Here is a 57,671-nt window from a genome sequence, read left to right as displayed (position 1 = left end):
CGGTGAGCAGGCTGTTATGCCCGCCCAGCTGCAAGGTCCAGACACGGTCATGAAAGGTTCCCCAGTTGTAGACCTCCAGGCGCCTTAAACGGAAGCCGGCCAGCGCGTCGCTGACCGCAAAATCGAGCAGTTCCTGCCGGGCCATCAGGCGCCTTCCTCCGCGGTTGCGTTCTCCCCGGCCAGATGGGTACGGTAGGCCTTGAGCCGGGCGTCAAACGCGTTGAGCCACTGGGCATCGACGAACGCTTTGAGAATCCGTCGAACCTCGATCAGATGAGGCTGCCCGCGCAGGCGACGGACGAATCCCAGATCCACGATCTTGTTGAGGTGAGCGTCGATCTGATCGACCAGGCGGGCCTCATTGGTACCGGCCGGCAAAAAGGTGCGCACCATCTCGAGGATGTCGTCGCGCGACAGGATCAGACGCGGATCCCCACCGCCGGCGTCGGTTTCGGCCAGCTTGCGCCGCAGCAGCGCCACCATCAGGCTGACGGGATAGGAGAGCTGGCGGCGAGCGATCAGGCGCGGCGGCGGCTGTTCGTCTTCGGCAGGCTCACGGGTATGCAGCCAGGCGTAGCCCTCGGCCTCATCCAGCATCAGGTTCAGCCCCATCACCGCCATATAATCCCTGATACGGGCCTGCAGGTTCAACATGTGCTGCCACAAGCCCGGATCGATCTCCTGGTAGAGGACCCCTTTCATCAACAGGACGACGACCTTGGACAACGTGTCGCCATCGGACGAGGCCACTGAAGATGGGGGTGCTTCGGGTTGCATGGGTTGGCTTACCTGTCCTGCTTAACGGTTAAAAATCACCCGCGGAAGGCGGGCCGTGCGCTCCTTGCCCTGTTCGTCCCGCCACGCGATGCAGTCGGGTGCGGCTTCATCGAATAGCGCATTTTCATCGTCGGCTGCAAGGCAAAGATAGGTCACCAGCTCGGCCAGCCCCTCCTGGATGGGGTGCTCAAGGGTCACCTCGCGCAGCGTGATCTGGTGGCGGACCGCCAGCAGGCGGCGTATATTGGCCTGCAGCCGCACTTTGTCCACGATGACCTGGTCGAAAAGTGCGTCGGCGTCGATGCGCGTCTCATCGCCGGCACGCACCTCGGCCGTGATCAGCGGTTTAACCGGTGGGGAGAACATCGGCCGTTCCATGGGCATGTGAATCGTGGGGGCCGGTTCGTCGATATCCATAAAGCCACCCGGCGGCAAAGCGTCGCGCACGGCCAGGGCTGACGCTTCGATCTCGCGCAGCAGTTGCATGATGCGCTTGTTTTCCAGAAAGGCCCGATCGTCCAGGTAGCGCCGCAACTGCTGCGACAGGCGGGCCACCGTGCGCTGGGTCTGCTCGCCCGCCTCCAGCCAATCGTAGTGGATCCGTTTCAGGCGGGGATCGGTGTCCAGGCTGTCAATGGCCGGCAGCGCAAAGACGTGGTCGAGCAGTTCGGAGAGCTCTTCCTGCCGCGCCGGAGACATCAGAAAGTCCCAGAAGGCGCGAAAGCTGCGGCCCTGATCCGAATCGGCAATGGCATCGCGCTCACCGAATATCCGTTCCAGCAGCAGCCCCTTGCGTCCTTCCCAGGTGGCGATCTCCTCGCGCACATGGCGATCGAGCTGACGGAAATTATGCTCGACCTCCCGAAAATCGCCCAGCAGTTCCCGCGCGACCGAACCCACCTGCTGAAATCGGTCCCTTAAGGCCGTATCGTCCAGCAGGGCCAGGTCGCCGCTGCGGATACGTGCGATTTGCCGGTCGATATCCGCCTTGCGCGTTTCCAGCTCGGCGATGCGGGTGTCGGCATCGGCCTCGGCGCCGGTGACCATCTGCCGCAGCAGTTCAAAAACCGTCAACAGGCGCGACTCGGTACCCACAAACGTCCGCCGGGTCAGGCCTTCCAGCCAGGCCAGCGCCTTTTCGACGGCGGGCGTCAAATCGAAATGGGCCTCGTCGGACCCCGGCGGGTAGAACTTGCGCAGCCAGCCCTTGTCGTTGCGGGCCCATTCATCCAGATAGTCGCCGGCACCGCGGGCAAAGTCTTCGATGCCCAGCGTCTCCCGCAGATGGAACAGTTCATCCTCGAGTTTGGCCGCCAGGTCCTGCTGCGCCATCACCCGCACGTTGGGCTGGATGAACACCCGGTGCAGAAAACTGGCGATCAGCGGCGCATGGTCGGCCATGAGCAGCCGCCAGGCCGGATGGGTTTTGCGCAGGGTGGTGAGGTTGGTGAAATCCATCTCAAGGTTCCTTAATGATTGACATCCCTGCCGAATTTTAGATGGCGTGGGGAAGGCTCGCCCGCACGTCCGGATAACCGGCCAGCATGATCATTTCAGCCCGTGAATTCAAAAAGCTGTCCATGATGTACGCATTCCAGTAATTGCGGGCCAATCCGTATTTCATGAGCTTTTCGTAGGCAGGTACGGGCGCCTTGATCCCCGTTTTGGGCAGCGTCCTTTCAAAAAAGGCCTCCCACTGGGCCACTGGGCCGGTGGTGTATCGACTTCCATTCAACTCTCCCAGGATATACGGCGTTATGAAAACGAGGGAATAACCTCTGCTCTGGTCCGGAAACGGTTCGGGCAGCAACCGGGTAAACCAGATCTCCCCGGACTCGCCCGAATAGCCGGCGGGAACAATCGCTTTCACGGATTGGTTGGTGATGAACTCGGTAAGACAGACAAGGCCATCGGTTGCCCCTTCGTGAAGGTAGAGGCCCATTCTGGAACGCTGCATGAGATCGAAAAGCGTGATCAACCCCGGATCCAAATCCATGGCCTTACCGACATCGATGGCCACCGTGGCCAAGGATTCTTTCTTGAGTCCAACGCAGAGATCGAAAAAACCCCAGCAGCTAAAATAGGCGCCGGTCAGCGGGCTCATGGGCGGCCCGGAAGGCAGATACACATCTTCAGCATCGGTGTAGGCCTTTACCAGGCGTGAGAGTGCGGGCAAATCCGAAAGCTGCTCGACCATGACCGACAGCTTGTTCTGCGCATAGGCATAAATGGCATGCAGCGGGTCCAGACCGGCCATCTCTTTTTCCGAGATAATGGTTTTCTCGAGTTCCGCCGCGTTTTGCCGGGCATGGCGATAAACCTGCAGATCAAGAACTTTTTGATTGGCCTGCCTGGAAAGCGCCTTGATCGTTTTTTGGGCGATAGGCCCGCGCCCGGGTGCCTTGCGTTTGATTTTGCCCATGTTCCTATCCGGTATTGTTCGCCCGCCATTTTCTTAGGCCGGTTGAACTGAAAAGACCAGGCAGAGACCTGTCTGCCTTCACAGGACCTACACTCCGATGAGTTTGCAGACGCTGTTATTCAAGACGCTGCAATACCATGCCTGGTTCTGGTCTATGTGGGAAGTTGTCATGAATAGACGTCCGACATCAACCGATTGGCTTTAATTCCTGAACGTGACCAGTGCTGATCTACTGCCTGGACAAACGCATGACGGACCAACTTGGCTCTTTGGGCCAACCAGTCTCCCTGATCAAACCGCAGATAATTACCTTCCGATGGCCGATGGCCTCAACGCAGGCCAGAACACAACCGGTCAATTCTTGGGGAATCGTGTTCGGGGTAAGTGCAAAATTTACCGTTTTGGGAACATTGGTATCGACCAGGCTTTTCTTCGGGAGATTACTCATTCGGAAACCTTCGAACTCGATGGGCTTTGTTGCATCCGCTTTTTCATTGCTGCTTTGGCCTGTCCGGTAATGTCTCCCATCTCATCACCAAAAAAGTTCTCCGGCCAGTTCTGGATATTTCCGAAAAGATCAATCTGCAAAGGTTCCAGTGTGGCTGGCGCCTTGGTTATGTTGGCAAAATAGGCTGAAATTTTTTGTTGATCAACTGCCTCCTCGGCAATTCTCCTTTGCATCCGCCGGAGGAAGTGCTCGGAGTGGGTCTCGATTATCACCTGAATATTCCTGTAGGCGCCATTTTCCCTGGAGTTGATCACATCGATCATCACATCGGCCAAAGCCGATTGAGCACTGGGGTGAAGGTGTATCTCCGGTTGTTCCATCAGGATTATCGATCCCGGTGGCGCATAGAAACACTGAACCAGAACGGGGAGCACCTGGGAAATACCAAATCCGACATCCGGAAGATCCACCCAATCTTTTGAGCCTTTGGTACGTACCTTGACCTCATATTCCTGGCGCTGCTCAGATATAGGGCTGACCTTAAACGCCTCGATTAAACCCATTTCCTTGAGTTTGATCGCCAGGATTTCCTCGAAAGGCTTGGCGGGACGCTTATAGCCAAGGCTGATTTTGCGGTTGCGCGCCGCCAATATGGCTGCCACGGTATTTTCCCCTGAATAGCCAACACTTTCGGGCTCGATGCCGGTCCATGAATACAACCGCTCGGCCTTGGTACGAAGCGGGCCAAGATAGCAAAGCGACCTGAAGAGTTTTTCGTGCCTCAGGTTAAGTGCCTGAACAAAGTCAGCGTTCTGATGGTAGGCCACCACCTCATCGGGAAATCCATAAAACCGAACCGGCGCACCAGGGTACCAGACACGCCCTTGCTTGCGTTTCAGCGCATAATTGGTGGCTTCGACCTTGTAATCGGATTTTGTTTCCGGCTTTCGCTCCATCCCGAGAGAAAGCCGGATTTCTTCGCGCTCAATTAATTCATACCTGAGCTGGTCAAGCACCAACGCGTGCTGGTCTTTGTCACCCAGCCCGACTTCTGCCTGAAATGAAAGCGCATCACCCGAAAACGACTGCCCGGAGACAGGATCTTTGAACTTCAACATGTCCTGGAGTGACCATTGGTATTCAAACGCTATCTTGTTCTTCGGATCACGGTGAAAGACCATCTCCTGATAGGAGCCAAGCTGGACCGCCGAATTTTTCCCGCCGGGGTAAAACACCGCCTTGCGGTCGGACGACTCAACGGTTTGCTTCAGCATCATCAGGAATTGGCCGATGCTCGACTTACCGGAACTGTTGGCACCGAAGAACAAGGAAATCGGGGCCATGCGAATGGTATCGGTGTCTTTCCATCCTTTAAAATTTTTTATTCGCAACTTTTTAAGCAGCTTGCTCATCTCCCAGTCATGCTGATCCATACCGGCGCAGACAACTGCCACAAAACTCCGGATCAACCCTTAAGGTGGCAAACATCAATACCGGAACGACTTGTTTTAATTCTGTCCTCGTTTTTTAAAATAAAACAAGCAGCGTTCTTTTGTTATCATGCCTTTCTAAGATATATGTTGTTTTCCCAAGAGGTTTTGTTAACTGTAGACAATGAAAAAGTCAATTATTTTAGTATATTTTATGCGTTTACCACGGGGAGTAGTCAGCGGTTGGCAAAAACCGCAGACGGGCCTTTTCCCCGACTCGAGGTACAGGTTGCCACCGTTACCCAACCAGCCTCAGAATCGTTTTCGATGTATACTCGCCCACATCGGCCAGTCCGTCCATGGGCATGAACCGGTTGGCGTTGTTGGAAAAGAGACAGGTCACCGACGGCGGAAAATCCTCGTCGGCCTCGTAAAAGATATAACACAGGAAAATCTTGGGCAGCGGCCGCACCACGAAGGCGAAATCACCGCCCGCCGAGGCGGGGGCAACCTGACCGGACAAGCGTTCCCGGATCATTGCGGCTTGCATTTCGATCGTACTCACCGCCGGAACCAAAATCTGCTCGGTGTGGGAAGCGAAGGCGCCCACATAGGACGCCGAATTGGGAAATTCCTTGAACGCCCGCAGCGGTTCAAGGACGGGAAGGTCGGTGGTGGCATTCAAGGCATAAAGGGAGAGCAGGATGCCGATCACGCCGGGCGGTTCAACACCGTCCAGGCTGATGCCTTCCGGTGAAATGACGCACGTTTGGCCGAATGCCGAAAACGCATAGGTTTGCCCGGCTTTCTCAGCGGGAAGAGTCGTCTCCAGATCCCCCGGTAGATTCCCATAAAGCCGCTCCAGATTGGCCTTGGCCAGTTTCAGGTAGTTGTCGGTCATTATCTCGCGTCCATCCTTCATGAATCCATGGTTATACCCGCCCGAACCTTTCCAGGATGCTGTTTCAAAAGGTGGCAGTTCGGTCAAGATCAAGGCGGGCGATCATTTCAACCGGAGGAATACTGTAGATATTTCGAGGATTGAAATGTGAACCCAACACCGATATTGACCGAAATGGGGCATTTTGAAGCCGGCTCCCAAAACAGATATCATTTTACCCGCCCACGTTGCAAATAAAAGCATAGAGCGGTATAGAGGGCCGAACCGATTCGATCAATCAGGAGGCGTGTTATGAGAACCCTGCGAGACAAACTCTCCCATCTCTCCTTTCTGCAGGCCTGCAAGCTGCTGGGGCCCCGGGGCCGGGAGCTGATCATGGAAGGCGGCAAATTCGAGATCGACCTGGATGAGCAGGTGACCCTGGATGATCGACACTTCCGCCTGAACGTAGATGAGGCCACGGTGATCATCGGCCTTAGCAACGACAAGCGACAGCGTTTCGACCTGGGCTGCAGCGTCTGCCGCGGCGCATGCGTGCATCAGGGGGCGGCCCTGTCCCTGGTTCTGGAGGAAAAACTCGCCCTGGGGTTGTCGGCGCCGCCACCTGAACGCGCTCCCATGGAAAACCTCAGCGAAGCGGACCTCATCGTCCAGGCCATTGCCGAGCGTCGCCGGCGGTCCGGTGAGGAAAAGCTGCGCCTCCAGTCCATGGATCCCAAGCAGCTGTGGACCGACTACGTCGTCACCAATCCGCTGTCCGGCAAAAGCTACCGCCTGGCCCTGCGCGGCTGGCAACCGGGTGAATCGTATTGCGCCTGCCCCGATTTTCGCAAAAACACCCTGGGTACCTGCAAGCATATCCTCTACGCCCTGGAGCGTGGCCGGGCCAAATTTTCCAAGGCAGTCCAAAACACACCGGCAGTCGTCGAAGAGATCGCCGTCTACCTGCGCTACGGAGAGGGCCTGGAACTTCGCCTGCTGCTGCCCGACGAGCTTGAAGAACCGATCCGCTCCGAACTGGCAGCACTGAAGGACAAAGCCATCCAGGATCCAAAGGATCTGTTGCAGCGCATTGGCCGGGTGGAACGCCTGGGTACGCCGGTGACGATCTATCCGGATGCCGAGGCTTACATTCAGCAGTTGCTGTTTCAAAGACGCATGGCGGCGGTGGTGGACGAGATCCGCAGGGATCCGGCGGCCCATCCCCTGCGAAATACCCTGCTCAAGACCGAACTGCGGCCCTATCAACTGGACGGCATCGCCTTTGCGGCCGGAGCCGGACGGGCCGTTCTGGCCGATGACATGGGTCTGGGAAAAACCATTCAGGGGATCGGTGTGGCCGAGCTGCTCTCGCGCCATTTTGCGGTGGCCAAGGTGCTGATCATTTGCCCGACCTCCCTCAAATCCCAGTGGCGCAGCGAAATCAGACGCTTCAGCGATCGCAGCGTCCGCCTGGTGTTGGGCAGCCACAAGGAGCGGGCGGCCCAGTATGCAAACGACCAGTTTTTTACCGTCTGCAATTACGAACAGGTGCTGCGCGATATCCTGGCCATCGAACGCGTGGCCTGGGACCTGATCATCCTCGATGAAGGCCAGCGCATCAAGAACTGGGAAGCCAAAACCAGCCGGATCGTCAAGGCCCTTAAATCCACCTTTGCCCTGGTGCTGACCGGCACGCCCCTGGAGAACCGGCTCGAAGAACTCTTCTCCGTGGTTGAGTTTATCGACGACCGGCGCCTGGGCCCGGCATTCCGGTTTTTCAACCGCCACCGGGTGGTGGATGAAAAGGGTAAACTGCTGGGATATAAGCAGCTGGACCTACTCCGTGAGGCCTTGCGCCCGATTTTACTGCGCCGTACCCGCCGGCAGGTGCTGAATGAATTGCCGCCGCGCACCACCGAGGTGATCCGCATCGCCCCCACCGACGAACAGCTCGACATGCAAAAGGGCCATCGCAGCATCATTCAGACCATCATCAACAAGAAGTACCTGTCGGAAATGGACCTGCTGCGGCTGCAAAAGGCCCTGCTCATGTGCCGCATGTGCGCCGACAGCACCTTTCTGGTGGACAAGCAGGCCCCGGGATACTCCAGCAAACTGGAAGAACTGGGTGGTCTGCTGGATCAACTCGGGGCCGAAGCGGACCGCAAGATCATTCTGTTCTCAGAGTGGACCACCATGCTCAACCTGATCGTACCGCTTCTGGAAGCCCGCCGGATGAGTTATGTGCGCCTGGACGGCTCCGTGCCCCAGAAAAAACGCCAGGAGCTGATCCACCGCTTCCAGAACGATCCGGCCTGCATGCTTTTCCTCGCCACCAATGCCGGTGCCACGGGCCTGAACCTGCAGGCCGCCAATACCGTGATCAATGTGGATCTGCCCTGGAATCCGGCCGTATTGGAGCAGCGCATCGCCAGGGCCCATCGCATGGGTCAGAAACAGCCGGTGCAGGTCTTTTTGCTGGTCACCACCGACACCCTGGAGGAGAACCTGCTGGCCACCCTGTCGGCCAAGCATCAACTCGCCCTGGCGGTTCTGGATCCGGACGCGGACACCAGCCAGGTGGACATGAGCACGGGGATGGAGGAGCTCAAGCGCCGCATGGAGATCCTGCTGGGGGCCCGGCCCGAGGCGGCCGAGGATGAAAGCATGAAGGCCGAAGCCCACCAAACCGCGGCCGCCCTGGCCAGAAAGGCGAAGGTGGCGGCTGCCGGCGGTCAGCTGGTGGGGGCCGCATTTGCCTTTATTGGAGAAATGTTCGCGGATCAGGCCAACGGCGACGGCTTGGAAGAACTGGCCGGCGCGTTCAAAGCCAAGCTGGGTGATTGCATGGAGAGAACGGCGGATGGCCGGTTGAACATGACCATAACCCTTCCCGACGAAGCCTTCCTGGATAGCATGGCCCGCTCCCTGGCGAGCATGGTGGGGTTGGGGGCAAAATGACGGATTCCAAAATAAAGATATCTGCGTTACGCGTCAGCCTTCGTCACTGAGGCGTACCAGAAGTACGGCTTTCTGCGTCACCAGCTATAGCCGTATGCCTATGGATTCTTAAGCCTTGAATCATTTGATGATTCTCCGGTCTCAGCCGTGCCGGTCAACCCGCAGAGTTTCGTATTAAACCAGATAATACAGGCGGTCCGGTGTTTGCAAAACAGTTTCGGATCCCGGCACCGGGCGCACTGCTCACAAAAATGAATCTGATATTTCATGCACACCAGGCCGGCTGATTCATCCGCATGATTCACACAGGTTGCCATTGTTTCTGTTTCCATCGTTTCTATTATGATATAAAGATCCATGTCATGAAAGAGTTTTTCAACGTTGAAACCATCGAAGGGGTTCTGGCCCACGTTTCGTCATTTATACCGGTGGGCATGGAGACCGTCCCGCTGGCTGAGTGCCTGGATCGGGTGCTGGCCGAGGATATCTATTCCGATGTGGACATTCCCGATTTCAACCGGTCCACCATGGACGGGTTTGCCGTGAAAGCATCCTCCACCTTCGGCGCATCGGAGGCCAACCCCGCCTATCTGAACATACGCGGGCTGATCAGGATGGGCGTCCGGCCCGGCTTTTCCATCGGCCCCGGGGAGGCGGCCAGGATCGCCACCGGCGGCATGCTGCCCGACGGTGCGGACAGCGTCATCATGGTGGAACATACCGATGAGCTGGACGACACCACCATCGAAGCTTATCGCAGTGTGGCCCCGGGCCAGCACGTCATCGAAAAAGGCGAAGACATCCAACATACCCGGCCGGCGCTGACAAGAAACACACGAATCCGTCCCCAGGAGGCCGGACTGCTGGCCGCCTGCGGACAAACGGAGATCGCCGTTTTCAGACGCCCCCGGGTGGGCATCATCTCCACCGGCGACGAAGTGGTGCCGGTGGATCGGGTGCCCGGTGAAGGACAGATCCGGGACATCAACACCCAGACCCTGTCCGGCCAGGTGCTGGCGGTCGGCGCCGTGCCGATGGTCTTCGGCATCGTCAGGGACGACCGTGACGACCTCATGGACAAGTGCCGGCGCGCCCTGGAACAAACCGACATGGTCTTGATTTCCGGCGGCAGTTCGGTGGGAGCCAGGGATTTCACCGTGGAGGTGCTCAACGCCCTGTCCGATACCGAAATTCTGGTTCACGGCATCTCCATCAGCCCCGGCAAGCCTACCATCCTGGCCCGCTCAGGCGGCAAGGCCTTCTGGGGGCTTCCCGGCCACGCCGTATCCGCCATGGTGGTCTTTTCCGTGGTGGTCCGTCCTTTTCTGGACCGCCTGTGCGGACTATCGGAAACCACCCGACGATTCCCGCTTCAGGCCGTCCTGAGCCGCAACCTAGCCTCGGCCCAGGGGCGGGTGGATTATGTCCGCGTGCGTCTGAATGCCGCCGAGGGCCACATCACGGCCGAACCGATCCTGGGCAAATCAGGTCTGATCAACACCATGGTCAAGGCCGACGGCCTCATCGCCATCGGCATGAATACGGAAGGGCTGGAAAAGGGGACAACGGTCGAGGTGATACCTTTATGAACGAATAGGTTAATTGTGAAGCATTAATCGTCATGCTGATGTATTCCATCGATTCGAGGAAACAAAATGGCAGACCGACTCAACGCCTTTCCTTAACACTTCCGGTTTGATACAAACCCATCGCTCAACACTTAAAATAGAATCAACCATACATGGAGCTGCTCCTGTGAATCCCAAACGCAACATATACCTGAGGATGAAGCCCCTGGAGGAAGCCCGGCAGATCCTCTTCGACCATTTTCCCGGCATCGGCACCATGACCGCCCAAACCGTGTCGCCCCCCGATGCGGTGAACCGGGTACTGGCCGAACCGGTAACGGCAGCCGTGTCGTCTCCGAACTTCCACGCCGCCGCCATGGACGGCATCGCCGTGAAGGCGGAAGAGACCTTCGGCGCCAGCGAAACCCGACCCAAAGAGCTGGCCGTGGGAACCCAGGCCCGCTTTCTCAACACCGGCCACGTCATGCCCGAGGGCACCGATGCGGTGATCATGATCGAGAACATCCAGACCGTGGGCGAGGATCGCATCCGCATCGAGGCGCCTGCCTTTCCCTGGCAGCATGTGCGCAAAATGGGAGAAGACATCGTGGCCACCGAGTTGCTTTACCCCCGCGGCCATACGGTAACCCCATACTGCGTCGGCGCCCTGATCTCGGGCGGCATCTATCAGGTACCGGTGAGAAGAAAACCGCGCGTTTTGATCATCCCCACCGGCTCCGAGCTGGTGGACTGGCGCACCACCGCCCCCGAAGACCTGAAACCGGGGCAGGTGCTGGAGACCAACGCCTACGTGCTGGAAAAAATAATCGAGGCCAGCGGCGGCGAGGCGGTGAGGCACGACCGGGTCCTGGACGACCTGGATCTGATCCGGCAAACGGTGGCCGACGCCGTGGCCGGTGAGGTGGACATGGTCATGACCATCGGCGGATCGTCAGCCGGTTCCGAGGACTACGCCCTGCCCGTCCTCCAGGATCTGGGACATCTCCTGGTCCACGGGGTGACCATCATGCCCGGCAAGCCGGTGATCCTGGGCGATATACGAAGCAAACCCTTTTTCGGCATCCCCGGCTACCCGGTGTCCGCCATCATCGCCTGCGAACAGTTCGTCCAGCCCCTGATCAAGCGCATGCTGGGCGTTGCCGACCACCCGCGCCAGACCGTTGCCGTGGTACCCACCCGCAAGATCGCCTCCAAACTGGGGGTGGAAGAGTTCCTGCGAGTCAAACTGGGACAGGTGGGCGATCGCATCGTCGCCACCCCGTTGCCCCGGGGAGCCGGCATGATCACCAGCATCACCGAGGCCGACGGCATTGTCCGCATCCCCCGCCAGTCGGAAGGAATCAAGGACAGCGACCCGGTCGTTGCCGAACTGCTCAAGCCGCTGCCCGCCATCCGCAACACCATCGTCATCGTGGGCAGCCACGACAACACCCTGGACGTCCTGGCCGATCAGCTGCGTGCCGGCGACGCGGCCTTGACCCTCTCTTCCAGCCACGTGGGCTCTATGGGTGGACTCATGGCCGTCAAACGAGGCGTTTGCCACCTGGCCGGCGCCCACCTGCTGGATACGGAAACCGGTGAATACAACCATTCCTATGTAAAACGCTATCTGCCTGACGTACCCGTCCGCCTGGTGAACCTGGTGATGCGCGACCAGGGCCTTATCATCCCCAAAGGCAATCCCAAAGGCATCACGGGCATCGAAGACCTGGGGCGCGACGACGTCGTCTTCATGAACCGCCAGGGCGGTTCGGGCACACGGATCCTGCTCGACTACCGGCTGGGGCAGATCGGTCTCTCACCGGAGCGTATCAGGGGCTATGCCAGTGAAGAGTTCACCCACATGAATGTGGCCGTGGCGGTGCTGAGCGGATCGGCGGATGCCGGATTGGGGATATATGCCGCGGCGAAGGCGTTAGGTCTGGATTTTATCCCCGTGGTCACCGAGCAGTACGATTTGATCATTCCCCAGGCCCATTTTGAGTCCGGCAACATCCAGATCCTGCTGGAGACCATCAATAGCGATGTGTTCCAAAGTCGGGTGGAAGCGTTGGGCGGGTACAGCACGACGAAAACCGGCCGCATCTTGTAGATAACGGTTTGTTTTTCATTGGATGTTGACTGGTGGTCGTTCGATGTTCAAGGGTTATCTGTTAATCAGTATAACGCTTCAGGGGGTCAACCCACCCTCACAAAGAGCGCGTTCAACTATGCGACATTTTTACACCATCTTGGACCACACCGCGGATATGAGAATACGTGTCAGCGGCACTGATCAGGCCGATCTGTTTAAAAAAGCCGGCCTGGCCCTCTTTGATCTGATCACCAAACCGGAGCGGTTGAAACCAAGAGAGATAATCGAGGTGGCCGTCACCGGCGACGATCCGGCGGATCTCATGGTCAACTACCTGCGAGAGCTGCTCTACCTGTGGACTGGCAATGAAAAATTGGTTAAACGCATCGAGATTGTTCACATCTCAAATACTGCCGTCTGCGCCCGTGTATCCACCGACCGCTATCAGCCCGATCGTCATGAGATTCTTCACGAAATCAAGGCTGTCACCTACCACCAGATCGATGTGAGTCATACGACCGACGACTGGGAAGCAACGGTATTGTTTGATGTCTAAATGGCCATTTAGAAATGGTAGCTTGTGGTTCAGGGCAAGGCCACAGCGTTTTCGAAACCGCAGGCGTAGCAGCGCTGCGTCGAGGATTGCGAGAACGCTGGCCTGGGCTGCAAGATGCCATTTTCGGATGGTCACTGGCGGGAGGTTGATATGGAACTGAAACGAATCAGCCCCTTCTGTTTTGAAATCCCCAAATCCGGATCCATGAATGTGCCGGGTCGGATCTTCATGAGCGACCGCATGGCCTCAGCGTTGCGCGAAGAGGAAGCCCTGAAGCAGGTAGCCAACGTGGCCACGTTGCCGGGCATTCTCATAGCCGCCATGGCCATGCCCGACATGCACTGGGGCTATGGGTTCCCAATCGGCGGCGTGGCCGCCTTCGACTGGAATAACGGGGTCATCTCTCCAGGCGGGGTGGGCTATGACATCAACTGCGGCGTGCGCCTGGCCGCCACCGGTCTCGAGGAAAAAGAGGTCCGTCCTGTTTTGGAGCAGCTGGTCAACGCCCTGTTCCAGAACATCCCGTCCGGCGTGGGCTCAACCGGGTCGGTCAAGCTGTCGTCCAAAGAGGAGATCAAGGTGCTGCGGGAAGGCGGCCGCTGGGCTGTCCGCCATGGATTCGGAGAGCCGCTGGACGTGGAGCGCACCGAAGACGGCGGCTGCATGACCGAAGCCGACCCCTCCGTGGTCAGCGACCGGGCCCTGGAGCGCGGGGTCAAGCAGTTGGGTACGCTGGGCAGCGGCAATCATTTTCTGGAAGTGGGCGTGGTGGATGAAATTTTCGATGCGCCAGCAGCCCGGACCTTCGGCCTTTTCCGGAACCAGGTCACCGTTCTGCTGCACTCGGGTTCCCGCGGGCTGGGATATCAGGTCTGCGACGATTCGCTGGCCTTCATGGCCAAACACGTCAAGACATTAGGCATTTTGCTGCCGGATCGCCAGCTGGCCTGTGCCATGATCCAATCCGACGCCGGCCGGCACTATTTGGCCGCAATGGCCTGTGCGGCCAATTACGCCTGGGCCAACCGTCAGATCCTTTTGCACCGTGCCAGGGAAACCTTCCAGCAGGTGCTGGGCATCGGTCCGCGCGACCTGGCCATGCACCAGGTGTACGACATCTGCCACAACATCGCCAAGCGGGAGGAGCACACGGTGGATGGAAAACAGCGGACCGTGTGCGTGCACCGCAAAGGGGCCACCCGGGCCTTTCCCCCTGGCCACCCGGCGGTCTGCGCGGCCTACCGGCAGACCGGTCAGCCGATCCTGATCCCCGGAGACATGGGCACCGCCTCCTATGTAATGGCCGGCACCCAGACCGCCATGGATGAGAGCTTCGGATCCACCTGCCACGGGGCTGGACGAGTGCTCAGCCGCACGGCAGCTAAAAAGCAAAGCAAAGGTCGTTCAATCAATCGTGAACTGGCGGACAAAGGCATCCTGGTCAGGTGGACCGGCCGCAGCACCCTGGCCGAAGAGATGCCCGACGCCTATAAGGATATCGATCAGGTGGTGGATGCGGTTCAGGGCGCAGGCCTGTCCAGGAAGGTAGCCCGGATTAAGCCGATGTGCGTCATCAAGGGTTGACGGCACCGTCCGAAAATCGACTTTTTACCAGTTCATCAAGGGTCAAGGTGCACAAGAATCAGGGATGGGGCCGGCAGTCCCAGGGTTCAGGTCGGACCGGTCAAAAAGGAGCGCAAATCGGCTTGGGAAAATCGAGTTGGGTCCATCTCACCGGGATCGTCATATTGCTGCTCACCTGCAGTACTGGCGCCGCCATGGGCGATCGTTCCGTATCCCCAACCGGTGCCGAAGACAAAAGGGCGGCGATGACGGTCGGTCAGGCGATGATCCTTGGCGTGGTCGAAGGTCTGACCGAATATCTGCCGGTCAGTTCGACCGGACATCTGCTTCTGGCGCAGCGACTGATGGGCATTGGTGATTCCCAATCAACCTCGGCAGCGGAAAGACAGCGCACCAGAAATGCAGCCGATGCATACACCATCTGCATTCAGGCAGGCGCCATCATTGCCGTACTGGGGCTTTATTTCAGGCGCGTCAAACAGATGCTGCGGGGGGTGACCGGCAAGGACCCGGACGGATCCCGGTTGCTGGCCAATGTGGCGGCCGGATTCTTTCCCGCAGCCATCATCGGGCTGCTGCTGAACCGGGTTATCAAGGCCTACCTCTTCGGGCTCTGGCCGGTGGTAGCCGCCTGGTTCGTGGGTGGGGCGGCCATCCTGGTGGTCAGTCGGCGCAACCGGAAGAATCGCGGCCAGGCCCATGCGGGCCTATCCCTTGAAGATCTGACCTGGCGCATGGCCCTGGTGATTGGTTTTGCACAGTGCATCGCCATGTGGCCGGGGGTGAGCCGCAGCCTGGTGACCATTGTGGGCGGGTTGATGATTGGGCTGTCGCTGTCGGCTGCCGTGGAGTATAGCTTTTTACTGGGCGTAGTTACCCTGGGTGCGGCCACGGCTTATGACGCCCTCAAACAGGGCCAGGTAATGCTTCAGACCTTCGACGCCGCTCCCCTTGCCATCGGTCTGCTGTTTGCCTTTGTCTCGGCAGTGGTGTCGGTCCGATGGATGGTCTCCTATCTGAACCGACACGGTCTGGCTGTTTTTGGCTACTACCGGGTGGTGTTGGCCCTGGTGACCTCCGTGTGGATCGTTGCCGGGACGATGTAACCGACACAGTCTCCGACTTGGACGAAATTGACCCGACGCTGTGGTGCGAGAAGCATATAACCCGGTTTGAAGCGCATGATGACCCCTGGAATCCACCTGTCTGACGGGGTATTGGCCCGACTCACCAGAGGCCCAAGAAAAAACAGGAATTTTTTTCATAATAGCGGGCAACCGATAGGAAAAAAATGCAACAGTTCCCCTTTCCCGGAGATTCCCGACCCATCGGGCTTTTAATTCAAGGGAACGATTCGCTGCTGATCTTGGGCTTTATCATCACACCTGCCCACAGCGGTCAGCGTCAAGCATGCTGCCGTCCAAAGGGATTCGGCCATTATTTGCCGGCGGCGTCCTTGGACTTTGGGTAATCCACTGAAAAGATCACCCATCGATAAAAAAACAACAGTCCAGATAAGTTCGGCATAATTATTGTATAGACAGTATTTGCCAATTAACGATAGACGGGTGCTTGCTTTGGTATTGGAATAAAACTGAAACTGAAATGCAGAGGCCAGTCCGGACAATATGAAAATGACCCAGACCATTCACCCATCGTATGCCGATAAGGAGACGCTGGATCACGGTGGGGATACCTGGTTGTCCGGAGAAGAGGTCCTTCAGCAAACCGGCATTTCCAAAAATGATCTGGTTCGGTTCATTCAACTGGGGGTATTGCCCAAATCAATGATGCGGGTTTCACCAGTCGGCCGTGACGGCTCCCGAAAAAAGAGTTATTTTTCGCGTTCGGCGCTGGGCCACGTAGCTATGCTGAAGCTGCTCCGCGATGAAGGCCATTCCGTGGAAACCATTGCCATGGAGCTGCGCGAAGCTGGCGATGCTTCCCAGTTGCCCCGCAACCCGTCATTGACCGAACTGTATCCCGAAGCGCCGGCAGCCGACAAGGAGCCGGAGGAATCCACATCCCCACATTACCACCTGTCCGCCGACACCATCCCGGCCTCCACATTTTTTGTCAATCATGACCTTCGCATCGACTGGATCAAGGTGGACCTGAGTGATCGCCTGTCCCAGGCAATCAGCGATGAGAGAGCCAATGATCCATCCGGAACCGTTTTCGACATTATGCTGCGGGCCTCTTTGAGAGAACTGGTTTTCAATTGGCAGCCGCTGTTCTCTTTTACCTATCGTTTCTTAAGGCAAGTCACCGCAGAAGAGACGTTCAACCGGCTGGCGCCAACAATCTCAATGAGTCAGGCAGAACCGGACCAGGCAAACGAATCCGACGCCGGTGGGGATCCTGCAGGTCCGATCGACAGCTGTGCCATAAACCTTGACGATGACGACGGCCGGACGCAGAACATGCGCATTTACGGCATCGCCCTGGCGGAAGGGACCCTCTTTTTTCTGAGCAAGGAGCGCGGGCAGAATGCCCATGCCGGCAGCACGGCCACCCAACCCGACGGCACCCCCCGGGCGGATGCCCAGGCCGCCTCCGGAAAAACACCTTTCAGTGTAATCTCGGCCCGACTGGATGATTCCCGCAGCATCGTCGACACCCTGCTGCCGGAGACCTATTTTCAGCTCATGACACGGATTTGGGATGAAAGTGACCGTGTGCTGGCATCCTACGGTGGGCATCGCGCCAAGCGCAGTGGAACCGAAGTGCAGTATATCATTCCCCGACACGCGGGTACAGATCCGGCCTATGATGCCATCTGCTGTGCCGTTGAACTCAAAGAAAAAATGCGTGAGATTGAAAAATCGCTGAAGTCTGAAGGCGGCTGGTTTGCCGATCTTCGTCTGAACATCGGCATCAGCAGCGGCAGGGACCACCTTCAACAGGAAGACCTAACCGCCAGCATGGCCTTCATGCTCCCCGGCGGCGCAGCGGACCAGGCCTTTCATCTTTCCGCCATCGCCCATGGGGGGGCCATTTGGATCACCAAATCGGCATTCAGCCATCTCACTGCGCAGCAGATGAAACGCATCACCTTCGGCATCTATCGCGAGGACCGGCTGATCCCCAATATCTTCGCGCAGGTATCGGATCTTCCGCATGCGCCCGACACACCTCCCCTGGGAAGGGGAATCCGGTCGCTTTCGGTCACGCGCATCATCGCCATGCAATCCGACCGCATCTGACAAGATCGCCAAAAAACCAACCCGGACCCAATGACACGAAATTAGAACCTGTGACGTCTGACATGGCGATATTGCCGGGCCTGCCTGGCGCCCCGGCTATTCAAGATCCAGGTACGCCAGTATCCCTTTGCCGTAGCGGGTGGAAAAGGCCCGGTCCACCTTCTGCGTGGGGTTGGCGCCCAGAAACTTGAGCAGGTTGTCCAGCTGCACTTTGCGCTTGCCGGCGTCGGCAACGTCCTGCAGTGCGGCAATGTGCTCCTCGACCTCAAAATATTTCAGCTTGTCATCCAGCGGCAGCTGCCAGAAGAGCAGAAATCCCCGTTCGGGAAAATCCACGCCCAGGATACCGTAGCAATAGGCCATGAACGCACGTTCCAGCTGTTCCTGGATCTGGACAATCTGCTGCTTGGCCCCATCAATGGCCGACGGGTCGAAGGGCCGGCCGAGAACTTCAATGTAGATCTTGAATTTGGGTTCGGTGCCCGACGGCCGCACCGTAATGCGGATGCTGCGGGTTGCAGGCAGGTTGTCCAGTTTGAGGATCAGCACGTTGCGTGATGAGGTGTCGGTGCGGGACAGATGCGGCTGGGGATCTCCTTTCCAGCGGTCGATCTTTTCGGCTACGGTGAACGCACCCACCGACGGGACCTGATTTTGCCGTAAATGGTCCATGATCGTTTTGATCCGGCCAATGCCCTTGGCTCCCAGCAGCCGGATTTCGGTGAGGTAGTTGTGACAGTACCCGTACTTGGCGTAGACAGCGTTGAGGTAGCCCACCAGGGTGCGGCCCTCGGACTTGAGCTGCGAAGTGAGTTCCGCCAGCCAGACGGCGGCGCCGGCGGCATCCTTGTCACGGGCATAGTTGCCCATGAGAAAACCGTGGCTCTCCTCGGTGCCCAGGATGAAATCCGCCTGCCGGCCCTCCGCCTCCAGCCGGTTCATGCGATCTCCGATGTATTTGAATCCCACCAGCAGGTCGCCGATGCACTCAATGCCGTTTTCGACGGCGATGGTGTCGATGAGCGAGGAGGTGACCTCAGTCTTGATGATCACGTTATGCTTGGTCAACCGTCCCTTTTTGCGGTACTGGCCGATAGCATACTCGGACAGGACGATGCCGATCTCGTTGCCATTCAGAAATTTCCACTCGCCATTGTGCCGCACCATGATGCCGATGCGGTCGGCGTCCGGGTCGGTGCTCATGATCACGTCGGCGCCGATGGCGTCTGCGTTGGGCAGGGCGGCGTCGAAGGACTGAATCACCTCCGGGTTGGGGATGTTGAAGGTGACGTTCTCGAAAGCACCGCTCAGGTTGGCGGTGGCCGGGTCCAGGTGGATGTCGAAGCCCATCCCTTTGAGAATTGGGTAGACGGAGGTCAGACCGGTGCCGTGCAGCGGGCTGTATAGAATTTTCACGCCTCTGGCATCACTGAGCATAAGCGCGGCCACCGCCTCCTGGTAGGCGTCGTCCACCGCCTTGCCGATCATGGCCAAAAGTCCTTTTTGGCCGGCGGCATCAAGATCCATGGTCGTTATGGCGGCAACATTGTTGGTCACCTCGTCAACCAGGTCCTGGTCATGGGGCGGAATAAGCTGGCCGCCGTACTGATCGTACACTTTTTTGCCATTGTCCGTGGGGAGATTATGACTGGCGGAAAACATGCACCCGGAGATGGCGCCGAGATGGCGGATGGCGAACGAGAGCTCCGGGGTGCTGCGGGTGCTATCGAACAGATGGACCTTTAGGCCGTTGGCCGTATACACCTGGGCCGCCGCTTCGGCCAGCTGCCGGCACGTCAGGTCCTTCACCGGATTAGGCCGCTGGGAATCGTACATCCCCGTATCGGTGAATTGACGCACATCGTAGGCCAGCACCACCCCCCGCTGCCTGGCCGAGTCGCCGTGGGCCTTGATCAGGTATTGGCTGTGGCCCTGGGCCGAGGCCTGGATGGTCCAGGGGTTGATGCGGTTGGGGCCCACGCCAACCAACCCCCGTCGGCCACCGGTGCCGAAGGGGATCACCTGATAGAAAGAATCCAGTAGAAATTCCCATCGCCCGCAACCGATGAGATGATCGATCTGGGGTACGTAGTCGGCAAACATGCTGTCCGTGAGCCACCTCTCAAGATGGACGCGTGCATCGGTTTTAAAATTTTCGGGCAGGTCAAGGGTATCGAATCCATTTTTTGCTTTTTCAAGCAAGGTCTGATAATTGTGCATACCGTTATCCTCAAATTGTCGGAGTGGTTGAATCGATCATAGGATTTCTAGGCGATGCAAGGGTGCTCTTCATCCTTGGCAACGGCAATTATTTCATTTTTTTCCCGTATTGACAACGTATTTAAAGGGTCTTTCAACGCTAGTGAACGCCAGCGATCGTAAAATTTTCGGCACCCTTTTCTTCTCCATTTTTGCGGCTGTCACCGGCGTGGGCATCGTGGTGCCCTTGCTGCCGGTCTACGCCCACGACCTGGGCGCCAGCGGTATTTACATCGGCATGATCTTCGGTGCATTCTCATTGTCCCGGACCTTCTTTTTGCCATTTTTCGGCTACCGATCGGACAGACAAGGCAGAAAACCCTTCATTGTCGCCGGTCTTTTGGGATATGCAATCATTTCCATAGCCTTCGTCTTTTCAACCGGCGTACCCACCCTAATCGGCATCCGGTTCATCCAGGGAATCGCCTCTGCCATGATCATGCCCGTCGTTCAGGCATATGTGGGCGACATCACCCCTTTGGGCCGGGAGGGCTGGGTCATGGGGCTGTTCAACATGTCCATGTTCATCGGGCTGAGCGCCGGTCCGCTTATCGGCGGGGTGATCAAGGACCGGTTCAGCCTCCAGGGAGCCTTTTTCTCTATGGGTTTCCTGTCCCTGGTCGGTTTTCTTCTCAGCCTGGCCTACCTGCCCCCCACTGCCGAAGAATCAGTGGTGCAAAAAAAACGCCCGGCCGTAGGCTGGAAAATCATCCTGGCCGATCGTGTGATTACGGGGCTGTGCATTTATCGGTTGGCCTATACGGCCTGTATCGGCATCATCTGGGGATTTCTCCCCGTTTTTGCGGATACCGAATTTTCCGTTTCAGCTTCCGGGACCGGCATCCTGGTGATGCTGGGCGTTTTAGTAAGTGGTATCATTCAAGTACCCATGGGATGGTTGGCGGACCGGATCAACCGGAAATTCATGATTGTTCTGGGCGGCTTCATCGTAACGGTTGCCGTCTACGCTTTTGTGTACGCGCAGGGTTTTCGGGATCTGTTCTGGTGCTCGGTGGGTTTTGGTATCGGTGGAGGCATCGCCATGCCCGCCCTGACCGCGGCGGCGGTGACCCAGGGCGGTCGAATGGGCGCCATGGGCTCGACCATGGCGCTGCTCACCGCGGCTCACAGTTTAGGCATGCTCATGGGATCGGTGCTGGCCGGAGTCATCATGGACCTGTTTGCGCTCCGGCAGGCCTTTCTCCTCGGCGCCGCGTTCATGGCGCTGGGAACCATCCTGTTCAGCGCCTGCATCGGATCTGAAAGCCTGAATCAGGCCAAAGGGCCATCGACACGCCCCCCCATTCCGGAGGGTTGACATGCGTGTTCGTATTTCTCCCGGCGGCAGCTTGCGCATCCCGGTTGAGGAACAACCAGAACCTCACGCTCCAGCTCTATGCCGAACCGGTCATAAACATCCCCTTTGACCTGTTCGGACAATTCAAGAATTTCCCGTCCCGTGGCACCGCCAAGATTCACCAGCACCAGCGCCTGCCGGTCATGGACGGCCGCCCTGCCCGCACGTTTACCCTTCCAGCCGCCGCGCTCGATCAACCAGCCTGCGGGCAGCTTGAATTGATCTTCCCCCTGGGGGAAATAAGGCAGATCAGGAAATCGCCTGCGCAGGCTGTTGAGGGTGTTGCCGTCAATTACCGGGTTTTTGAAAAAACTGCCCGCATTGCCGACGCGGGCGGGGTCCGGCAGTTTGTTTTGCCGGATGGAAATGATGGCCTGGCGAATGGTCTCCAGGCCGATGGCTCCCAGCGCTTCCACAGCCGCTTTGACACCGGGATAGTCGAGGACGAACTCGGGCTGCCGGCTGAGTCTGAAAACCACCGCCGTGATGATGAACCGATTGGCCCAGAGGCCCTTGAAATGGCTGGAACGGTAGCCGAAGCCGCAATCCAAAGGCGAAAAGATCACTTTTTCCCGACTCTCCATCGAAATGGCTTCGACGCTGTCGATGACGTCCTTGACCTCAACCCCGTAAGCGCCGATGTTCTGTACCGCACTGGCGCCGACGCTGCCGGGGATGAGAGAAAGGTTTTCAATGCCACCGCAGCGGCTGGCAACGGCAAACGCCACCAGGTCATCCCAGTTCTCGCCGGCCATGGCTCTGATCCAAATGTGCCGTCGGTCCGCTTCAGCCACACGGATCCCCTTCAACAGCGGATGCAGAACGATGCCGGCGATGTCATTTACGAACAGCAGGTTGCTGCCGCCGCCGAGAACAAGGTGACGTTGTTCGCCAAAGGGGTTCCGACTGAGGAATTCAGCGATCTCGTTCTCCGCATCGAAGCGAACATAGCATTCGGCAGCCGCTTCGACGTGGAACGTGTTAAAGGCCTTCAGCGGAAAATCGGTTTTCAGTTCCATAGTGATTGCAGATGCACGCGTTCAGGATCTCAAAAACAACCCGGGTCGGGGAAAAGCAGCCGGCCGGCTTCTGAAATCAACCGACGATATTGGCTCATCCTGCCTCACGATTCCCTGTTCAATGCGGCCAACGGTTGCAATACTGATCCGGTGCGGGCAGGCAGGTATAGAGACAGCCGCCTGCCCCATGGATTGTTTGCCTCCACCAGCGTGTGGTGGACCTGGCCCGGCGCGATGCGGCCGTGGCCGCCAAAGTCTGTGGCATCCGTATCCAGCATCAGCCGATAGGATCCGCCCGGTGCCGGAATGCCGTAACCGGGAAAGGATTGGGTCGGATGGAAGTTGAAAACGTAAATCCATCCGGCGCGGGCGAAGGCGAGGATCTTGTCATGGTGATGGTCCCATAACAGGGAAGGGTCCCCTCCGGCAAGCAGGTTGAAACCGTCGAACAAGGCGATCATCTGCCGGTCGAACCGGGCAAGCAGCCGGTATTTGAGGTTGGGATCATCCGCCAGATGCCACTGCCGCCGGGCATACCGGAAGCTCCAATGGTTGCCCTCCCGGGGAAAGTCGATCCAGTCGGGATGGCCGAACTCGTTACCCATGAAATTCAGGTAGCCGCTGCCAGCCGTGGCCAGGGTGACCAGCCGGATCATCTTGTGCAGGGCCATGGCCCGGTCCACACCCAGATGCGGGTCATCGGCCAACATGTGGTCGTACATGGCGGCGTCAGCCATGCGGAACATCAAGGTCTTGTCTCCCACCAGCGCCTGATCATGGGATTCCGTATAGCTGATGGTCTGCTCCTCCCGTCGTCGATTGGTCAACTCGTGCCACAAGTGCCCCATGGACCAGTCTTCGTCGGGCGTGTCCTTGACCATCCGGATCCAGTAATCGGGAACGCCCATGGCAAAGCGGAAGTCGAAACCCACCCCCCCCCCGGCCACGGGCAGCGCCAATCCCGGCATGCCGCTGATGTCCTCGGCTACGGTCATGGCATCGGGACGGATGCGGTGAATCAACTCATTGGCCAGGGCCAGGTAGGCCAGGGCATCTTCATCCACCGTGTCGTTGAAATAATCGTCGTATCCGGAAAAGGCCCGTTCCAGTCCATGGTGGGTATAGAGCATGCTGGTGATGCCGTCAAATCGGTACCCGTCCACGTGAAAGGCATCCAGCCAGTAGCGGCAATTGGAAAGCAGAAAATGGATCACCTGGGGTTTGCCGTAGTCAAAGCAGCGGCTGTCCCAGGCGTAGTGGTGACCCCGCCGGCCCTTGTGGAAATACTGGTATTCCGTACCGTCGAAAAGCCCCAGGCCTTCAACGGTGTTGGAGACCGAGTGGGAATGCACCAGATCCATGATCACGGCAATGTTCTGGGCGTGGGCCGAGTCGATCAGGTCCATGAGATCTTCCGGCGGACCGAAGCGCGAAGACGGGGCGAAAAAGCTGGAGACATGATAGCCGAAAGAGCCGTAATAAGGATGTTCCTGCACGGCCATCAGTTGAATCGTATTGTAACCGGCGGCAACAATCCGCGGCAGGATGTTGGCCGTAAACTCCCGCCAGGTGCCAACCTTCTCGTCTTCCTGGGCCATGCCGACATGCACCTCGTAAATCAGCGGCGGTCGGTCGGGCCGCTTGAAATCGTCATGCCGCCAATGGTAAGGCGAGTCGGGCGCCCAAACCTGGGCATTGAAGATCATCGTATCAGGGTCCTGCACCACCCGGCGGGCGTAGGCAGGGATACGGTCTCCCCTTCCGCCGTCCCAGTGAATCCGCAGGCGAAAAAAATCTCCATGGTGCAACACATCAGGGGATAGGTGGATTTCCCAATCGCCTTCATTGCTCAACCGGGTCAGGGCAAATGACCGGTCTTCGTTCCATCCGGAAAAATCCCCTACAAGATAGACTGCTGTGGCGTTGGGTGCCCATTCCCTGAACACCCATCCGTCCGTGGTCTTGTGAAGACCGAAGTACTCATGACCCGACGCCAGGTCCATCAGGTCCATGCGGCCTTGGGTAATCCGCTCGCGCATGCCCTGAATGTGTCCAAGCCGACGGACCAGGTCTGCGCGATGGCCTTCAAGGTAAGGGTCGGCATTGATCAGACGATCGACAAGCGTGTGGATAGCAATCATGGAGTTAAGCTTTTCAGGGGTTTGAAAGACAGGCTGAAGAGGCGCATGACCCTACCTTTATTCCTGAACACCTTCAACCTGAAAGGCCGACGGCCTTGCACATTAATTGATAAGTGGTCTTTCCAACATCTTCTCGTATAGATTGATATACTGCCTGGCCGTGTTGGCATGGTTGAACGATGCCGCGCTCTGCTGCATAATTCGTTCAATCTGCCTGCGTTTCAGCGCTTTCGGCATCTTGAAAAATTCCATGGCCTGGGTCACGGCCCAGTAGAGGCCCCCGGCATCGTAGTTTTTAAACAGGAAACCGTTGCCGATGCCCCGTTTCACATCGAGGTGAATGATGGTGTCGTGGATGCCGCCGGTGTCATGGGCCACCGGAAGCGCCCCGTAGATGGGGGCAATCATCTGGGGCAGACCGCAGGGTTCGAACAGGGAGGGCATCAGAATGAAGTCGGCCGCCGCATAGGCCAGGTGCTCCAGACTTTCGTTGAAATCACACACAGCCACCCGCCGCTGAAATCCGTGGTGGTTGACGATGTCCCGAAAGGTCTGCTGGTAATCCCCGTTGGCCACGAACACCACCTGCAGATTCATATTCCAGTAATTGGAAATGATGCCGTAAAAGGCTTCGGCCAGCAGCTGGCAGCCTTTCTGGATCGGGTCCAGCCGCGACGGCCAGAAGAACACAGGGGCATGGTCGTCACGGATCAACCCCAGCGTCTCTTGCAGGTAGCGTTTGTTCTCCAGTTTGCCGGCCGAATGATCACCGGCAGTGTAGTTGATGTGAATATCCTTGTCTGTCTGCGGGTTGAAGGCCGGATCCGGAGCATTGAGAATTCCCGCTCCGCAATCGGCATAAAACTTATTGGTCAGTTCCTGTCGCAACCGCCATTCCACGAAGGCGTGGCGGCCCTCGACGATCTCTTCCAGAAACCGTGGGCTGACCGTGTTGACAAAGTGGGCGGCAAAAACCCCGCTGGCGAGAAAATCCACCGGATTGGTTTCCCAGGCCTCCTCGTAGCTGGACGAGAATTTCTCATAAAAAAGATGCTGCCAAAAATAGGCCGCATCGATGCCGCGATCTTCAATATGGGCCAGGGTGGCTTTGACCGTATGAATATTGTGGATGGTGAACAGACAGGGAATCCCCATCTGCCGGGCCATGGCCGGGATAAGCCCCGTCATCCAGTCGTTGCAATGGATCAGATCCGGGCGTACCCGGGGTACGATGTTGTTGATCACTTCGCGCTGAAAGGCCAGAGAGAGTTTGGTGTTTTCACCGCCGTAGTCCGAATAGACGCGGTTCAGGTAGAAAAAAGCCCTGTCCTCGGCCAGGTGCACCCGGTCGTCGGGCATGACATTGCGGATCGTCCACTGTTCCCGTTCGAGAAACGGTGCCAGGCGCCCATGGAAGATGGACCGGTAATCCGGCAGAGCCACGTGGACGTCGGCCCCCTCGTTAAACAACGCACTGATCAGAGCAGCAGACACATCGGCCAGGCCGCCGGCCTTGGCCGTAAGGTATCGGGAAAAATTGCCCATTCGCTGAGGCAGATAGGTCACTTCCGGAGTTACGATAAGCACCCGGGGGTTGCGCTTTGCCGAGGGCATCGGTACCTCCTTTCTCAATCGTATATGGCGTCGGGGTTTCGGTATGAGCAAATGACGCATTTTTCAGGACAGACCCTCAGGCCCAGGTCAACAGCTCCGGCCGGAAACGGATCCACGCATCGGCATTGGCGGTAACCCTTACCGTAAACCCGTAGCGGCCGGAATCGGTGCAGGGCAGTTCGCAGCTGTAGAGATATTCGCCCGCCGCGCGCTCCTCCTTGACCTTCATCTTCTTCACCAGCGGCGCATCGATGCGGTCCAGATGGCGCATTTTACCGTAATACAGCTCCACGTTCAACTCCTCCGGGAGAAGCTCACCGGTCTGAACCTCCGTACTCACTTCAAAGGACTGGTTTACCCGGAAGGGTCCCTGCGCGCTGCGAACAGGCTGGGCCACTTTAATCTGCTTCCATTTGTCCAGAAACCGGCGATGCTGGTCGCTGAGCCGGCGTGCCTGGACGCCCCCATCGGCCACCAGCTCTTCAAATTGGCGGCTGGCTGCCAGGTAGAAACGCTCTTCGTATTCCGATATCATGCGCAGGCTGCAGAACTGGGACATGGCCATCTGCATGGAGGCTTTCATCATCTTCAGCCACGCCCTGGGCGTGCCGCCGGCGGTGCGGTCGTAATAGAGCGGTGCGACTTCGTTTTCAATAATGTTGTACAGGGCCTGGCTTTCCACGGCATCCTGATAGTTGTGATCCTGATATTCCTCCCCGTTGCCGATGCGCCAACCCCGCTCCGGACTGTACCCCTCACACCACCAGCCATCCAGGATACTCACGTTGAGCACCCCGTTGAGGGCCGCCTTCATGCCCGAGGTGCCGCAGGCCTCCATGGGCCGTCGAGGGGTATTGAGCCATACGTCGGCACCCTGCACCAGATGACGTGCGATATGCAGGTCATAATCCTCGAGAAAGACAAATCGGTGACGCAGGTTGGTGCGTTTGCCGAAATCCACCAGGCTGCGGATGATCCCCTTGCCCTCGTTGTCTTTGGGGTGGGCCTTGCCGGAAAAGACAAACTGGACGGGACGATCCTTGGCGTTGATGATCGCCTCCAGCCGCTCGGGGTCCTGGAAAAGCAGGTGGGCGCGCTTGTATGTGGCAAAGCGCCGGGCAAAGGCGATGGTCAGCGTGTCCTGGTCCAGCACCGACTCCACGGCCTTCATGACGGTCAGCGGAGAGTTGCGGCGCCCGTACTGCCGGTACATCAGTTCCCTGACGGTTCGAATCAGCCGCGACCGGCACATCTCGTGGGCCTGCCACAGCTCTTCGTCGAATATATCGTCGATGCGGCTGGCATTTTCCGGAATGGTGGAGCCCATGTTCCATTGGGGCCCCAGATGCCGATCGAACAGCAGCTTGATTTCCGGTGCCAGAACGGTGGGAATGTGAACCCCGTTGGTAATATGGGTAATGGGCGTCTCATCTTCAGAGCGGGTAGGCCAGATGTGGGACCACATGTGACGGGCCACCTGGCCGTGGAGCTTGCTCACCCCGTTGATATGCTGGGCGGTGCGCAGTCCCAGGATGAACATGGAAAAGGGAGACTCTGCTGCCGCCCCATCCGGCTGCCCCAGGGCTATGAGTTGATCGGCATCCATGCCGAAAGGCGCCTCGAAAGGCTTCAGGTAAGGTTTGACCATGGCGGGTGGGAATTCATCGTGTCCGGCAGCCACCGGGGTGTGGGTGGTGAACACCGTGGTGCGCGGCACGATTTCCCGGGCCATATCCAGGCGGATGGCGTAGCGTTCCATGATCTGCCGGAGCCGCTCTATGCCCACGAAGGCACAGTGCCCTTCGTTCATGTGGCAGACGGTGGGCTGGATGCCCAGGGCATCCAGCGCGCGCATGCCCCCGATTCCCAGCAGCACCTCCTGAGCCAAACGGGTGTACTGCTCACCGGAGTAAAGCCGTGCGGTGACGTCACGAATCTCCCTGGAATTATCCGGCAGATTGGTGTCCAGCAGAATCAAAGGGACCCGGCCGATGCGGATCTTCCAGACCTGGGCAAGCATTTCTCCGCCAATGCCCGCCACCCTGATAACCAGGTCCTTGCCGTGCTTGTCTTTCTGTTTGGACAAGGGCAGGTGGTAAAGATCGGTTTCAGGATAGGTTTCCTGTTGCCATCCGTCCTTGTCCAGGAGCTGGCGGAAGTATCCTTCCCGGTAAAGCAGCCCCACCCCCACCAGGGGCATTTTCAGCCCCGAGGCAGCCTTGAGGTGATCTCCGGCCAGGATGCCCAGCCCCCCGGCAAACAGGGGCAGGGTTTCATGGATCCCGAATTCCATGGAAAAATAGGCCACGGACTCACCCTGATCCCATGGGCTGTCGCCGTTGGACTGATTCAGGACCCGATTCTGATAGCGCTCACGCACTTTCTCAAGGTGAGCCAGGTAGCTGTCATCATGGGCCAGCTCCTCAAACCGCTCCTGGGGGATCCGGGTGGCGAATACAATGGGATTTCTGCCCGAAGCCTCCCACAGCCTCGGGTTAATGCGCCGGAACAGCTCAACGGCATTTTGATTCCAGCTCCACCACAGATTGCGCGACAGCGTCTCAAGAAAAGAGAGGGATTCCGGGATATCCGGAAAGACCTGGAATGTTTGAATTAACCTCATGATATCGCTCCTCAATGAATTCGATGGCCCACGTGGCCATCTCGCCGTTACCGGCGGAACACCAGTTCAGTTCCTGTTCGATTGTACGGTTTTCGTTCAGCCGGTGCAGTGCCTGCGGAAAGACGCATCCATTGATCATCACACAGCCACGACTGAATTTTCACAGTCGCCGAAATCACTTTTCACGTATCGGTCCGCTTCCCAATCGTTCTCCCAGGTCGTCTGGTCGATGAGATAGCGGAATTGGTACTCCCGGCCCGGCGCCAGTTCCACGATAACGGTGAAATCACCGCTCTTCAATGGCTTCATGGGCGTCTCTACCGCACTCCAGTTGTTGAATTCGCCCACGATATGAACGCTTTTGGCTCCCGGCGCCGCATCTTTGGGAAGCCGGAAGGTCACTTTACACCGCTCTTTGCTTTTTAGATACTGTTTTTTAAAACTCACGAGCCACCTCCTGATTGTTTTTATTTGTATTTTCTATTGGTTACCAAATAGGTCCGGTCGACACGAAAACCGCTGGCCTATGCCTATTCCCATCACACCCGGATTTGAACATGATGAGCGAGAACACCGGTCTGGGCCAAAAGATGCCATTCGCGGAAGGGACGCCGTCAATTACCGACCCCAGATTTTTTTTCCCCCGCAATCTTGATCCACACCCGCAGCAGTTCACTGACCCCCCACGCCTGGGCGTCGCAACCGCGAAATCGGTGCGGCGCATCGCCATCGACAATCTCCGGTACATGGCCGGCGCACCCGTCATTAATCAGCCGGCTGCTGCTGGCCAGCCAGGCCAGGGCCGTCTCGTGTTCACCCGGGCCGAAGCAGTCGGCCCAGGCCTCGCAGAAGCTGGGGAAGACCCAGGTCCAGGCCGTACCGTTATGGTAGGCCGGTTTGCGGCGCGTGTCTTCATCTCCGCTGTATTGCCCCATATAGGGGGCTTTGGGATCGTTGACCAGCATCCCGTTATGGTAGACCGGCAGCTCCGGTTCAATGGGACGGTCCGCCAGGCTGCGGATGGCCCCGGGAACGATCAGCTCCTGGCAGGCGAAGAGGATTTTTTCAGCCGTCATTTTATCCGTCACCGTTCCCAAGGTCAGGGCAAAAAGCTGGTTGGGCCGCAGCGCATTATCAGCCACCGCGGCGCTGGCTGGGACGCCGGGAGCGGCGTGCAGGCAATCGCTCAGGTACCCCCGTTCTTCACTGAAAAAAAGGCCCAGTACCGATTGTCGCACCTGCCCGGCCAGATCCTTCCACGGCCTGCGATGTTTCGGCGCATCCACGCGGCCCAGATAATCCAGTGCGGCCTGCCACAGGGCCTGGATCTCGATGGGGTATCCCTGGCGCGGGGTGGCGGCCGGATAGTTGGTGTCCATCCAGGTGAAGTGCGATGGGCTGAAGAGCAGTCCCGTCGCGGCATCCATCACAATTCCGTTGGGGGTGCCGGCCATCATGGCGCGGGCAATGGCGACCAGAACCTGCTTGAGCGTCCGCCCCCCGCAATCGGTCTTCAACAGCGTCTCGTGGCCCATGACCGATCCCAGTTCGTCGCACACCCGAAAAAGCCACAGGGGCGCGTCGGAGGTGTCGCGGTTGCCGGTGTCGGTTCCGCGGATCATGTTGGGAATCGTACCGTCTTTGGCAAAAACGGCAAACTGCTGAATTATGGTCCGGGCTTGCTCATGTTCCCCCGCGGCGATGATCCCGCGGACCACGATAAGGGTGTCCCGTCCCCAGTCGAGAAACCAGGGATAACCGGCGATGACCGTGTAATACTGGTCTCGCCTGGCGATGTACTGGTTGAGCGCTTTTTTTAGAGCGGGCACAGGCGGTTCCCATTGGGGCGACGCCTTAAAAAAGCGACGGATCCGATTGCGTATATCCTCATCCGGTCCTGCAGCCGGATCGCCTTGGTCCGGCACCCGGGCGTTGAGGATCTCACTTTCCCCCCCGGCCAGCGATCCGGAAAAATAACCGGGGCTGAACAGATCCGAATCCGGGTCCTGCCCCCGTTGGGCTTCCTGAGGCCGATGAACCATATACTGCCATTGGGTTTCGATAAAAAAATCGGCTCCTTCGGCTTGCATCTCCAACGCATGACCGGGGTTGGGCTGGAAGACAAACCCCTTTTCCCGCCGGGTGACGACAGACGGGAAGTGATGCTCTGAACCGGTAAACGCTTTGGTGGCCTGATGGAAGTTGCGGTCCTCGATATCCGGACGCAAGATCAGGGTCACCGGTCGATCGTCAGCCAGGCGATCCTTGCGGCCCTGAGCCGGGTGCCTGTAAAACACCATTTGAATGGCGTTTTTGCCCGGCAGCATCCGAATGCCGACGCTCAACAACACATGCTGTCCCTGGCCCGAGGGGATGTGATACTGCCACCCGCCCCATGAATCGAAATCGAAACCGAAGGCATCCAGGCAGTCCGGGCCGATCTCCTGGGAAAATCCCTGGAAAACGACCCACCCCCGCAGCCGGGTTAACAGGATACGGCGGTCCTCGGGCACATCCGGACTCAGGTTGGCCGCCAGCAAGGCATCGTAACGGCTGGGCAGCTGGCCCCAGTGGGCATGGACCCGGGCCATGGCGCCGCGGCCGTTGGTCCCCAGCATATGGATGCTGGAAAGCCGAATTCGGGGCCGGGTGAAAATTTTTCTCACACGCATCCGCCCCGAATTCGCCAGATAAAGCAGGGGCGCCTCATGGTGGACACAACCGGCTGGATCATAGCAGGCAAGCTTCAATGTTCGCGGTTTGTGCCGACCGGCCACCGGCAGCGGAGAGAACAGGGCAAAGGCCCTGCCCCCGGAATCGTTCAGGCTCTCTTCGACGGCCATCACCGTTCCATTTTCGAATAGGGATGCCCGGAACGGATGCTCCCTTTGAACCAGCAGAAAATGACCCGGCGGCACCATCACCTCCCGGCGCAGGTCGCCGGGGGCCTGCCAGACGACGGTTCGCGGGGCGGCGCCGTCGGGATTCATGGTTCGGCAAAAGTCCAGGGGTGAGGTCTGCAGCTGCACCGCACCCTGATCCGGGTCCCAGTTTCCAAGGTCCCCTGCCCCCCGGTAAAATCGCCACACATCAAGCACCTTGGCCCGCAACCGCTGTCTGAGGATGCGCTCCGGCGTGCGCGGAAATCCATTGGCGGTATGCACGGCCCAAACCAGGTCTTGCGGATCGTCCGTCAGGCAGAGTACCTGCCCCGGATTCAGCCCCACACGAGCGGTTTGCGTGTCTTCGCCGACAGAGACCGGATGCCCGCTAAGCAGATCAATGGGCGCATCCCCGCGCACCGGAGACCGTCCCCTCGACCAGGTTGCTTGAGCGGCCGATCCTGCATCCAGGTTGATCACCACCAGCAGCCCGTTGCCATCCCCTTCGTATCTGCGGGCGGCAACAATGGTGTTGCCTGGTCCCTCCTGGATCATCTCCACCCGCACCGGGTGAAAGAAGGCCGGGTGGACAGTGAGCAGGGCGTTGAGCCGCCGGATGTGATCCACCAAATTCTCCGGCGCGCCCCAGTTCAGCGAAGGGGAGCCGTGGACGTTGATTTTCTCAGTGGCCAGCCACTCCACTCCGTTGGCGAATCCAAAGCCTCCCTGGTGGGCAAGCAGCGCGCAAAGGGCGGTGCGCAACCGGGCATAAGTCGGGGAGGTGGCGGCCAGGCGAAGGTTGTCATGGGTTTCGGCAAAGTGGATGGCGATGCCGTCGGATTGAGAAATATCCATGGCGGCGGGCAGGTAATGTTCGATCTGATCGCGGTCATAGTTTTGAAACAACTCGCTGTAGGCCCAGTTGAAATCAGCCCAGTTGAGCAGGTCCCGGGTCACGGAAACCTTGCCCCCAAGTCCTTCCAGCAGAAAAATAACGTTGGGAAACTGATCCCGGACCTTACCGATCATATAGCGCCAGGCCGCCGTCGGAATCATGTACCCCGCGTCGCAGCGGAAGCCGTCAACCCCCCGACGGCACCAGGTGAGAAAGACATCGGCCATATACTGCCACAGATCCTGGTGACTGTAATCCAGGCGCGTGAGGTCCGCCCAGACCACTCCCCAGGCACCGGGATTCTCGATCTGTCCGTCCGGTTCCCGGGAGAGCCATTGGGGATGGGTCTCGTGAAGACTGGCCGCCCAGCCGGTATGGTTGATGGCGATGTCGATAAACAGCCTCGCCCCGCGGGCGTGGACGGCATCAACCAGCTCGACGAACTGCTCCAGCGGAGTGGCCTTGGGGTCGAATTCGGCCAGCGCCGGGTCTACGGCGGTGAAGCTCAGAGCCGCATAGGGACTGCCGAACCGCCCCATGCGGGCATAAATGGTGGGCGTGGGATGGATGGGCAGCAGTTGAATGATACGGCATCCCAGGTGGCCGATGATAAAGTCCAGTTCGCCGATCAGGTCACGGAATGTCCCCGACGGCGGTATGACCGTGTAACCGACATCGTCCAGACATTTTACGGTCGGGTCCAAATTGTCCAAAACCCCGCTTTTGTTGGGCCCAAACTGGCGCACGAAGGCATTGTAAATGATGTTGGCACAGCAGGTGTCCGCCGGTGCAACGTTAATGGCGGTATTGGCTCCCGGCGGCCAGAGCGGGTCGGTGCGGTTCCGGTCCAGAAAGTAACCTTTGGCCTCGAAATGGCCCACTTCGGTGAGGGCAACGGTGAGACTGAAGTGTCCCCTGGCGACGACGGTCATGGGAATATCATACCAGCTGCGTCCCAGCGGGTTTTCCTGGCGGTCCACCTGGCGGATGATCTCCCGGCGCACCGAGCGGCCCTGCCCCAGGCTGGTGCGCAACCAAGCCTGGCCTTCCCAGGATTCGGGTACCTTCAGGTGGAAAGTGATCGTATCTCCTGTAAAATGAAGCTGCCGGGCACCGGGCATCGGCGTCTGTTCGATGGCATCGGACTGAACCATAAATCAACCCTGTCTTTTCAATAATCGTTGTGAACAGCCGCAACCCTTGTGCAGCCGTCGGTGTAGTATTTCCGGCATGTCTTTAGCAGCGCCGGGCAAATCAACCTCCGGCGGGGTCAATGGTCGGCACAAACAGAATGGCGTGCGCCTTGAATCAATGCGGTCCAATGAGAAAATAGGGCGGCAGTTCTAGAAAACAGAATAATATAAATGCTTTTCCCTTGTCAACACGGACTTTCGGACTCGCCGCCAATCATCGACGTCTGGCCTTAAATAGAAGAATGCCGGCCGTCATCACGACCAGACCGGCAGCAAGCAACAGCGGGAACCAGAAAAAAGTCTCCCTGAAAACGACGTTTTCCAACGCCTGGACGTGGCTGTCGGCCGCATCGATTCCCGTTTTCTTAACCTCAAGAAGACCTGCATAGACAACCCCGATGCATCCGTAGGAAAGGTTGTAGGCCAGCCCTTTGAAACTGAGCACCGTGGCCCGACGGGCAGACGAAGCCCGTTGATTGACAAAATAGCTGACGTAAAATCCCACCATGTAAAGCGCGGAAAAGGCCACGAGGGCCGGGATCAACCCCAGGTAGGGCCAGAAAAACACCATGCCGGACAGGCCGACGAGGGCGGTAGCCGCCGTGGACCACAGGCAGAATGCAGGAGACCGGTTTTCGGCAATTTGCAGCGCCAGCCGGGGAATAAAAAGCCCCGCCAACGCCATTACCGACCCCAAAATCCCATACAGCGATTCGGGCAGCTGCACCAGGCGGTAATATTGACTGGCCAGGGTGATGACCATACGCAGAATACCGTCGAAAATCATTCCAAACATGATGACGGCCAGGACGAATGGGGTTTTGAGAATCCACCCGCCGGCATCCAGGGTAAGTTTGAACGCATGCATGGCCGGCCCGCCGAACTGCTGTTCACCGGAGCCGTCACCCTTGGCGTTGGGGCGGATTTCGTCCAGCCGCAAAACGGTGGCCAGGGTCAGCAGGGCCAGCACAAAGGTCAGGTAAAGGGGAAACCGCAGGGTCTGGGCCTGGGTAAAGCGATAATCCGATCCGAAGGCCGCCATGACCCCGGTCATCAGATCCGGGTCGTACACGGCGGCCCCCACCGTCATGGTGAGGATAAACATGATTGATCGCAGGCGCATCTGAACATCCAGCACCCGCCCCCACTGATCCGCGAGGCCCTGGGCCTGGAGGGCGTCGTAGGCGATGGCCTCGTCGGCGCCGCTGGCAGCAGCTTCAGCGAGGCCGCTGAGCACCCGGTTGATCAGAAAAAAACTGAACAGCAACGGGGTGTTGCCCCGTGGGGCCAGGCACAGGATCGCCATTTCCACCAGCATCGAGAAGGCGGCAAACACCAGCAGCCGGCGCCGGCCGACGATGTCCGCCAGGGCACCGGATGGCACCTCGGCCATGACGATGGTGGCGGCCCAAACCGCATTCAAAATGGAAAACTGGGCCACGCTGAGCCCGAAATCCAGGAACAGAATCGTGAAGACAGGGTAGTAAAACCGGCAGTTGAAAAACACCCGAAAGGCAATGAACATGCGCACATTGTTGACTGCGAACGGTGACGGAGCGGCGGTATCTGGCGTCTCGGTTTTCAGCGGCCTGACTCCCGGTGCGGTAGTATTGCATGCCATAAATCTGTTGGCCGCAGCCAACGAACACAGGCGTTAATATAATACGGGATTTTTTTGGATAAAGGCCGGCAGGGAATTATCCGGCAGCATCAACGCGAAAATTGACAAATCCGGGGAATTTCATTAACGTCCAGCAGGGTTTCAGGCCAAGGCTTAACCCGAGCTGCTGCCCGTTCATCAACGGTGGATTCTGATTCAGTTCAAAGCCGCAGCGCCATTTCGGGCGCACCGGCCCGTCAGGGAGGATTTCAAGGGCAAAAGAACGCCGGCCTGGATCGAAAGATGCCGTTTATGGATGGACACCAACCACGTTGGTAGCAGCAGCCCCTACTCACCATCACCAGACGAGGCGCATATGGCCAAAGATGCGGTAGCGATCTATTGGGATTTCGAAAACCTTCACGCCAGTATCTTCGATGCCGTCAACGGCAGCGGCAGCTACCCGAAACCAGCCAACCGGAATCGTCAGCAGGCCGTTCTGGTGGATGTACAGGGCGTGTATGATTTTGCAACCACCTACGGCAGTGTAGCCATCAACAAGGCCTACTGCAACTGGCACTGGTTTACCAAATACCGTCAGAGCCTGCTCAAGTGCGCCGTGGAACTGATTCAGCTCTTTCCTCCCGGAGCTCAGGCAAAAAACGGCGCAGACATCAAACTTTCCCTGGATGCCGTGGAGGATATCCTGCGTTTTCCCCACATTTCGTCGATCATCGTGGTTGGCGGAGACAGCGATTTCATTCCCCTGGCCCAGAAGCTCAAGGCTGCGGGCAAGGATCTCATCGGTGTAGGATGTAAAAATGCCACCAACCGCCATTGGGCCAACAGCTGCTCGGACTTCAAATACTACGAAACCTTCGCCCTCGAGCCCCAGGACGAAGAAGAGGAAGCCGAAACCGCCACCGTCAAGGACGCCGCCGAGCTGATCACCAAGGCCATCAAACAGATCTCCTTGAGAAACGGTGACAAATGGGTGCTCAAGGCCGCCATCCGACCGGTGGTCAAACGCCTGGACCCGACCTTCGACGAATCCAGTTATGGCTGCCGCAGCTTCGCCGACCTGCTCAAAAAGCATGCCGATCAGTTCCAGATCGAACGGGGCCAGCACGACCATATGGTGTGTTTGATAGAATAGTCGACCGCTCAAAGCGAATCCATGTCAAGCGTGGAAGCAGGATCAACCTGGTTTTTTAAGCGTGATACCTTTGTAGAAGTGGTCGGGGTGGCATCGGAAATTCCGTCCTCGGTTTTCCGACATCCGACCGCAGGCGCCTGAAAGGAATTGCCATGGCCACTAAAATCAGCCGACCGAGTATCATCGAGGCGGCCGGGAACCGACCCAAACGCATCGAAGAGTATATCGGTCGGGTCAATTCCGGGACCGAAGCGGTCAGTGTCGCCCGTATGGTCTCACCCGCCGGGTGGCAGGAGCCCGGCCAGTGTCCGGATTTCGAAGAATACACCGTGGTGCTCGGCGGGATGCTGCGCGTGGAAACCAGAGACGGTGCCCTTGAAATCCGGGCCGGCGAAGCGGTCATCGCCCATGCCGGCCAATGGGTGCGTTACAGCACCCCGGAACCGGAAGGCGCTGTATACATTGCCGTCTGCCGGCCTGCTTTCTCGGAGGATGCCGTTTATCGGGATGATGCCTCCTGATATCGGTGACATCTGGAATAATTCGTTTTGACCCGCCGTGGGGAATCTATGATCTATTTGATTGAAGATTCCCCGTTCGCTCGCTAACCCCGCCGCAAGCAGCGGGGCCTGCGCACGCTATCGCGGTTCAAAAGTCCGGTTGAGAAGGAAAAGTGATTCTGACCGTGGAAATATCAACAGGGGAGAAAATTCATGTCGAAGCTATTGGCAGAAAAATTCGAACGCGCGGCCGGCGTCATCTGCAGGCAGGGGCTGATTCACTTCCCGGTCTCCGAGACGGCTGTAACCATTATCCAGCGTGTCGTGGGGGAGGCTGAGGAGGAACTGGACCTGATCGATGCTTTCAGTGAAACGCCTTCCCAGACCATGGACCAGCTGGCCGCCTCGAGTGGATTCTCAGCGGAACGAATTGCGCAGCTGGCCGCCAGTCTGGCCAAGAAGGGGCTGGTCTTCAATCAACCCAGTTCCAGCGGGGTCATGGTTTATAGGCTCCTGCCGCTGATGATGGTCGGATTGATGGAATACAAATTCATGGGTGAGTTGACCGGCAGCGAGACGGAAAAGGAACTCGCCGGTCTGTTCGAAAAGCTGCTGGCAGAGCTGCGGGATCAAACCCAGGGCAATTACGATGCGCTGATGCCCCTGTTCTCGGCAGCACCGGCCATCGATCGAACCGTGCCAGCCGGCCAGACTGCCGATGGCAAAGCAATCCGGATCATTCCGGTAGAAAGGCCCGTGGAATCCACTGAAGAGGTTATCCTCCCGAGCCAGACGGTCGAAGCGATCATCAACAAATTTGACGACATCGCGGTCGGTCACTGTTTCTGCCGCCAGCGAAGGCGCCTTTTGGGAGAACCCTGCCAAACGAATGCGCCCGTGTTCAACTGCTTTTCCTTCGGTAAATCGGCACGGCATACCAGCGCCCAGGGATTTGCCAAAACAGTCACCCGTGAGGAAGCCCTGAAAATTTTAAAAGACGCGCAACAGGCTGGATTGATTCACAAGGCCTTTCACCCGGGCTCCCGGGAATCCAGCCCGGAGACCAGCATCTGCAACTGCTGCAAGGATTGTTGCGATACCCTGCGGATTTGGCGCAATGGAACCCTTCCCATGATCAATTCCACCTATCACCTTTGCGTGATCGATGGCGACGCCTGCACCGGATGCGGCGTCTGCATGCAATGGTGTCCGACCGATGCGATTTCCCTGAACGAAAACGGGTTGGCTCAGCGGGATGAAAGTGCCTGCCTCGGCTGCGGGGTCTGTGCCCGGTTCTGTCCGGAATCGGCGATATCACTCCAAGAGGGGCTGCGCAAGGTCTTCATTCTGCCGCCCCGGCTGCGTAATGCGCAACAACCCGTGTGAGAATGGCTGACTTGTAAAACCTGGGGTTTTGATTAGCGCATCCACCGGAAACCAGTCATAACCCATTTCACACAAGACGGCTGTTTTTGGAGGCCGGCACATTTCATCTTTCCTGATGCAAAGCATCACTGTAAACTGATAATGTGCGTTCAAATACACGTGGCCAGGTATAATGGGATGCAAGTATTTCGGCTTGGGGATCGTCAACATCCGGAGATTTTTTTACAGCATCCATCATGTCGAGTATCGTTTTGCATAATGTATTTTCTAATGCGGCCGCATCCTTTTGATAAGGCCGGTCAATGGTTTCAAGGGCCGGCAATTGAATCAGATTGATCGTGCCGCTGTCTGCCTCACCCAATATTTCTTTGAAACCGGATAAATTGGTGGTGATAATTCGGCATCCGGATGCCAGACCTTCAAAGAGAACCAGGGGGAGGCCTTCAAAAAAAGAAGGCAGCACCTGAACATGGGCCTTTTTCATCAGCTCCGATAATCGCCGGTGGTCCAGGTAGCCATGGTTGGTCACCTTCGGGCCCAATTTTTTTGCAAGATCAATGCATTGGGTATATTCGGATCCATTCCCGCCTCCCGCCATATGGAGGTGCCAGTCATGCTGCTTAATTTTCATCAGCGACCTTAACAGCCAGGGAACGCCCTTGCTCCGATTAAATTTACCGGCGTAGAGGATATGCACGGTTCCCGCAGGAGGTTTGGGTGCGCGGGTAAATAAGGTTTCATCATATCCGCCGCCGACAACAACAATTTTTTCCGTGGGGATGCCATACAAACGGCTGATATCCGTTTTCTGATCGGTGGTCAGCGCTATGATTTTGTCCAGCCTGTGGCAGTAGCGTTTTACAAAACGTCTTAAATGCGGGCAGTTATTGTATTGTCTCAGTTCTGTGCCATGGCAGGTGGCCACGGTGGGTACGTCCGGAAAAAGCTTCCTTACCAGGGCCGTAAGTAAAAAAAGGTGATTCGCGTGAATGACATCCGGATTGAATTCGGCGACAGCAGTTTGAAGCACCTGGGTGAATGCCGACTTATAGGAAGTCAGGCGTTTGCCTTTCAGTGCTTTGAAAAGAGAACTTTTGTAGGGCATTACATCCGACATACCGGTAACCGCAAAGTTGAGCGCCTCCGATTCAAAAAAAACATAGGCGCCTCGGGTTTGAGAAATCTCCGTTAAGACATGCATCCTGCCAACAGGGACACCGGCGACCCTGTAATTTGTGAAACCGTATTTTTGCGCTTCCCTGATAATCGCCTCACAGTAGATCCCACTTCCGGTCATTTCCGGTCTCTGTCCGATAACATGCAGTATTTTAAGTTGCGCCATGTGGGTTTAAAATGTCCTCAAGCTTAACTGGTACGGATCTAGGAATGGCACATGAAGATGCCAAATAGGTCCTTTGGTGCCTCCCTGTAGGATGAGAACCGGTTAATTTGTGGGTATAGCCTATCACAAACCCTATTTACAGCCCTCATTGCAATAATGTTTACCATGGTAAAATTCAAGGTGGCCGGCTTTCTATGGTGGCATTGTAGAATAACACTAAACAAGGAGCGTTTGAAATGGACAACCAACTGAACGAATTGTTGCAGGATATTGAATTAGAATATGGTGACAGGATCCAGCGGGGAGCGCGGAACTATCTGGAGATCAGCCTCGCCGAGAGGGCCCGCAAAATGGGATATGGTGAACTTAGCGAAACGTACAAGACCGCTTGCGCAATTGTTCCCCTCAAAGACCCACAACGCGGAATGAAGGTCCGGATTGATGGTAGGACATTCGTTAACTATGCTGAGCATGACTCGGGCATTGCCGTGCCGGGGCATCTTACCGAAACATCGGCAAGGAACTACCGGACCTTCGTCCCTAACGACAGCATGATCTGCAATTTCTGATTCGAATGCCTTCGGTCGCCACTGGAATCGAACTGTGGCGGGGATATTGGGAAACTTGGTGCTTACCATCAGTCAACAGACCGGGGCATACAAATTGATGGACGTTCATTTCCCGTGATTTCATTTTTTGGAATGAACGCCAGACCCTTGTCGCAACCACGACAGGGCTGAATACATCGCCGCCTGTCTGCCCGCCATTTCGCCGGAAACGATTCCCGGGATGATGATTGCAGCGTGGGGTCAGTGCAAAATGATATAACGGCTGTTGATTATGCCGTTAATCAGCAGGTACAAGCCAGCGATCAGGACAGCATAGCCGAATACAAAATATACCGCCCTGAACCAGGTTGGCGGCATCGCTGCCTGGGCGGTTGCCAATCTGCCCTGTTGTCTTAGCCGGTCGACCCATGCGGGTTTCTCTTCATCGGCTTCATCCATGGAGACGCTCCCCGCAAACATGGCTTCATTCATCGGAAAACTGGAAGGCCGAAGGTGACCGATAAAAAAATGGACGATAAAAATGTAGCTGATCGCTAAAATGGCTTCGGCCCTGTGCAGGAGCGCTGCGATATTCAGGATCCAGCCGGGGAAAAAGCGGCTGGTCAACAAGGGAGCCATCAGCATCAGACCGGTGATTGCCAGCAACGGCAGGCCCCAATAGACCGCCCAGTAATCGAACTTTTCCCAATAGGCCCAACGGTTCAACACCGGCCGTGGGCCCAAACCGAAAGTCCAGCGAATGCGCTGCCCGAAATCCTTCAAATCCTGAAGATTGGGCACCAATGAGTCGGGTCCGAAGATGCTCTTGACCGGTTGTCGCCAATCCACGCGGGTCAACAGGTAGAGGGTGTGAATCAGGAATCCGGCCAGCATCAACACTCCCACCCACTTGTGGATCAACAGTGAATTTTCATATCCGCCAAAAGCAGCGCTGAGTTTTTCCCCCCACCTGGTGGTGATAAACAGGCGGCCGAATCCGGTAGCGGTCTGAATAATGAACGTCAGCATCAGGAAAAGGTGGGACAGCCGGTCCGATGTGCTGAATCGCTTAATGCGCGTCGTCTCCGTCATCTTTTTCCGTCCTCTTTTTCTCGAACAATTCTCTCAACCCCACCATAAAGCTATGCGGGATGAAAAAGGCCAGGGTGCCGATCAAGAGCACGAGCATGAACACATAGGTATAATAAAGCACCGGGAAGTTTTTTCTGGCTTCCGGCGATCCGGGATCGGGTTGATGAACGATATAGGAAGCAAAAGAAGCGCTGGACCCCTCATGGCACTTGGCGCATACATAGGCATGCTTGCGTATGGGATTCATGGATGAAAAGTAGTGTTCGATGCTGGCGATGGGTTCTCCGCCATGGCACTGGCGGCAGGTGAGGTTGGCCCTTGTCGTATGGATGTCCCGGGTTTCCTGGATGTGGCAGTCTTCACAGCGCCGGTTGGCGTAAAACTTGATGCCCTGGTGGGAATCGGCCAGGCGGGTACGCACCCGCACCTGGGCGGCACCGGGACTGTATGGGAAAATGCCGCGCCTAACGCCGGGGATTTCAACAAACGGGCGCTGGCGGCGCGGCAACACCTCATATTCTTCATAGTAACCGGTGCTGGCCTCGCGTTCCTTGTATCGCCGCATGGCCGAAGCAACCTCTTCAGCCGCCTGGGCCGCCGCGGCGGCCAACAAGACCCCGACCAGAATCGAGGCTTTGAAGCCCATTGACACGTGTCGGCTTTTCATCAAACGGGTCATGGCTGGCTCCCGGTCTTATTGTTCTGGGTGATAAAGAATCGATTCGATCGGTTGCCCAACCGGTTTTGGCAGCCGGGCCAGTTTTTCCCATTCCGACTGGAGTTTCTGCAGATCTTCACCCTTGTGCTTGTGACAGGTTTGGCACGAATTGGGAATCTTGGGATCCTTTAGGGTTTCTGAGGGCAACAGCGTCTTGAACACGTGGCTGTGGAGGTCACCGGACTCGGCGCTCTTAACAATCCGCGGCATATGGCACCCCACGCAGTTGGCAAACGAGTGGATGGAGTGGCCCATGTTGTTGTTGACCATTTCGTGGCATTGCAGGCACTGCTTGGAACCGGCAACAAAGGTTTGAGAACGTGTCGGGGCGATTCCCATCTGGTGCACATAATGGCATGAGGTGCAGGTGACGCCTTCCACAAAGTGCTTGGACTGCTTCCAGTCGATATACTGCTGGTGATGGGCTGCGGAGAACTCGTTGCCGTATAAGTGGCTGGCGTCACCGGCTTCAAATGAGGTGGACTGGTAATAGGCTTCCAGAGCTTTGCCGGGTGCATAATTGACCGGCCAGCCGGCCCCTTTGTGCTGGGTGGACGTGCCCCGGTTGTGGCAGGACCCACAAATCTGTACGGCTACACCCATGGTCAGCTTGGCCGGGTTGACGATGGTATCCCGCTTTTCAAACACGGCCGTTTTGGGCAGGGCCGCGTGCCAGGAACCCTTGCCGTGGCAGGCTTCGCATGAGGTGCCGGCTTCTTTGAACGTCTGTTTTTCCAGATCGGCGCCGGTGGCGTGACATCCGCCGCACTTTTCCAGCCAGGGCCGCTTGTCCCAGTCGGCCTCATGGTAATTGACCCAACGGTCGCTTTCAGCGTTGTACTGGATGGGGGAGATGTACAGCACCCCCTCCTTTTTGACCAGGTAGCGCTGCTTCCACTGGCTGCCGATGGTGTAGAGGATCTCATCCTCCTTGGGAACATAGATCTCGGCGGAAGGCACCTTCAGCTTGGCCTCCAGTTTGGCCAGGTCTTCGCGGATGCGCTTTTCGTCAATGGGCACGATGATGGCATCCTTGTTGGCCTGGGCATCCTGGAGCATGCGGCTGTGCAGGGTCATTTTCCAGGAGTCGTAGTGCTCCAGGTGGCACTGCTTGCAGGTATCCGAACCGACGAAGATTTTCGGCTGTTTCAAAATGGCATCCATGTTCACCGGCTGTTCGGTGGTACATCCCGCCAGTGTAGATGCCGCAAAAATGACCATCATTGCCCAGAATTGTAGACCACGCATGCCATCCTCCCCCACGCCAAAAAGAGGTTAATCCGATACGGTTGCCTGAACTTCCTTGGTTCTTGCGGTGTCCTGCTATTGGATACAGGAAGCGATCCCTGTTTTTAAGCGTTCAATTAAGGAGCGGGATGGCGCATGGCCTAGTGCTGCAGCAGCAAAAACGTTCGAGGCATGCCAATGATGGAAAACGAAGGAGAGAAAAAATTACCAGATCGCGAACCCCGTAAATTTATGCCTAACAGACATCCGACCATGTGGCAATAAGAATTTTTAAAAAGAACGATGCGGCCCGGCGCGTCCGTCTACCGTCACGGTCCGGATCAGCGACCGTCCGGCCATGATTCCATCAGTCGAGCCAATAAACATCGCCCCGGGATCTTATCAGTCCAGGCTTTGCACAAACCGGCGCACGTGGATCTCCCATTCGCGCGTCTCTAGGATAACACGGGTCAGGTCGTGATCGCTGCACAAGGTGGCTGCGACATGCCCCCCTCCGCCTTCAAAGCGCAGACAGCCGGCGGTATCGTCGACCAGGTTCAATCCCAAGCCACCGTCTCCGAAATACGCTTTCATTTGGCCGATAACTTGTTGGGGCGGCTTTTTTGATGTGGCTTCCATTTTCAACATGGCTTTTCTCCTCATGCCGGCGCCACTCGACCGGCCGGCGCCATCAGGCCCTTTTCTGATACCTGTCGGCCAAGAACCAGACCGGCACGCCTGCCAGCAGAATGATCACACCGGCTAGTGCTCCCTTTCCAGTGTAGGTAAGGCTCGCGTAAAGCATATACCCACAGGCGGACAAAAACAGCAGCGGGGGCAATGGGTAGAACGGAATCCTATAGGCTGAGGCCGGCACCCCATTGCGCCATCTGAATACAAACAGGCTCAGGGTTGTAAGGAGTATGAAACCCCAGAAGACCGGGGCCGTGTATTCGACAATCGTTACTATGGCATGCTTCGACCAGGCACCGATACCCACCAGGATAAGGGAAATGACTCCCTGAACCAAAAGCGCATTGACCGGGGTGTTGCTGATCATGTTCCACGCTCCCATGAACCCGAGCAACTTGAAATCACGTCCCAGTGCGTAATTCGTGCGGGCACCGGTGATGATGGTGGCATTGGCTGTGGAGAGGGCGGCAACGATGACAATCCATACAACGACCAACGAACCGCCGGGACCGAATATCTGTTCAGCGAGATCATAACCCACAGTTTGCGACGCCTTCAACCCATCAAACCCCAGTACATGAATATAGGTCAGGTTAACCAAAAGATAGATCGCCGTGATGATCGCGATGCCAAGAACCAGAACGCGGACGATGCGCTTTCTTACGTTGTGAAGTTCTCCGCTAAGATAGGCAGCCTCGCTCCAGCCCCCGTATGAAAGTAAAACAAAGATCATGGCCAGGCCAGCGGCACCACCGGAAAAAACCGGCCTGTTTTTCCCCGCCAGCGATAATCCGGACGCATCGGCCGGTGTTTTGGAAAACCCGGCAATCATTATAATGACCAGGGCAAGGACAACCACGGATGCAAGAATGGTTTGCGCACGCCTGGAATGGCGGGTTCCCATGATGTTGAGTCCCGTCAGGATAATTACCGCGGCAGCGGCATAAATCGCGGAACTGCTTTGGCCCAGATCAAGAGCAACGGTGGCGTAGTCGCCAAGGATAAACGCGATGAGTGCAACCGACCCGACCTGTATGACCGTCATTCGCCCCCAGGAGAAAAAAAAGCCTGTCGCCGGCCCGAAGGCTTTGCTCAAAAAATAATACTCACCCCCGGCATTGGGCATTGAAGAGGAAAGTTCGGCGTAACACAGTGCTCCCATGAGTGAAATGAAACCTCCGGCAACCCAGAACAGCAGGTACTGCATCTCGCCGGATGAATTCGAGGCGATGATCGGAGGAAGGCGGAATATACCGATACCCACAACCATACCAATGACCACGGCCATTGAACTGAACGTGGTGAAGGAGGGTAGCGGATGACCTGATTCTGATGAGTCGCTCATCGTCCGATCAGTTTTGCATTCCAGTTTTGACGGCCTAGTAAAAAGCCCGATATCTTCGTTACGCTTCATCCCTCAGGAATGTCAAAATTAAGAGCACTTTCCGGGAAACCACCGACTAAAAGATAGCGTTGAAAAAGCGGCTGCAAGGGCCGCAATTGGGCTGTCAGGGCAGAAAGATCGCCTGACGAAAACGAGAAGATCCTGCTGACGCGCAGATCCGGGGCAATCCCCTGGGGTTGCTGGTTGCGCATGCCGACAAATTCAAAAAAAGAGAGCGCGGGAACCAGAATGGTAATCCAGCGGCCGACACCGCTTTCGGCCGGGCGGTCCCGATGAACCACGGAAGCGGAACCGGTGGCCAGGATGCGGTACTGGGGCTGATGGTCGATGAAAAGCTTGATCTCGGTTTGCCACTGGGGAGCATACTGAATTTCATCCAGCAAAAGGGTGGCCGGTTGGCCGTCGGGATAGGTGCTCTCGTGAAAGAGGGACAGGATCTCTGTGAGTGGCAACAATCTTAAAAGCGGATGATCCAGGCTCAGGAGACAAATGGTGAGGCGGTTTGCGGATGGCATCGGCCAGGGCCTGGAGTTCCTCCGCTCCCAGCTGGGCCTTATACGGTCGGTTGTACAGAATTTGAAGGGCGGTGATTTCATCTTTGTTTTTTTCGATAAAATCCTTGAAGGAATCCACCAACCCTTTGGCTTTTTCCAGTGCATCGGCATCGAAACCGGCTTCAATCACCTGATCCTGACTGACACGATCGATAGTCTGTTCGGTCTTTTTTTGCAGCCCCACCAAGAGATCGCGGAGGTTCGGATCGTAAAGCCCATTTTTATATTTGTCGGATTGGATTTCAACCCCTGATAAAGTGGCGCCCTCCTTTTTTGCCTCGACAACACCGGTGGCCTTACCGTCTACATACAGAAAATAGTCAGCCTTTCCGTGTCCGGGTTCCAACTGACATTCACGGATTTGTCGATTCTTGGGTTCATGGTGGGTATAGTGGTGGGTACGGCTATTTTGTGACGATAAAAAAAGGGCTCACAAATTCTTGTGAACCCTTTTCTTTGTTGTGGCGGGAGCGACGAGACTCGAACTCGCGACCTCCGGCGTGACAGAACGACCCAAAGCGTATTCCACCTATATTTACCGCACATTAGAACCACCATTGTCCGTTTAGAGCCGTCAAAAGCCGTCTAAAAAGCCGTCAATATCCCCTCTTCAATCTGGTTTTACCTGACTAAACCTCACCTGTCCCAACACACCATTAGCAAATAGAGCATCTACGGTAAACCTTTTCCCCTGACCGCCGATAATGAACAAGGTAAGCATTTTGACCTTTAAAGAAAAGGAAACCCTAAAATGACAGAAATTCAATTGGATGGTAAAATGGAATACGAATTTGTCATCCCATCATTGACTCGCGACAAACATCCCATTCCCCAGGAACGGAGAGACGCCTACTTCAAAGTCCTTGAATCCAAATCATGGGAAATGAATGGCGGATTTACCATTATTCCAAATTGTAGAGGTGGATACAGAAGCGAATCTGGGGAAATGCTATACGAGGATGTATCCATAATCAAAACTAACGGAAAAATGCCACTGACCGAAAAGGAGTTGGAAGCCTTTGCCGATTATCTGTCCCAAGAGTGCCTATTCGTCGTAAAAGCAGGTGAGCGTTATGCTTATTTGTATGAAGGCAAGCCGAAAGATACAAAAATTGAGTTCCAGTATGATTACGGTGATGGTTCATACACTGAATACTATCTGACACATAGCCCTGATGATGAAAGATGTATTCAAGTTCTTGAATATGATAAAAATGGACAATTTACAGCAGGTCAGAACCTGTATGAAAATGATTTGGGTAGAGAAATATCGATGGGCGATGAAGTCCTTGCGGAAATCTATGATTTATATTGGAAGTCCAAATAAAATTTTTCCGGCGCCGGCTGTTTTGATTACAGGGTTGATATTCTTTGCCCCCGGCACCCGTGACACTGTAATTACAGATGACACCCGAAAGTGTCATAAGCCTGCTAAAAGTGTAAAATAATAGTAATTACAGGAGGCTGGCGATTACACTTTGACCATCGTTATGTTCGCTATTCATTACGGCACCTGTCGCAAGAAATAGCCTGAAACCCACTTGTATTAGCAGGGAAATAGCATCGAAAAGCCTGGCCAGTGGTGGTTGGGCTTTTTTGTTTTCAAACGCTCTTCATTGTTATTACAACTTCATCCCACACAGCTTTTCGTCCAACTCCTTCCAGTCCGGTATGTGTTTGGCCACTTCCCGATAAAAATCCTTGGAGTGGTCCTTGTGCTTGATGTGGCCCAACTCGTGGACGATGATGTAGTCAATCAGGGTAAAGGGTAGTTTGATGGCATCGTAGTTGATGATGATTTCATTGGCGTTGGTACAGCTTCCCCATCTTTTCGTCAGCTTCCGAAACTGGAATCCCGTCGGAGTTAGGCCCGTGGTTTGGCTCCATTTGTTTATGCGCGGGGTGATTTTCTGTATGGCCTTTTCCCTTGCGAATCCTTCCAGAGCATTATCAATGGCTTTCATTCGGTCGGCCACATCAGGATTGACCCTGGCAGTGAATTTTGAATGATTGAAGGCGATAGACGCACCTTTGATGCTGGCATCTTTGAGTAGCACGATGCCCAGCTTCCCGTCCTGGTTCAAGACGCTTATCATATGCTGGAGGAAGGCCAGGTCCGCATATCCGCGCGGGGGAACCCCATAGCCGAAGGCCAAGATAAGGTTATGCTACTGGCCTTTCTACATTTGGCCTCCCGCCGAGGCGAAATTTTTCGAATGGAATGGTCCCACGTGGATTGGGGAAACGGACGTTTACAGTTATGGACTCGAAAGCGTAAGGATGGAAGTTTAGAATACGATTGGCTTCCAATGACAAAAGAGTTGCGGAAATCTTTAAGGTGGTGGTGGGAACATAGGCCGATAAAGGACAGCCCCTATGTATTTTTATCCCTGAATGAACACCCTGGCCAAAAAGAAAACTATGGGCAACCCTTTGTCAGCAACCAAAAGTTTATGCGACGGATATGTAAAGAGGCAGGTGTCAAGCATTTCGGATTTCACGCCATTAGACACCTGACAGCTTCAATCCTTTATCATCAGGGTGAGCCGGTCGCTCACATCCAGGCCATCTTGCGCCATAGAAGCCCAAAAACCACAGAACAATATTTGAGGAGCATTGGCCTGGAACGTGTGCGTAAGGCACTTGAAAGCCTGTCTTCCAACGCGCAACAAGCACAGGATAAGGCGGAGGTCATAGTGTTTGAGCGTGCGTTAGGAACGAATGAATCTAATGCCTGAAAATGAAAAGCCGTCAAATAAGCCGTCAATCGAGGGACCGGTAAAAAGCAAGAGTCCAGCCGGTTTGGTAACCAACTGGACTCTCTATGAAAAATGGCGGGAGCGACGAGACTCGAACTCGCGACCTCCGGCGTGACAGGCCGGCGTTCTAACCAACTGAACTACACCCCCGAAAGTGATATCAGCGTGCCGGTTGGTAGGCGGAACAGGGTTTGAACCTGTGACCCCCGGCTTGTAAGGCCGGTGCTCTCCCAACTGAGCTATCCGCCCGAATTTACAATGCGCTTTCTTTTACGCACCCGCAAAAGAAGAGACACTTAGCTATCAATTCACCCTGACAAAGTCAAGTCCAAAATCAGCGTACCGGTGCTTTTTAATTGATTGAAATCTGAGGCTGATCGGACCCGCCTGGTTCAACCGGGATCGGCATGTCGTTGTTGGAAAACAGCCGCTCCCCCCGGCCAAGTACCAGTGCATGAACCAGCACCTCATCCATGTGTTCAACCGTCACCACTTTCATCTGGCGGGTGACGACCTTGGGGATATCCTTGAGATCCTTCTCATTTTCCTTGGGAATAATAACTTTACGGATTCCCCCGCGGTGGGCGGCAAGCATTTTTTCCTTCAGGCCGCCGATGGGCAGCACCCGTCCCCGCAGGGTGATCTCACCGGTCATGGCCACATCCCGCCGAACCGGCCGACGCGTCAACGCGGACACCAGTGACGTGCACATGGAAATACCGGCCGATGGACCGTCTTTGGGAATGGCCCCTTCGGGAATGTGGATGTGCAAATCCAGATCCTTGTAAAAATCATTCTGGATGCCCAGGTTTTCAGCTCTTGAACGTACAAAACTCACCGCAGCCTGAGCGGACTCTTTCATGACGTCACCCAGTTTGCCGGTAATATTGAGGTTGCCTTTGCCGGGCATGGTCAGCGTTTCCACAGACAGCAGTTCCCCGCCCACCTGGGTCCAGGCCAGTCCGGTCACCAGGCCGATCTGGTCCTTTTCCTCGATCTGGCTGATCTTGAATGGCGGCGGTCCCAAAAGACCGGGAATGGCATTGGCCGAGATAACATGTTTCTTCTCGTCCTTCTGGTTGACCACTTTTCGGGCGGTCTTTCGGCAGATGGAAGAGATCTCCCGCTCCAGGTTGCGCACACCCGCCTCACGGGTATAACGCTGGATGAGCATGGTGATGGACGCCTTGGAAAAGGAGATGTTATCCTCCTTGAGGCCGTTGGCGGCTATCTGCTTGGGCACCAGGAATTCTTTGGCAATGTTGTATTTTTCCAGTTCCGTGTAACCGGGCAGCCGGATAATCTCCATGCGGTCCTGCAGCGGCAGCGGTATATCCGGCAGGGTATTGGCCGTAGTGATAAACAAAATATCCGACAGATCGTAATCCAGGTCCAGGTAATGATCGTTGAAGCTGTAATTCTGTTCGGGATCCAGCACCTCCAGGAGGGCCGATGAGGGATCTCCACGGAAATCCATGCTCATCTTGTCCACTTCATCCAGGCAGAAAACAGGGTTGTTGACCGCCACCTTTTTCAAGGATTGGATGATCTTTCCGGGCATGGCGCCGATATAGGTTCGACGATGCCCCCGTATTTCGGCCTCGTCTCTCACACCGCCCAGGGACAGACGCACAAACTTGCGGCCTGTGGCCCGCGCAACGGACTTGGCCAAGGAGGTTTTGCCCACACCGGGCGGACCCACCAGACAAAGAATGGGACCACGCAGTTTTTTGACCAGCGTTTGAACTGCCAGATACTCGAGTATGCGCTCCTTGGGTTTGTCCAGTCCGTAGTGGTCTTCGTTGAGTATTTTTTCGGCCTCGATCAGATCATTGCGAATGCGGCTTTTATTGTACCACGGCAGGCTGATCATCCAATCGATATAATTTCTCACCACTGTGGCTTCAGCCGACATGGGGGTCATCAGCTTGAGCTTTTTGAACTCCTGACGGGCTTTCGTCGACGCCTCCTTGGACATGCGCTTGCGCTTGATCTTCTTTTCCAGATCCTTGAGCTCATCGCCCACCTCGTCCTCAGAACCCATCTCCTTTTTGATGGCCCGCATCTGCTCGTTAAGGTAATAGTTTTTCTGGGTTTTCTCCATCTGGTCCTTGACGCGGCCCTTGATCCGCTGATCCATCTGGTAAACCTCAATCTCCAGCTTGATCAGGTTGACCAGCAGCGCAAGACGCTTACCCAGGTCAACGGTTTCCAGAAGATTCTGCTTGTTTTCCAGTTTAAAGGAAAAATGCGAAGCCACCGAATCGGCCAGCTTGGAAGCATCAGAAATTGCTGAAATCTTGGATAAAAGTTCTTTAGAGATGCTCTTGTTAATGCCGGCGTACTGGCTGAAGCTGTCGACTACGCCGCGCATCAGGGCTTCCACCTCGATGGTGTCACCCGGTTGGTCCTGCAGCAGGGACAATTCGACTTCGAAAAACTCAGGGTTGTCCACATAACGTTCGATGCGGGCGCGCTGTTTTCCTTCGATGAGCGCCTTGACCGTGCCGTCAGGAAGCCGCAGCAGTTGAAGCACCGTTCCAACCACACCCACGTCGCAGATATCCTTTTCGGCAGGGTTGTCCACACCGGCGTTTCTCTGGGTGGCCAGAAAGATGCGTTTATCCTTGTTCATGGCGCTGGAAAGCGCACTGACCGACTTGTTGCGACCTACGAAAAGCGGCGCGACCATGTGAGGGAACACAACAATGTCACGCAGCGGCAACAGGGGAAGCATTTCACGGGAAATTCCCCCTTCCGGATTTTTAAAGAATTTAGGTATATTGACCATATTTTTGCACGACCCTCAGTTGCTATTGACCATCCGGAAAACCCGCCTGGCCCGAAATTCATCAGGCCTGTTTTTTGGATGGCTCGTAAAGCAGAATCGGCTCTTCTTTTTTCAACACAACTTCTTCGCCGATCACGCATTCTTTAACGTCTTGTTTGGAAGGAATATCGTACATGATATTCAGCATACATGATTCCAGGATGGCTCGCAGCCCACGCGCACCGGACTTTCGTTTCAGGGCTTCATCGGCAATGGCGGACAGCGCGCTGTCTGTCAGCCGCAGATTCACCCCTTCGATTTCGAACAATTTTTTGTATTGTTTGATCAGTGCATTTTTTGGCTCGGTGAGAATCCGAACCAGACTTTCCGCACTGAGCTCATCCAGGGTGGCGATAACGGGAAGCCGACCCAGAAACTCGGGAATCAGCCCGAACTTGATCAGGTCTTCAGGTTTAACCTCGCGCAGGGTTTCGCCGAGGCTGCTCTCGGTCTTTTTTTTCACCTTGGCACCGAAACCCATGAGCTTGCTGCCCATCCGCCGTTTGATGATCTGTTCCAGGCCGTTGAAGGTGCCGCCGCAGATAAAAAGAATGTTGGAGGTATCCACCTTCACGAAGTCCTGCTGGGGATGCTTGCGACCCCCCTTGGGGGGAACGCTGGCCGTGGTGCCTTCGATGATCTTGAGCAGGGCCTGCTGAACACCTTCACCGGATACGTCCCGGGTGATGGAGGGGTTGTCCGACTTGCTGGCAATCTTATCGATTTCGTCAATGTACACGATACCGCGTTTGGCCTTTTCCACGTCATAATCGGCATTTTGGAGCAGGGCCAGAATGATGTTTTCCACATCCTCGCCAACGTAGCCGGCCTCGGTCAGGCTGGTGGCGTCAGCAATGGTGAAGGGCACATTGAGAAACCGAGCCAGGGTCTGGGCCAGCAGCGTCTTACCGCATCCGGTGGGGCCGATCAGCAGGATATTGCTCTTCTGGATCTCCACGTCTCCGGAGTTGATGTTTGAATCCAGCCGCTTATAGTGATTGTACACGGCCACCGCCAGGATTTTCTTGGCCACGTCCTGTTCGATGACGTAGTCGTCCAGACGGGTCTTGATCTCATGGGGAATCATCAGATTCTCAAATTCACCGGCCTCTTTTTCATTCTCTTCTTCGATGATTTCGCTGCACAACTGAATGCACTCGTCGCAGATGTAAACCGCCGGCCCTGCAATCAGTTTTTTGACCTCTTTCTGATTCTTCCCGCAGAAAGAACAGAACAGGTTGTCATTGGCGTCGTCTTTTTTGGCCATGTCATGCCTCCATGTCGGTTAAATGATCCAGGTCATCCCGGTTGGTGATGACATGGTCCACGATTCCGTAGGCTTTTGCCTCTTTACCGGACATGAAGTTGTCGCGGTCGGTATCCTTCTGGACGTCTTCCACGTTCTTGCCGGTGTGACGCACCAGGATGTCGTTAAGGGCGTCCTTCATGCGCAGGATTTCCTTGGCCTGGATGGCGATGTCTGACGCCTGGCCCTGAAACCCGCCCATGGGTTGGTGAATCATGATACGTGCGTGCGGCAGCGCATAGCGTTTCTTTTCGGCGCCTGAAGCCAGAAGGAGCGCCCCCATACTGGCAGCCTGGCCAATGCAAACCGTGGTCACATCGGGTTTGATATACTGCATGGTGTCGTAAACCGCCAACCCGGAAGTGACCACACCGCCGGGAGAGTTGATGTAAAGGTTGATATCCTTGTCCGGGTCCTCGGATTCAAGGAACAGCATCTGGGCGATCAGCAGGTTGGCCACATCGTCATTGATGGCGGATCCCAGAAAGATAATACGGTCCTTCAGGAGCCGCGAATAGATGTCGTAGGCCCGTTCTCCCCGGCTGGTTTGGTCGATGACCATCGGAATTAATGTCACGCACTTGTCTCCTTTACATCCATATTATTGTCATCGGTCAACGGACCTTGTCGTTTTGCACATCCCTGCGCCCGTGAAACCCCGCACGCGTATGCCTTCACGCACCGGCCCGCGGCACCCGCGACTCGGGTTTAGCGCAGCGCCTATTCCCCGGCTTCGGGAGCAGCCTTTTCCGGCTCAACCGATTCGATCTCGTTCTTTTCCATTATAAGCTTAATCGCCTGTTTTTCAAGTAAAGCGTGCTTAAAAACCGATAGTTTGTCGCCATCGCTGCCGTAGAATCCCTTGATCACATCCACCGGCTGGTTGTAGGTGGCGGCCATATCAGCAAACCCTTTTTCAAGGTCCTCATCGGCCAGCTCCAACTTTTCCTGTTCGATGATCTTGCCCAGAATCAACTGGCGGCGAACCTGTTTTTCGGCGGTTGGGCGATATTTTTCCGCAAGACTTTCACGGGAAATTCCGGCTTCCTCAAAGGTTTTGTTGTGGTAGGAAAATGATCGCTCTGCATCGGCAAGAATGGTATTGAGTTCATACTCCACCATCACATTGGGAACCTCGAATTCGGTTTTTTCCAGTATCTGACTGAAGATCTGCTCGTTGAGCTCCTGTTCGGTGCGTTTGTCGTACCCCTGGGTCAGGTTTGCCTTGATCTTATTCCGAACTTCGTCGAGGGTGGTAAAGGGCCCCAGCTGCTTGGCCAACTCATCGTCGATTTCGGGGAGCTCCTCTTTGCGGATTTCATTGAGTTTAACTTTGAAATCCACCGTGTGGCCGGCCAGCTTTTTGTTAAAGTAATCTTCGGGAAAGGAGACGGTGACCGCTTTTTCGTCACCGGGGTTCATGCCCACAACACCCTGGTCAAAGGCTTCGGCAATGTGCGCATCACCGAGTTTGATCACAAAATTTTCGGTTTTCCGGGTTTCTTCAAAGGGTTTGCCGTCCTTGAAGCCTTCGTAGTCCAGCTGCACGAAATCACCGATCTGCGCCGGGCGACTTTCGTCGATAGGCACCCTTTTGGCCAGATTCTTCTGCATCATCTTTATCTGGAGCTCAACCTCTTCGTCACTGGCTTTGTGCAGCGTTTTTTTAAGTTTCAGGCCCGTCAATTCCACAGCGGCAATTTCCGGTTGAATCTCGACCTCGGCATCAAAGCAAAAGTCGCCCTTGGCGGCCAACTCGGGCGGATCAACGATGGGTGACCCAACAACCTTCAATTCAGTCTCTTTGAGCGCACCCACATAGGAATCCTGGATCAGTTTGGAAACCACATCGGCATTCACGTCCTTTTTGTAAAGCCGCTCGAGCACCCCGCGCGGCGTTTTTCCAGGACGGAAACCTTTGACTTTAGCAGTCTTTTTAAGAGTTTGGTAGGCATCGTCCAGTGCGCGGGTCACGTCCGCTTCCGGAATTTCAATGTGCATGATTTTTTTTACAGCGCTGCAATCTTCAACAGTAACCTTCATTTTCATCCTTTCTATACCCTGAACGAAGCACACGCCGGGACAACGACAGTTGCCGACCGACGCTGGATTTGACTCGATTCAGGTAAAAAATTAAGCGCCCCGACGCGACAGGCGTCAGGGCTCCTATGGGGCCTGCGGGAAATGGTTTTCGCTTGCAGCAGTTGGAAAAAATGGCATCCCAATCCAGCCGGACCCGCAATCGATTTATTCGATGGCCAGCCGGTCCAACCGCCAATTCAGAAACCATGCCGAAAATGGCGTGGTGCGAGAGGGGAGACTTGAACTCCCACTCTGTCGCCAGAGCTGGATCCTAAGTCCAGTGCGTCTACCAATTCCGCCACTCTCGCAGTGCTTTCGCAAACATCATGATGATCCGGTGCATCCCGCGACTTGACATTCTATGCAAATAAACTAAACTCCGTAAAAAAATCAAACGAAATAAATAATATTGATAGACCTTTCTGTCAAGGATTTCACGTTGACCATGGGCTGGTTAAAGCCTTTGACCCTATTGCGCTCAGGGGTGCTCGCAGCGCTGGCCCAAAAAATTGCCGCGCATTTGCCCGCGGGGCACCATGGAGAATTAACCCGCAATGTGGATATTGCAGCTGCGCCGGCGGGCCTGGATCAGCCTCCAGATCAGGCACCAGCAAGGTGGACTGCGCAAGCGTAAAATGGCATTCAGCGCTTGCACACGCATTTAAACAATGCTAAGAGGGCACGAAAAAAATCGGGGCGTAGCGCAGTCTGGTAGCGCACCTGCTTTGGGAGCAGGGGGCCGGAGGTTCAAATCCTCTCGCCCCGACCAATAAAAACAATGACTTAGGCCGACTTTGATAGTTGTAGGTTCCATCGAATCGTGTCACTCTCACAACGAACGATGACAATATTTACATCGAATGTTGTCAATGTTCAAATTCCCTTCCATTTTAATGGGTTGACTTTTGAGAAGTCGGCCCTTTTTTTTAGCATAAGTTCATAATGGAGGAAAAGTGCATTATTTCAGTTATTTTTTAGTTCTCACAAAGTCGAAAAATACCAGAAAATTTTGGTCGCCAAGCACTGACGAGGCGTAAAATTCATTTTATACTATTCTAATTGTGGCAATTTTTTATTTCTCATTTCTTAACAACGTTGTTCTCTCCCCATCTCCGACTCGAAATAAATCAAAGCGGTTAAACCGGCGTTGCAATCGTCAGAAGGACGCCATGACCTGCTTTTTTTGCACCAGAGCGACTATTCAACTAAGTTGAGCGATTGTCGAGCCCGCCGCAAATACAAGAGGTCTTTTCGCAATAGTTGCCTATGCGGGAAAGCGTCTGACGCCGCAAGTGCGGTGAGATCGGCAATCCCGAAGGGTTTCAAATTTTTAAGGTCGCCGGACACCCAAATTGGTTATAATAATATGTCGTTATCAAATATGAAAAAATTTGTAACGCTAAATTTGATGAACCCGTAAAAAGTCACAAACAGTGTCACTCCCGCGGAGGCGGGAGTCTATAACTATCTGAATCTTATGGATCCCCGCCTTCGCGAGGATGACAATAAACCTGAAATTTCGACTTTTTACGAAACCATCAAATTTAGTCAAATAAAGACAACTGCGATCCAGTGACCACTTTGTTCGGCTCATTTCTGTAGGATAATTCGGGAGGGGTGCAATCTTTGCTGGAGCCCAACCGTCCTTGGGCCATAAAAACCCCGGTGACGAGACCGACATGAAATCCATGGCGGAATGATCTCCGCATATCTTTGGTGGCCTGATTCAGAACCTGATCCGCCTTTTCGGATTTATCCAGGATCTCCTCAAAGGCAATCGCCTGCTCCAATGCATCTTCGACAAAATCGACAAACCGAATGCCACAGCTATCGCAGTATGCTCTAAGCTCAGCATTAAGGTCAGGGTCAATTGGGATATGCGCTTTCTCCAATGGATAGCTCCAATATTCTGTTTTCTTATTCTTTTTTAAAATTTAGGGAAAAAAAGGCAAATAGTTTAGCCTTCTTTGGCTTTTTTTAACTCTGGCTCAGCACGCCAATTCCGATAACGGACATCAACGCCTTCGGGCACATAGACAACCACAGGTAAGCGGCTATTATACCTGATTAGGAATGGTTCTCCGCCAAGGCGAATGAATCGCTCCACCTTCGGTACGTTTGGGTCAACCGCCATCCTCGTGCCAGCCATCGGACCTATCTCGCTAACCACATACCTCGTAAAGCCCCAACCCACTACGTTTTCCTTATTAATTTGCGGTTATGCACTAAGCCCAAGTGAGAAGTATTCTGAAATCGGATCGAGATCGAACTGGATGTCTTTGTTTCTGATATTAACCGATTTTACAACCTGCTGCACGATTCGCATGAATTTTTTCCCGATCGATTTTGATTTGCGACGATTGAACCGGAAGACATATTCATCCAGGTAGTTCTGCAGATATTTGGGTTCAAAACGGCCCTGGAAGGTGCCACGGATCAATCGCTTTACCAGAGAGGCAACCAGATGGGCGCCATACAATCCGGAATCAGGGTCTTTCTGGTGTGCCGGCGCGATGGCCACATGATGGTAGCCCTGGCTCAGGACCGGCCGGTAACTGCT

45 protein-coding genes and 4 tRNA genes (1 of these 49 running past the window's edge) are annotated in these 57,671 nt (G+C 55.9%); 16 read left to right on the top strand and 33 right to left on the bottom strand.

The genetic code is table 11. The features are described 5' to 3' along the window. The 6 genes from R6V78_RS17110 to R6V78_RS17085 all read right to left on the bottom strand — a co-directional run. Nucleotides 1–145: the 5' portion of an ATP-binding protein gene (locus R6V78_RS17110; protein ID WP_410290591.1), read on the bottom strand. It extends 3,227 nt beyond the left edge of the window; the window shows 145 of its 3,372 coding nt (coding positions 1–145); its start codon is at nucleotides 143–145; its stop codon lies off the left edge, out of view. Next, nucleotides 145–777, bottom strand: coding sequence for a DUF4194 domain-containing protein (locus R6V78_RS17105; RefSeq protein WP_410290590.1), 633 nt, complete (start codon nucleotides 775–777; stop codon nucleotides 145–147). The genes R6V78_RS17110 and R6V78_RS17105 overlap by 1 nt, the downstream gene beginning before the upstream one ends. Nucleotides 778–798: 21 nt before the next feature. After that, nucleotides 799–2,235, bottom strand: coding sequence for a DUF3375 domain-containing protein (locus tag R6V78_RS17100; RefSeq protein WP_410290589.1), 1,437 nt, complete (start codon nucleotides 2,233–2,235; stop codon nucleotides 799–801). A 37-nt stretch (nucleotides 2,236–2,272) separates the two neighbouring features. Then, entirely contained in the window at nucleotides 2,273–3,199 is a 927-nt protein-coding gene (locus R6V78_RS17095) for a hypothetical protein (RefSeq protein WP_410290588.1), read from the bottom strand. Between the two features lie 444 nt (nucleotides 3,200–3,643). Beyond that, a complete protein-coding gene (locus R6V78_RS17090) occupies nucleotides 3,644–5,059 on the bottom strand; it encodes a DUF3696 domain-containing protein (RefSeq protein ID WP_410290587.1) in 1,416 nt (471 codons plus the stop codon). Between the two features lie 316 nt (nucleotides 5,060–5,375). Beyond that, a complete protein-coding gene (locus tag R6V78_RS17085; RefSeq protein ID WP_410290586.1) occupies nucleotides 5,376–5,978 on the bottom strand; it encodes a DUF3786 domain-containing protein in 603 nt (200 codons plus the stop codon). Nucleotides 5,979–6,269: 291 nt separating this feature from the next. Between R6V78_RS17085 and R6V78_RS17080 the strand changes: the two genes are divergently transcribed. The 7 genes from R6V78_RS17080 to R6V78_RS17050 all read left to right on the top strand — a co-directional run bounded on the left by R6V78_RS17080 (nucleotide 6,270) and on the right by R6V78_RS17050 (nucleotide 17,930). Beyond that, nucleotides 6,270–8,921, top strand: coding sequence for a DEAD/DEAH box helicase (locus R6V78_RS17080; protein WP_410290585.1), 2,652 nt, complete (start codon nucleotides 6,270–6,272; stop codon nucleotides 8,919–8,921). Between the two features lie 362 nt (nucleotides 8,922–9,283). Next, nucleotides 9,284–10,510, top strand: a complete 1,227-nt coding sequence (gene glp, locus R6V78_RS17075; RefSeq protein ID WP_410290584.1) for a gephyrin-like molybdotransferase Glp — start codon at nucleotides 9,284–9,286, stop codon at nucleotides 10,508–10,510. 166 nt (nucleotides 10,511–10,676) lie between these two features. Then, complete coding sequence (locus tag R6V78_RS17070) at nucleotides 10,677–12,602, top strand: molybdopterin biosynthesis protein (protein WP_410290583.1); 1,926 nt, start codon at nucleotides 10,677–10,679, stop codon at nucleotides 12,600–12,602. A gap of 22 nt (nucleotides 12,603–12,624) precedes the next feature. Beyond that, nucleotides 12,625–13,140, top strand: coding sequence for an archease (locus tag R6V78_RS17065; protein WP_410290582.1), 516 nt, complete (start codon nucleotides 12,625–12,627; stop codon nucleotides 13,138–13,140). Between the two features lie 150 nt (nucleotides 13,141–13,290). Beyond that, nucleotides 13,291–14,724, top strand: a complete 1,434-nt coding sequence (locus R6V78_RS17060; RefSeq protein ID WP_410290581.1) for an RtcB family protein — start codon at nucleotides 13,291–13,293, stop codon at nucleotides 14,722–14,724. A gap of 122 nt (nucleotides 14,725–14,846) precedes the next feature. Further along, complete coding sequence (locus R6V78_RS17055) at nucleotides 14,847–15,830, top strand: undecaprenyl-diphosphate phosphatase (protein ID WP_410290580.1); 984 nt, start codon at nucleotides 14,847–14,849, stop codon at nucleotides 15,828–15,830. Nucleotides 15,831–16,358: 528 nt separating this feature from the next. Then, the gene (locus R6V78_RS17050; RefSeq protein WP_410290579.1) at nucleotides 16,359–17,930 is read left to right on the top strand and encodes a hypothetical protein; all 1,572 of its coding nucleotides are present in this window, start codon (nucleotides 16,359–16,361) and stop codon (nucleotides 17,928–17,930) included. A gap of 96 nt (nucleotides 17,931–18,026) precedes the next feature. Here the strand turns inward: R6V78_RS17050 and R6V78_RS17045 are convergent, their stop codons facing one another. Next, nucleotides 18,027–20,150, bottom strand: a complete 2,124-nt coding sequence (locus tag R6V78_RS17045; RefSeq protein WP_410290578.1) for a phospho-sugar mutase — start codon at nucleotides 20,148–20,150, stop codon at nucleotides 18,027–18,029. 142 nt (nucleotides 20,151–20,292) lie between these two features. On the opposite strand from R6V78_RS17045, the gene R6V78_RS17040 reads away from it, so the two are divergent. Beyond that, nucleotides 20,293–21,507, top strand: coding sequence for an MFS transporter (locus R6V78_RS17040; protein WP_410290577.1), 1,215 nt, complete (start codon nucleotides 20,293–20,295; stop codon nucleotides 21,505–21,507). Here the strand turns inward: R6V78_RS17040 and murB are convergent. The 7 genes from murB to R6V78_RS17005 form a co-directional block, all read right to left on the bottom strand. After that, complete coding sequence (murB, locus tag R6V78_RS17035; protein ID WP_410290576.1) at nucleotides 21,462–22,565, bottom strand: UDP-N-acetylmuramate dehydrogenase; 1,104 nt, start codon at nucleotides 22,563–22,565, stop codon at nucleotides 21,462–21,464. The genes R6V78_RS17040 and murB overlap by 46 nt on opposite strands. A gap of 104 nt (nucleotides 22,566–22,669) precedes the next feature. Continuing rightward, nucleotides 22,670–24,706 carry an alpha amylase C-terminal domain-containing protein gene (locus tag R6V78_RS17030; protein WP_410290575.1) on the bottom strand — a complete coding sequence of 679 codons (2,037 nt, stop codon included), beginning with the start codon at nucleotides 24,704–24,706 and terminating at the stop codon, nucleotides 22,670–22,672. Between the two features lie 102 nt (nucleotides 24,707–24,808). After that, nucleotides 24,809–26,320, bottom strand: a complete 1,512-nt coding sequence (locus R6V78_RS17025; protein ID WP_410290574.1) for a glycogen synthase — start codon at nucleotides 26,318–26,320, stop codon at nucleotides 24,809–24,811. A gap of 76 nt (nucleotides 26,321–26,396) precedes the next feature. Further along, a complete protein-coding gene (glgP, locus tag R6V78_RS17020; RefSeq protein ID WP_410290573.1) occupies nucleotides 26,397–28,943 on the bottom strand; it encodes an alpha-glucan family phosphorylase in 2,547 nt (848 codons plus the stop codon). Nucleotides 28,944–29,081: 138 nt separating this feature from the next. Further along, nucleotides 29,082–29,390, bottom strand: a complete 309-nt coding sequence (locus R6V78_RS17015) for an isoamylase early set domain-containing protein (RefSeq protein ID WP_410290572.1) — start codon at nucleotides 29,388–29,390, stop codon at nucleotides 29,082–29,084. Nucleotides 29,391–29,557: 167 nt separating this feature from the next. After that, nucleotides 29,558–33,874 carry an amylo-alpha-1,6-glucosidase gene (locus tag R6V78_RS17010; RefSeq protein ID WP_410290571.1) on the bottom strand — a complete coding sequence of 1,439 codons (4,317 nt, stop codon included), beginning with the start codon at nucleotides 33,872–33,874 and terminating at the stop codon, nucleotides 29,558–29,560. A 253-nt stretch (nucleotides 33,875–34,127) separates the two neighbouring features. Beyond that, complete coding sequence (locus tag R6V78_RS17005) at nucleotides 34,128–35,534, bottom strand: MFS transporter (protein WP_410290570.1); 1,407 nt, start codon at nucleotides 35,532–35,534, stop codon at nucleotides 34,128–34,130. Nucleotides 35,535–35,889: 355 nt separating this feature from the next. Between R6V78_RS17005 and R6V78_RS17000 the strand changes: the two genes are divergently transcribed. The 3 genes from R6V78_RS17000 to R6V78_RS16990 all read left to right on the top strand — a co-directional run bounded on the left by R6V78_RS17000 (nucleotide 35,890) and on the right by R6V78_RS16990 (nucleotide 38,555). Then, nucleotides 35,890–36,669 carry an NYN domain-containing protein gene (locus R6V78_RS17000; RefSeq protein ID WP_410290569.1) on the top strand — a complete coding sequence of 260 codons (780 nt, stop codon included), beginning with the start codon at nucleotides 35,890–35,892 and terminating at the stop codon, nucleotides 36,667–36,669. Nucleotides 36,670–36,821: 152 nt separating this feature from the next. Then, entirely contained in the window at nucleotides 36,822–37,190 is a 369-nt protein-coding gene (locus R6V78_RS16995) for a cupin domain-containing protein (protein WP_410290568.1), read from the top strand. A 192-nt stretch (nucleotides 37,191–37,382) separates the two neighbouring features. After that, nucleotides 37,383–38,555, top strand: a complete 1,173-nt coding sequence (locus tag R6V78_RS16990; RefSeq protein ID WP_410290567.1) for a 4Fe-4S binding protein — start codon at nucleotides 37,383–37,385, stop codon at nucleotides 38,553–38,555. Between the two features lie 103 nt (nucleotides 38,556–38,658). Here the strand turns inward: R6V78_RS16990 and R6V78_RS16985 are convergent, their stop codons facing one another. Then, nucleotides 38,659–39,660 carry a glycosyltransferase family 4 protein gene (locus tag R6V78_RS16985; protein ID WP_410290603.1) on the bottom strand — a complete coding sequence of 334 codons (1,002 nt, stop codon included), beginning with the start codon at nucleotides 39,658–39,660 and terminating at the stop codon, nucleotides 38,659–38,661. 473 nt (nucleotides 39,661–40,133) lie between these two features. Between R6V78_RS16985 and R6V78_RS16980 the strand changes: the two genes are divergently transcribed. Further along, a complete protein-coding gene (locus R6V78_RS16980; protein WP_410290566.1) occupies nucleotides 40,134–40,466 on the top strand; it encodes a hypothetical protein in 333 nt (110 codons plus the stop codon). A 240-nt stretch (nucleotides 40,467–40,706) separates the two neighbouring features. On the opposite strand, the gene R6V78_RS16975 is transcribed toward R6V78_RS16980, so the two are convergent. The 7 genes from R6V78_RS16975 to R6V78_RS16945 form a co-directional block, all read right to left on the bottom strand. Further along, on the bottom strand, nucleotides 40,707–41,537 hold the full coding sequence (locus tag R6V78_RS16975) for a formate dehydrogenase subunit gamma (protein WP_410290565.1): 831 nt from the start codon (nucleotides 41,535–41,537) through the stop codon (nucleotides 40,707–40,709). Beyond that, nucleotides 41,515–42,216: a cytochrome c3 family protein gene (locus R6V78_RS16970; protein ID WP_410290564.1), complete on the bottom strand. Its 702-nt coding sequence runs from the start codon at nucleotides 42,214–42,216 to the stop codon at nucleotides 41,515–41,517. Before R6V78_RS16970 ends, R6V78_RS16975 begins: the two co-directional genes overlap by 23 nt. A gap of 15 nt (nucleotides 42,217–42,231) precedes the next feature. Next, on the bottom strand, nucleotides 42,232–43,503 hold the full coding sequence (locus R6V78_RS16965) for a multiheme c-type cytochrome (protein ID WP_410290563.1): 1,272 nt from the start codon (nucleotides 43,501–43,503) through the stop codon (nucleotides 42,232–42,234). Nucleotides 43,504–43,884: 381 nt separating this feature from the next. Beyond that, a complete protein-coding gene (locus R6V78_RS16960; protein ID WP_410290562.1) occupies nucleotides 43,885–44,130 on the bottom strand; it encodes a hypothetical protein in 246 nt (81 codons plus the stop codon). 43 nt (nucleotides 44,131–44,173) lie between these two features. Further along, nucleotides 44,174–45,520, bottom strand: a complete 1,347-nt coding sequence (locus tag R6V78_RS16955; protein WP_410290561.1) for an APC family permease — start codon at nucleotides 45,518–45,520, stop codon at nucleotides 44,174–44,176. Nucleotides 45,521–45,585: 65 nt separating this feature from the next. Further along, nucleotides 45,586–46,035, bottom strand: coding sequence for an AAA family ATPase (locus tag R6V78_RS16950; RefSeq protein ID WP_410290560.1), 450 nt, complete (start codon nucleotides 46,033–46,035; stop codon nucleotides 45,586–45,588). After that, a complete protein-coding gene (locus R6V78_RS16945) occupies nucleotides 45,953–46,156 on the bottom strand; it encodes a hypothetical protein (protein WP_410290602.1) in 204 nt (67 codons plus the stop codon). Before R6V78_RS16945 ends, R6V78_RS16950 begins: the two co-directional genes overlap by 83 nt. Between R6V78_RS16945 and R6V78_RS16940 the strand changes: the two genes are divergently transcribed. Then, the gene (locus tag R6V78_RS16940) at nucleotides 46,070–46,387 is read left to right on the top strand and encodes a hypothetical protein (protein ID WP_410290604.1); all 318 of its coding nucleotides are present in this window, start codon (nucleotides 46,070–46,072) and stop codon (nucleotides 46,385–46,387) included. The two genes, R6V78_RS16945 and R6V78_RS16940, sit on opposite strands and share 87 nt — an antisense overlap. Nucleotides 46,388–46,885: 498 nt before the next feature. Further along, a complete protein-coding gene (locus R6V78_RS16935) occupies nucleotides 46,886–47,461 on the top strand; it encodes a hypothetical protein (protein ID WP_410290559.1) in 576 nt (191 codons plus the stop codon). Between the two features lie 295 nt (nucleotides 47,462–47,756). On the opposite strand, the gene R6V78_RS16930 is transcribed toward R6V78_RS16935, so the two are convergent. Beyond that, nucleotides 47,757–48,290 (bottom strand): YgjP-like metallopeptidase domain-containing protein, encoded by a 534-nt coding sequence (locus R6V78_RS16930; RefSeq protein WP_410290558.1) that lies wholly within the window; start codon nucleotides 48,288–48,290, stop codon nucleotides 47,757–47,759. Between R6V78_RS16930 and R6V78_RS16925 the strand changes: the two genes are divergently transcribed. Beyond that, on the top strand, nucleotides 48,231–48,872 hold the full coding sequence (locus R6V78_RS16925) for a tyrosine-type recombinase/integrase (RefSeq protein ID WP_410290557.1): 642 nt from the start codon (nucleotides 48,231–48,233) through the stop codon (nucleotides 48,870–48,872). The two genes, R6V78_RS16930 and R6V78_RS16925, sit on opposite strands and share 60 nt — an antisense overlap. 94 nt (nucleotides 48,873–48,966) lie before the next feature. On the opposite strand, the gene R6V78_RS16920 is transcribed toward R6V78_RS16925, so the two are convergent. The 7 genes from R6V78_RS16920 to R6V78_RS16890 all read right to left on the bottom strand — a co-directional run bounded on the left by R6V78_RS16920 (nucleotide 48,967) and on the right by R6V78_RS16890 (nucleotide 55,419). Beyond that, nucleotides 48,967–49,043, bottom strand: a tRNA-Asp gene (locus tag R6V78_RS16920). A 23-nt stretch (nucleotides 49,044–49,066) separates the two neighbouring features. Next, nucleotides 49,067–49,142, bottom strand: a tRNA-Val gene (locus R6V78_RS16915). A 103-nt stretch (nucleotides 49,143–49,245) separates the two neighbouring features. Further along, nucleotides 49,246–51,630, bottom strand: a complete 2,385-nt coding sequence (gene lon, locus R6V78_RS16910; RefSeq protein ID WP_410290556.1) for an endopeptidase La — start codon at nucleotides 51,628–51,630, stop codon at nucleotides 49,246–49,248. A 115-nt stretch (nucleotides 51,631–51,745) separates the two neighbouring features. After that, nucleotides 51,746–52,990 (bottom strand): ATP-dependent Clp protease ATP-binding subunit ClpX, encoded by a 1,245-nt coding sequence (gene clpX / locus R6V78_RS16905; protein WP_410290555.1) that lies wholly within the window; start codon nucleotides 52,988–52,990, stop codon nucleotides 51,746–51,748. A gap of 1 nt (nucleotide 52,991) precedes the next feature. Further along, the gene (gene clpP, locus R6V78_RS16900) at nucleotides 52,992–53,591 is read right to left on the bottom strand and encodes an ATP-dependent Clp endopeptidase proteolytic subunit ClpP (RefSeq protein ID WP_410290601.1); all 600 of its coding nucleotides are present in this window, start codon (nucleotides 53,589–53,591) and stop codon (nucleotides 52,992–52,994) included. 158 nt (nucleotides 53,592–53,749) lie between these two features. Then, on the bottom strand, nucleotides 53,750–55,072 hold the full coding sequence (gene tig, locus R6V78_RS16895) for a trigger factor (protein WP_410290554.1): 1,323 nt from the start codon (nucleotides 55,070–55,072) through the stop codon (nucleotides 53,750–53,752). A gap of 260 nt (nucleotides 55,073–55,332) precedes the next feature. Then, nucleotides 55,333–55,419: transfer RNA gene (locus R6V78_RS16890), tRNA-Leu, on the bottom strand. 384 nt (nucleotides 55,420–55,803) lie between these two features. Between R6V78_RS16890 and R6V78_RS16885 the strand changes: the two genes are divergently transcribed. Further along, nucleotides 55,804–55,880: transfer RNA gene (locus tag R6V78_RS16885), tRNA-Pro, on the top strand. A 775-nt stretch (nucleotides 55,881–56,655) separates the two neighbouring features. Here the strand turns inward: R6V78_RS16885 and R6V78_RS16880 are convergent. From R6V78_RS16880 to R6V78_RS16870, 3 genes are all read right to left on the bottom strand, one after another. Further along, complete coding sequence (locus R6V78_RS16880) at nucleotides 56,656–57,003, bottom strand: hypothetical protein (RefSeq protein ID WP_410290553.1); 348 nt, start codon at nucleotides 57,001–57,003, stop codon at nucleotides 56,656–56,658. 65 nt (nucleotides 57,004–57,068) lie between these two features. Then, nucleotides 57,069–57,323, bottom strand: a complete 255-nt coding sequence (locus R6V78_RS16875; protein WP_410290600.1) for an ecotin family protein — start codon at nucleotides 57,321–57,323, stop codon at nucleotides 57,069–57,071. A 6-nt stretch (nucleotides 57,324–57,329) separates the two neighbouring features. Next, nucleotides 57,330–57,671: transposase (locus R6V78_RS16870; protein ID WP_410290552.1), on the bottom strand; the 342-nt coding region annotated here is incomplete at its 5' end.

Source organism: Desulfosarcina sp., assembly GCF_046496365.1.
In the GTDB taxonomy this organism is placed as follows: Bacteria; Desulfobacterota; Desulfobacteria; order Desulfobacterales; family Desulfosarcinaceae; genus Desulfosarcina.
This window is presented reverse-complemented; position numbering and strand designations above follow the sequence as displayed.

Bases quoted from the DNA above. Each gene is read 5' to 3' on its own strand.
- R6V78_RS17105 (WP_410290590.1), bottom strand. From the start codon at position 777: ATGCAACCCGAAGCACCCCCATCTTCAGTGGCCTCGTCCGATGGCGAC.
- R6V78_RS17100 (WP_410290589.1), bottom strand. From the start codon at position 2,235: ATGGATTTCACCAACCTCACCACCCTGCGCAAAACCCATCCGGCCTGG.
- R6V78_RS17095 (WP_410290588.1), bottom strand. From the start codon at position 3,199: ATGGGCAAAATCAAACGCAAGGCACCCGGGCGCGGGCCTATCGCCCAA.
- R6V78_RS17090 (WP_410290587.1), bottom strand. From the start codon at position 5,059: ATGAGCAAGCTGCTTAAAAAGTTGCGAATAAAAAATTTTAAAGGATGG.
- R6V78_RS17085 (WP_410290586.1), bottom strand. From the start codon at position 5,978: ATGACCGACAACTACCTGAAACTGGCCAAGGCCAATCTGGAGCGGCTT.
- R6V78_RS17080 (WP_410290585.1), top strand. From the start codon at position 6,270: ATGAGAACCCTGCGAGACAAACTCTCCCATCTCTCCTTTCTGCAGGCC.
- glp (WP_410290584.1), top strand. From the start codon at position 9,284: ATGAAAGAGTTTTTCAACGTTGAAACCATCGAAGGGGTTCTGGCCCAC.
- R6V78_RS17065 (WP_410290582.1), top strand. From the start codon at position 12,625: ATGTTGACTGGTGGTCGTTCGATGTTCAAGGGTTATCTGTTAATCAGT.
- R6V78_RS17060 (WP_410290581.1), top strand. From the start codon at position 13,291: ATGGAACTGAAACGAATCAGCCCCTTCTGTTTTGAAATCCCCAAATCC.
- R6V78_RS17050 (WP_410290579.1), top strand. From the start codon at position 16,359: ATGACCCAGACCATTCACCCATCGTATGCCGATAAGGAGACGCTGGAT.
- R6V78_RS17045 (WP_410290578.1), bottom strand. From the start codon at position 20,150: ATGCACAATTATCAGACCTTGCTTGAAAAAGCAAAAAATGGATTCGAT.
- murB (WP_410290576.1), bottom strand. From the start codon at position 22,565: ATGGAACTGAAAACCGATTTTCCGCTGAAGGCCTTTAACACGTTCCAC.
- R6V78_RS17030 (WP_410290575.1), bottom strand. From the start codon at position 24,706: ATGATTGCTATCCACACGCTTGTCGATCGTCTGATCAATGCCGACCCT.
- R6V78_RS17025 (WP_410290574.1), bottom strand. From the start codon at position 26,320: ATGCCCTCGGCAAAGCGCAACCCCCGGGTGCTTATCGTAACTCCGGAA.
- glgP (WP_410290573.1), bottom strand. From the start codon at position 28,943: ATGAGGTTAATTCAAACATTCCAGGTCTTTCCGGATATCCCGGAATCC.
- R6V78_RS17010 (WP_410290571.1), bottom strand. From the start codon at position 33,874: ATGGTTCAGTCCGATGCCATCGAACAGACGCCGATGCCCGGTGCCCGG.
- R6V78_RS17005 (WP_410290570.1), bottom strand. From the start codon at position 35,534: ATGGCATGCAATACTACCGCACCGGGAGTCAGGCCGCTGAAAACCGAG.
- R6V78_RS17000 (WP_410290569.1), top strand. From the start codon at position 35,890: ATGGCCAAAGATGCGGTAGCGATCTATTGGGATTTCGAAAACCTTCAC.
- R6V78_RS16995 (WP_410290568.1), top strand. From the start codon at position 36,822: ATGGCCACTAAAATCAGCCGACCGAGTATCATCGAGGCGGCCGGGAAC.
- R6V78_RS16990 (WP_410290567.1), top strand. From the start codon at position 37,383: ATGTCGAAGCTATTGGCAGAAAAATTCGAACGCGCGGCCGGCGTCATC.
- R6V78_RS16985 (WP_410290603.1), bottom strand. From the start codon at position 39,660: ATGCCCTACAAAAGTTCTCTTTTCAAAGCACTGAAAGGCAAACGCCTG.
- R6V78_RS16980 (WP_410290566.1), top strand. From the start codon at position 40,134: ATGGACAACCAACTGAACGAATTGTTGCAGGATATTGAATTAGAATAT.
- R6V78_RS16975 (WP_410290565.1), bottom strand. From the start codon at position 41,537: ATGACGGAGACGACGCGCATTAAGCGATTCAGCACATCGGACCGGCTG.
- R6V78_RS16970 (WP_410290564.1), bottom strand. From the start codon at position 42,216: ATGACCCGTTTGATGAAAAGCCGACACGTGTCAATGGGCTTCAAAGCC.
- R6V78_RS16965 (WP_410290563.1), bottom strand. From the start codon at position 43,503: ATGCGTGGTCTACAATTCTGGGCAATGATGGTCATTTTTGCGGCATCT.
- R6V78_RS16960 (WP_410290562.1), bottom strand. From the start codon at position 44,130: ATGTTGAAAATGGAAGCCACATCAAAAAAGCCGCCCCAACAAGTTATC.
- R6V78_RS16955 (WP_410290561.1), bottom strand. From the start codon at position 45,520: ATGAGCGACTCATCAGAATCAGGTCATCCGCTACCCTCCTTCACCACG.
- R6V78_RS16940 (WP_410290604.1), top strand. From the start codon at position 46,070: ATGGTGAGGCGGTTTGCGGATGGCATCGGCCAGGGCCTGGAGTTCCTC.
- R6V78_RS16935 (WP_410290559.1), top strand. From the start codon at position 46,886: ATGACAGAAATTCAATTGGATGGTAAAATGGAATACGAATTTGTCATC.
- R6V78_RS16925 (WP_410290557.1), top strand. From the start codon at position 48,231: ATGCTGGAGGAAGGCCAGGTCCGCATATCCGCGCGGGGGAACCCCATA.
- lon (WP_410290556.1), bottom strand. From the start codon at position 51,630: ATGCTTCCCCTGTTGCCGCTGCGTGACATTGTTGTGTTCCCTCACATG.
- clpX (WP_410290555.1), bottom strand. From the start codon at position 52,990: ATGGCCAAAAAAGACGACGCCAATGACAACCTGTTCTGTTCTTTCTGC.
- clpP (WP_410290601.1), bottom strand. From the start codon at position 53,591: ATGGTCATCGACCAAACCAGCCGGGGAGAACGGGCCTACGACATCTAT.
- tig (WP_410290554.1), bottom strand. From the start codon at position 55,072: ATGAAGGTTACTGTTGAAGATTGCAGCGCTGTAAAAAAAATCATGCAC.